This window comes from Cyclobacterium qasimii M12-11B (assembly GCF_000427295.1).
Classification (GTDB): Bacteria; Bacteroidota; Bacteroidia; order Cytophagales; family Cyclobacteriaceae; genus Cyclobacterium; species Cyclobacterium qasimii.
Genome location: NZ_ATNM01000066.1, coordinates 1 through 42634, shown reverse-complemented (window position 1 = coordinate 42634; position 42634 = coordinate 1). Strand labels below are relative to the sequence as shown.

General features: G+C 38.3%; 39 protein-coding genes, 2 tRNA genes, 1 other RNA gene and 1 pseudogene. 19 read left to right on the top strand and 24 right to left on the bottom strand.

Annotated features, from left to right (window positions below):
- Positions 1-6 precede the first annotated feature (6 nt).
- Both ADICYQ_RS06880 and ADICYQ_RS06875 read right to left on the bottom strand, forming a co-directional pair.
- Positions 7-82 (bottom strand) — tRNA-Lys (locus ADICYQ_RS06880).
- A 56-nt stretch (positions 83-138) separates the two neighbouring features.
- Positions 139-212, bottom strand: a tRNA-Arg gene (locus tag ADICYQ_RS06875).
- A gap of 159 nt (positions 213-371) precedes the next feature.
- Between ADICYQ_RS06875 and ADICYQ_RS06870 the strand changes: the two genes are divergently transcribed.
- Positions 372-1826: a DUF294 nucleotidyltransferase-like domain-containing protein gene (locus tag ADICYQ_RS06870; RefSeq protein ID WP_020893428.1), complete on the top strand. Its 1455-nt coding sequence runs from the start codon at positions 372-374 to the stop codon at positions 1824-1826.
- 211 nt (positions 1827-2037) lie between these two features.
- Positions 2038-3369 (top strand): MATE family efflux transporter, encoded by a 1332-nt coding sequence (locus ADICYQ_RS06865; protein ID WP_020893427.1) that lies wholly within the window; start codon positions 2038-2040, stop codon positions 3367-3369.
- A 2-nt stretch (positions 3370-3371) separates the two neighbouring features.
- Here the strand turns inward: ADICYQ_RS06865 and ADICYQ_RS06860 are convergent, their stop codons facing one another.
- Positions 3372-4307 carry an endonuclease/exonuclease/phosphatase family protein gene (locus ADICYQ_RS06860; protein ID WP_040414924.1) on the bottom strand — a complete coding sequence of 312 codons (936 nt, stop codon included), beginning with the start codon at positions 4305-4307 and terminating at the stop codon, positions 3372-3374.
- Positions 4308-4681: 374 nt separating this feature from the next.
- On the opposite strand from ADICYQ_RS06860, the gene ADICYQ_RS06855 reads away from it, so the two are divergent.
- From ADICYQ_RS06855 to ADICYQ_RS06845, 3 genes are all read left to right on the top strand, one after another.
- On the top strand, positions 4682-5629 hold the full coding sequence (locus tag ADICYQ_RS06855; RefSeq protein WP_020893425.1) for a sensor histidine kinase: 948 nt from the start codon (positions 4682-4684) through the stop codon (positions 5627-5629).
- Positions 5630-6093: 464 nt separating this feature from the next.
- The gene (locus ADICYQ_RS06850) at positions 6094-6525 is read left to right on the top strand and encodes a response regulator (protein ID WP_020893423.1); all 432 of its coding nucleotides are present in this window, start codon (positions 6094-6096) and stop codon (positions 6523-6525) included.
- 4 nt (positions 6526-6529) lie between these two features.
- Positions 6530-7540, top strand: coding sequence for a response regulator (locus tag ADICYQ_RS06845; protein WP_020893422.1), 1011 nt, complete (start codon positions 6530-6532; stop codon positions 7538-7540).
- Between the two features lie 8 nt (positions 7541-7548).
- Here the strand turns inward: ADICYQ_RS06845 and ADICYQ_RS06840 are convergent, their stop codons facing one another.
- Entirely contained in the window at positions 7549-8049 is a 501-nt protein-coding gene (locus ADICYQ_RS06840; protein WP_020893421.1) for a GNAT family N-acetyltransferase, read from the bottom strand.
- Between the two features lie 213 nt (positions 8050-8262).
- Positions 8263-9065 (bottom strand): annotated as a pseudogene (locus tag ADICYQ_RS06835) (exonuclease domain-containing protein).
- Between the two features lie 755 nt (positions 9066-9820).
- On the opposite strand from ADICYQ_RS06835, the gene dnaB reads away from it, so the two are divergent.
- Positions 9821-11401: a replicative DNA helicase gene (gene dnaB / locus ADICYQ_RS06830; protein ID WP_020893417.1), complete on the top strand. Its 1581-nt coding sequence runs from the start codon at positions 9821-9823 to the stop codon at positions 11399-11401.
- Positions 11402-11463: 62 nt separating this feature from the next.
- Here the strand turns inward: dnaB and ADICYQ_RS06825 are convergent, their stop codons facing one another.
- Complete coding sequence (locus ADICYQ_RS06825) at positions 11464-11790, bottom strand: hypothetical protein (protein WP_020893416.1); 327 nt, start codon at positions 11788-11790, stop codon at positions 11464-11466.
- Between the two features lie 59 nt (positions 11791-11849).
- Here ADICYQ_RS06825 and ADICYQ_RS06820 point away from each other — a divergent pair, with 59 nt between their 5' ends.
- The 4 genes from ADICYQ_RS06820 to ADICYQ_RS06805 all read left to right on the top strand — a co-directional run bounded on the left by ADICYQ_RS06820 (position 11850) and on the right by ADICYQ_RS06805 (position 15665).
- A complete protein-coding gene (locus ADICYQ_RS06820; RefSeq protein WP_020893415.1) occupies positions 11850-12581 on the top strand; it encodes an electron transfer flavoprotein subunit beta/FixA family protein in 732 nt (243 codons plus the stop codon).
- Positions 12582-12592: 11 nt separating this feature from the next.
- Positions 12593-13558, top strand: coding sequence for an electron transfer flavoprotein subunit alpha/FixB family protein (locus ADICYQ_RS06815; protein ID WP_020893414.1), 966 nt, complete (start codon positions 12593-12595; stop codon positions 13556-13558).
- A gap of 6 nt (positions 13559-13564) precedes the next feature.
- Positions 13565-14179 (top strand): bifunctional nuclease family protein, encoded by a 615-nt coding sequence (locus ADICYQ_RS06810; RefSeq protein ID WP_020893413.1) that lies wholly within the window; start codon positions 13565-13567, stop codon positions 14177-14179.
- 202 nt (positions 14180-14381) lie between these two features.
- Positions 14382-15665 (top strand): NupC/NupG family nucleoside CNT transporter, encoded by a 1284-nt coding sequence (locus ADICYQ_RS06805; protein ID WP_040414921.1) that lies wholly within the window; start codon positions 14382-14384, stop codon positions 15663-15665.
- Between the two features lie 35 nt (positions 15666-15700).
- On the opposite strand, the gene ADICYQ_RS06800 is transcribed toward ADICYQ_RS06805, so the two are convergent.
- On the bottom strand, positions 15701-16135 hold the full coding sequence (locus ADICYQ_RS06800; protein WP_020893411.1) for a peptidylprolyl isomerase: 435 nt from the start codon (positions 16133-16135) through the stop codon (positions 15701-15703).
- Between the two features lie 211 nt (positions 16136-16346).
- Here ADICYQ_RS06800 and ADICYQ_RS06795 point away from each other — a divergent pair, with 211 nt between their 5' ends.
- A complete protein-coding gene (locus tag ADICYQ_RS06795; protein WP_373866572.1) occupies positions 16347-17846 on the top strand; it encodes a peptide MFS transporter in 1500 nt (499 codons plus the stop codon).
- A gap of 165 nt (positions 17847-18011) precedes the next feature.
- Here ADICYQ_RS06795 and ADICYQ_RS27610 read toward each other — a convergent pair whose 3' ends face one another.
- From ADICYQ_RS27610 to ADICYQ_RS06785, 3 genes are all read right to left on the bottom strand, one after another.
- Positions 18012-18158, bottom strand: coding sequence for a hypothetical protein (locus tag ADICYQ_RS27610; protein ID WP_020893409.1), 147 nt, complete (start codon positions 18156-18158; stop codon positions 18012-18014).
- A 496-nt stretch (positions 18159-18654) separates the two neighbouring features.
- On the bottom strand, positions 18655-18828 hold the full coding sequence (locus ADICYQ_RS27075; protein ID WP_020893407.1) for a hypothetical protein: 174 nt from the start codon (positions 18826-18828) through the stop codon (positions 18655-18657).
- A gap of 266 nt (positions 18829-19094) precedes the next feature.
- The gene (locus ADICYQ_RS06785) at positions 19095-19484 is read right to left on the bottom strand and encodes a response regulator (protein ID WP_020893405.1); all 390 of its coding nucleotides are present in this window, start codon (positions 19482-19484) and stop codon (positions 19095-19097) included.
- Positions 19485-20066: 582 nt separating this feature from the next.
- On the opposite strand from ADICYQ_RS06785, the gene ADICYQ_RS06780 reads away from it, so the two are divergent.
- Positions 20067-20549 (top strand): deoxycytidylate deaminase, encoded by a 483-nt coding sequence (locus ADICYQ_RS06780; protein WP_020893404.1) that lies wholly within the window; start codon positions 20067-20069, stop codon positions 20547-20549.
- Here ADICYQ_RS06780 and murB read toward each other — a convergent pair.
- A complete protein-coding gene (murB, locus tag ADICYQ_RS06775) occupies positions 20546-21583 on the bottom strand; it encodes a UDP-N-acetylmuramate dehydrogenase (protein WP_020893403.1) in 1038 nt (345 codons plus the stop codon). The genes ADICYQ_RS06780 and murB overlap by 4 nt on opposite strands.
- 159 nt (positions 21584-21742) lie before the next feature.
- Between murB and ADICYQ_RS06770 the strand changes: the two genes are divergently transcribed.
- A complete protein-coding gene (locus ADICYQ_RS06770; protein ID WP_020893402.1) occupies positions 21743-22708 on the top strand; it encodes a succinylglutamate desuccinylase/aspartoacylase family protein in 966 nt (321 codons plus the stop codon).
- 92 nt (positions 22709-22800) lie between these two features.
- Here the strand turns inward: ADICYQ_RS06770 and ADICYQ_RS06765 are convergent, their stop codons facing one another.
- Positions 22801-23610, bottom strand: coding sequence for a hypothetical protein (locus ADICYQ_RS06765; protein WP_020893401.1), 810 nt, complete (start codon positions 23608-23610; stop codon positions 22801-22803).
- Between the two features lie 122 nt (positions 23611-23732).
- On the opposite strand from ADICYQ_RS06765, the gene ADICYQ_RS06760 reads away from it, so the two are divergent.
- Entirely contained in the window at positions 23733-24602 is an 870-nt protein-coding gene (locus tag ADICYQ_RS06760) for an SDR family oxidoreductase (RefSeq protein ID WP_020893400.1), read from the top strand.
- A gap of 74 nt (positions 24603-24676) precedes the next feature.
- Here the strand turns inward: ADICYQ_RS06760 and ADICYQ_RS06755 are convergent, their stop codons facing one another.
- The 6 genes from ADICYQ_RS06755 to ffs form a co-directional block, all read right to left on the bottom strand.
- Entirely contained in the window at positions 24677-25201 is a 525-nt protein-coding gene (locus ADICYQ_RS06755; protein WP_020893399.1) for a hypothetical protein, read from the bottom strand.
- 67 nt (positions 25202-25268) lie between these two features.
- Positions 25269-25454, bottom strand: coding sequence for a CPXCG motif-containing cysteine-rich protein (locus ADICYQ_RS06750; RefSeq protein WP_040414917.1), 186 nt, complete (start codon positions 25452-25454; stop codon positions 25269-25271).
- Positions 25455-25788: 334 nt separating this feature from the next.
- Positions 25789-26502 carry a cell division ATP-binding protein FtsE gene (locus ADICYQ_RS06745; protein ID WP_020893397.1) on the bottom strand — a complete coding sequence of 238 codons (714 nt, stop codon included), beginning with the start codon at positions 26500-26502 and terminating at the stop codon, positions 25789-25791.
- 1 nt (position 26503) lies between these two features.
- Positions 26504-26707: a hypothetical protein gene (locus tag ADICYQ_RS06740; RefSeq protein ID WP_020893396.1), complete on the bottom strand. Its 204-nt coding sequence runs from the start codon at positions 26705-26707 to the stop codon at positions 26504-26506.
- Positions 26708-26791: 84 nt separating this feature from the next.
- On the bottom strand, positions 26792-27448 hold the full coding sequence (gene fsa, locus ADICYQ_RS06735; RefSeq protein WP_020893395.1) for a fructose-6-phosphate aldolase: 657 nt from the start codon (positions 27446-27448) through the stop codon (positions 26792-26794).
- An 84-nt stretch (positions 27449-27532) separates the two neighbouring features.
- An RNA gene (ffs, locus tag ADICYQ_RS26670) (signal recognition particle sRNA small type) lies at positions 27533-27623 on the bottom strand.
- Between the two features lie 160 nt (positions 27624-27783).
- Between ffs and ADICYQ_RS06730 the strand changes: the two genes are divergently transcribed.
- The 3 genes from ADICYQ_RS06730 to ADICYQ_RS06720 all read left to right on the top strand — a co-directional run bounded on the left by ADICYQ_RS06730 (position 27784) and on the right by ADICYQ_RS06720 (position 30463).
- Positions 27784-28146: a hypothetical protein gene (locus tag ADICYQ_RS06730; RefSeq protein WP_020893394.1), complete on the top strand. Its 363-nt coding sequence runs from the start codon at positions 27784-27786 to the stop codon at positions 28144-28146.
- 415 nt (positions 28147-28561) lie between these two features.
- Complete coding sequence (locus ADICYQ_RS06725; protein ID WP_040414930.1) at positions 28562-29164, top strand: 3-keto-disaccharide hydrolase; 603 nt, start codon at positions 28562-28564, stop codon at positions 29162-29164.
- Between the two features lie 159 nt (positions 29165-29323).
- Entirely contained in the window at positions 29324-30463 is a 1140-nt protein-coding gene (locus ADICYQ_RS06720; RefSeq protein ID WP_020893391.1) for a 1-acyl-sn-glycerol-3-phosphate acyltransferase, read from the top strand.
- 302 nt (positions 30464-30765) lie between these two features.
- Here ADICYQ_RS06720 and ADICYQ_RS06715 read toward each other — a convergent pair whose 3' ends face one another.
- From ADICYQ_RS06715 to ADICYQ_RS06695, 5 genes are all read right to left on the bottom strand, one after another.
- Positions 30766-31509 (bottom strand): hypothetical protein, encoded by a 744-nt coding sequence (locus ADICYQ_RS06715; protein WP_040414914.1) that lies wholly within the window; start codon positions 31507-31509, stop codon positions 30766-30768.
- Between the two features lie 196 nt (positions 31510-31705).
- Positions 31706-32395: a phosphonatase-like hydrolase gene (locus tag ADICYQ_RS06710; RefSeq protein ID WP_020893389.1), complete on the bottom strand. Its 690-nt coding sequence runs from the start codon at positions 32393-32395 to the stop codon at positions 31706-31708.
- 2 nt (positions 32396-32397) lie between these two features.
- Positions 32398-33549, bottom strand: a complete 1152-nt coding sequence (locus ADICYQ_RS06705) for a TIGR03364 family FAD-dependent oxidoreductase (RefSeq protein WP_020893388.1) — start codon at positions 33547-33549, stop codon at positions 32398-32400.
- Positions 33550-33644: 95 nt separating this feature from the next.
- Positions 33645-34718 (bottom strand): zinc-binding dehydrogenase, encoded by a 1074-nt coding sequence (locus tag ADICYQ_RS06700; RefSeq protein ID WP_020893387.1) that lies wholly within the window; start codon positions 34716-34718, stop codon positions 33645-33647.
- A gap of 12 nt (positions 34719-34730) precedes the next feature.
- Positions 34731-35315 (bottom strand): helix-turn-helix domain-containing protein, encoded by a 585-nt coding sequence (locus ADICYQ_RS06695; protein ID WP_020893386.1) that lies wholly within the window; start codon positions 35313-35315, stop codon positions 34731-34733.
- Between the two features lie 225 nt (positions 35316-35540).
- Here ADICYQ_RS06695 and ADICYQ_RS06690 point away from each other — a divergent pair, with 225 nt between their 5' ends.
- On the top strand, positions 35541-36818 hold the full coding sequence (locus ADICYQ_RS06690; protein WP_020893384.1) for a DUF5690 family protein: 1278 nt from the start codon (positions 35541-35543) through the stop codon (positions 36816-36818).
- Positions 36819-37257: 439 nt separating this feature from the next.
- Here the strand turns inward: ADICYQ_RS06690 and ADICYQ_RS06685 are convergent, their stop codons facing one another.
- A complete protein-coding gene (locus ADICYQ_RS06685) occupies positions 37258-38181 on the bottom strand; it encodes an alkaline phosphatase family protein (protein ID WP_040414911.1) in 924 nt (307 codons plus the stop codon).
- 1024 nt (positions 38182-39205) lie between these two features.
- On the opposite strand from ADICYQ_RS06685, the gene ADICYQ_RS06680 reads away from it, so the two are divergent.
- Complete coding sequence (locus ADICYQ_RS06680) at positions 39206-42052, top strand: alpha-amylase family protein (RefSeq protein WP_235114431.1); 2847 nt, start codon at positions 39206-39208, stop codon at positions 42050-42052.
- Positions 42053-42634 lie beyond the last annotated feature (582 nt).

Here is a 42634-nt window from a genome sequence, read left to right as displayed (position 1 = left end):
TTTTTTTGGTGATCCCGCTGGGGTTCGAACCCAGGACCCTAACATTAAAAGTGTTATGCTCTACCAGCTGAGCTACAGAATCGGTAATTAATTCAAAAGTAACTTTTACCCTTGATTCTTTTGAAAATTTTAACATTGTGATCCTGTCAGGACTCGAACCTGAAACCTACTGCTTAGAAGGCAGTTGCTCTATCCAGTTGAGCTACAGGACCTTTTTTTGTTAAAAAGAAACAGGCTTTTCAGCCCGTTTCTCTGTGCTTTTTCAAAAGCTTGTGCAAATGTAAGGTAGTTTTTTCTAATTGCAAACAGTTATTCAAAAATACTTTTCTTTTCTTCAAAATGATTGGTGATCTTTGTAAAAAAAAACGCCCATGGTTCCGGAGCATTTGTCGCCCATCGATGATTTTTACATTAAAACATTAAGTGAGATTACGCTTAAAAAAGTGCTTTTCTGCAAACCTGATACTCCAGTCTTCAAGGCGGCTCAAATCATGAGGGATGAGAAATCCAGCTGTTTATTTGTGGGAAACAATTTAGAAGAGATTCAAGGAGTGGTCACTGACATTACATTACGGGACAATGTGATGGCAATAGAAGGATCCTTAGAAAGTCCGATAAAAGAGATCATGGATACTAAATTAGTTTCTATCTCTAAAGAGGCATTGGTGTACGAAGCGCTATTGCTTATGTTTAGAACCAAAACGCGTTATTTACTGGTAGAAGATGCAGGTCATTTTGTAGGCGTTACTAGCCGAAACAAAATATTAACTGTTCAGTCACTTTCGCCTTTTGTGTTTATTCAGTCCGTAAAGCAAGCACTTGATGAAGCGGAATTGAAATCAAAGTGGGAACAGGTTCCAGGCATGGTGGAGCAGATGATTCAAAGGGGAGTAAGGTCTGAGATTATAAACCAAGTTATCTCAGCGATAGCAGATATCATCACCTTGAGGGTAATAGAGCAAGTCATCAAGAAAAAGGGACAGCCACCTGCCAGCTTTGTTTTCTTTGTATTGGGGAGCGAAGGAAGAAAGGAACAATCGCTTAAAACAGACCAGGACAATGCAATCATTTATGAAGACAAAGCCAATGAGCATAGGGAATTAGTGCGAGATTATTTTCTTGATTTTGCCAAAACGGTTTCTGATCACTTAAATGAAATAGGCTTTGATTATTGTAAAGGTGGATTCATGGCCAGTAATTCTAAGTGGACCCATTCCTTGTCTCACTGGAAGAAAAATTATGCGGCATGGTTTCAGGAATCATCCATGGAAACCGTGTTGAGTTATGGTACTTTCTTTGATTGTAGACCCATTTATGGTGATTTTTCTTTATTGGATAGCCTGAAGTCTTTTATGGACGAGCAGTTACATTTTCCCCTTGAAAGGTTTTTCTTTAACATGGCGCAAAATGCGCTTCAATATGATACCCAGTTGACCTGGTTAAAGAATATAAAAACTTTTAAAGTAGATCAGGAGGAGGTTTTTGACATTAAGCGTGCAATGACTCCAATGGTAAATGCCATGAGACTTTATGCTTTGGCCAATAGGGTTTTTGAAACCAATACTGGGAAAAGGTTGCAAATTTTAACTGAACTTAAAGTTTTTAGCCCTAGAGAATCCAAAGAGTTGTATCAAGCTTATTATTACCTAATGGGGCTTCGCTTGGAAAAGCAGGCTGCAGCGATTATAAATGAAGGAAACCCACCCTTAAATTATATAAAAATAAGTCAACTTACCCAGGTGCAGATGGTTACTATCAAAGAAATATTCAAAGTAATCAGAGACCTTCAACTAAAACTCAAAATAAAATTCACGAAGTCTTTTTAATGGGTTTTTTGTAAATGCATTTAGTACCTTTTTAGGAAGCGCATTGTAGGTTTAAATTTTAAATTCAAGATTGATACCGTTGGGGGAAGAAGGTTTTAAATTAGCAATTGTAGCCCTGCAATTGGAATAGATTTACAATAATCAAAGTTGAGAAAGTTTATTAAGCTAAACATTTTGCCAATTGGGTCGTTCCTAGGGGTATCACATTTTTATGGAAAACAAAAACCATTCATTCGGTCAAGCCCCAATCGGTAAGTTATTACTTCAACAAGCACTCCCAGCAGCAGTAGGGATATTGGTATTGTCTATTTACGGAATCGTAGATACTATTTTTGTGGGGCGATACGTCGGTTCTCTAGGGATAGCCACTGTCACTGTGGTATTACCTATTTCTTTTTTAATCGCAAGCATAGGCATGTCTATAGGGGTAGGAGGGGCATCTATTATTTCGCGTGCCTTTGGAGATTCAGATGATGAAAGGGCCTTCAATACCTTTGGAAATCAAATTGGGATGACCCTTACTTTGGCACTTTTGTTTGTAGCCATAGGGTATGTTTTTTCGGAGGAGATTTTAAAATTATTTGGAGGGAAAGGTGATGTGCTTGAACCGGCTAAAGATTACTTTAGTATCATTTTAATAGGAATTCCATTTATGGCCTGGGCCATGATGTGTAACAATGTGATACGGGCAGAAGGTTATCCTAAAGTGGCCATGTATATATTAATCGTCCCTGCTGTTTTTAATATTGTCTTGGATCCCATTTTGATTGTGTGGTTTGACATGGGTTTAAAAGGTGCAGCCTGGGCAACTACAATATCTTATATGGCGAGTGCAGGTTATTCGCTATGGTTTTTTGTGTTTGGAAAGTCTTCGATGAAGATGAGTATTGGAAGGATCAAACCCAACTTGAAAATCACTAGTGAGATTGCGTCCCTTGGGGCTGTTACTTTTGCCAGACAGGGCACTGTTAGCATTTTAGCCATCGTTTTAAACAATGAGCTTTTCAAATATGGTGGAGAAATGGGACTTTCTATGTATGGGGTGATCAGTAGGGTGATGATGTTTGCTAATTTCCCTGTTTTGGGTATTACCCAAGGGTTTGTCCCTATAGCAGGCTATAACCACGGTGCAAAATTGCAAAATCGTGTACACGCTACCATTAGACTGGCCCTTAGGTCATCAACACTTGTGGCATTTTTTATTTTTATACTGATATTGATTTTTACAGGCCCTTTGGTGTCTGTGTTTACAGCGGATCAAAACTTAATAAGGGAAAGTATTCCAGCCATGCGGAAATCCTTTTTAGCCACCCCGTTGCTTGCTTTTAGCTTAATCGGAAGTGCTTATTTTCAAGCCGTAGGCAAGGCCAAACCTGCCTTATTATTGGCCCTAAGCAAACAAGGGATATTTCTTATCCCATTGGTTATAATAATGCCAGCCTTATTTGGGTTAGAAGGTATTTGGTACTCATTTCCTTTGGCTGATACTGGCGCCGCCATCATTTCTTATTTCTATTTGAAAAAAGAAACGAAAGCACTATAGTTTTATTTGGTTTTATTATACAAGAAAGAAGCCAGGACAGGGTAGTGGTCTGATAGTATATCAGTAGTCCCCTGGTTCAGTATTTTTGCCGCTAGTAGGGAGGGTTCGAGATTGGAACTTACTAAAATATAATCTATTCTTTTCTTATATTTTTCAAAATCTGATTCAGAGATGTCTTTCCCGACCATGGGTGTTGGAAATGATTTTTTCTCCCCGTCAGAATTTTTTTTCTGAACAGTGTCGATTAGTGGTAGGGAAAGAAACCTTGAAATTACACTGTAATCTATTGTTCCATCCCTTAACGTTTGGTAAGCTTTAGGCCCTTTCTGAACAATCCTCAAACTGTCAGAAAGCTGACTTCTTTTTAAGGAAAAAGGATTTTCATTGTCGAATTCCGCATCGAAAGGGGAGTGGGAATTGAAATCCCCGAGAATCATCAATTGTTTGTCCGGATTATTGAAAATGCCATTTACTGTATAATCGCAGATCATTTCAGCCTCTCGTCTTCTAAATTCCCAGTCGTGTGGACTTAAGTGGACCACGATAAAATCAATTCCATAAGTTTCTGCATGTAGCATTCCATGCCAAAGGCCACCTTGCATTTTTGTTTTCAAATGGATGGGTTCTTTTGAGGTAATGCCTATTGGGTAGCCGTTTTCTTTTAGCAATACCGAATAGCCATGACCAAATTCATTTGCCCACGTTTTTAAATCTTCAGAGGTGAAATCGTTGAGCTCTTGAAAACCAATAACATCTGGATCTACCTCTTTTAGCCATGCGGTCATTTTTTCTTTCCTTTCGATGTCTTTACCCCAGTCAAAGCCATTCCAAATATTGTAACTCAATACTTTAAGTGTATCTGTTTGTGCGAAAAGCGAATGAGAGGATAGGCAGAAGAAGAGCAATGAGGGGAGTAGCTTAATTAAATGTTTGTGCATCTGAAAAATATTTTTGTTATGGATTGAGAGCTTATTTTTTTAACAGAAAGCTTTAAAATTTAGTGTGGAATCCACAATTGAATAGTGTTTTAAATTTAACGTAAAAACCATGTGAATTCCAATTTCCTATTGTTGTATTATTGTCTTAAACTTTGAGTTTTAAGGTTCTTTTTTAATATGGGTTTTAATTTAAAAGAAAATTCAAGTTAAAGTAAACAGGTGAGAAATACATTGGGTTAAAGGATATCATTACATTTGGTAGAATATTTTTTCTATAAGATTTATTAAGTAGTTATTATAGTTTAGTAATTTGTGCTCTTTATATAAAGAGCAATGTATTGTTGGCAAATAATGATTTTATTTAGCGCATTCGTATGAGGGCAAGCTTTAAAATTACATTCATATATGTTTTAGCAGGATCTATCTGGATTGTATGGAGCAATGAATTTGCTGAGTACTTTTTTGCCAATTACTCTAGAGAAACCATCGATTTTGTTAAATCAATAGACGGTGTAGGATTTGTATTGCTAACTGGGGTCATATTGTATTTCCTAATCCAGAGACAGTACAAGTATTTAGGCGACAAGGTCAAAGAGCTTGAGAAAGTCAATCAAGTCCTTGAAGAAGAGCGTGTCAAGTCTGACAATGCCAAAAAACAATTGGACCAATTTATTCTAGTTGCTTCATTTGATCTGGCTGATCCTGTCAGACAAAGTCATGGATTCTTAGAGCTTTTTATTCGGAAGAATAAAGATAAGCTGCCCCAAAATTCCATTGATTTTTTGCAACTCACGCTGGACAATTTCTTGAAGATAAAGGCGGTATTAAGTGACCTTGTTACATTTTCTCAACTGTCAGAAAACCACCATAAACAGGAATTAGTGAATATGGAAGAGGTTTTTGAAAAAGTTGTTCACCTAAATTCCAAAAAGATAAAGGAAGGAAGCCTGGAATTAAAAATTGAACCCTTGCTTGAAGTGATGGGGGATTACAAGCAGCTTATACAATTATTTGACCAATTGATAGCTAACGCCATTAAATTTAAAGACGCTACAAGGCCATTGAATATCGAAATATCGTCTTCAGTATCGGGTGACTTTTGTACCATGGAGGTGAAGGATAACGGTAGGGGAATACCTGCTGAAAATCTAGAAAGTGTATTTTATATCCTCAAACGATATGATTATGGATTTGTTAAACGTGGATCAGGCATGGGCTTGGCAATTTGCAAAAGGATAGTAGAAGGCTCAGGTGGAAAAATTTGGGTTGAATCTACCTTGGGATTGGGAAGCGTGTTTTATGTGCAACTGAAAAATAAATAGGCTTCATTTTTTCTTTTGGAGCTTACATATCATTCTATTAGTTTGAGAAATGTCACTTTTATTGCTTCGAATTGTGCTCGTATGGTTTTAATGGAGTGCCGGTTTGGCCCTGCTGATTATTTACAGCTGAACCTTAGCATTAACTAAGTTTAAATTTGGTTTTATCCGTCTCTAGAAATGATTTTTGCATCATTCATCCTGCTTGTGTTTCTCCAGTATTTCAGCAGTTGTTTAAATTACAAACCCAATTTTGACCTTTGGTGTCATTGTTTTTCCTTGATATAAAAATTAATTTCAATCTTATAAATAAAATGACAAAATTTATAAATATTCGATTGTTCTGTGTCAGGAGACAAAAAAAATGTACTTTTGATTTTGGTTCTAGAAAGAGTTTTTTCTAAATCAGGGGCTTTGCTTCAGGTTTACTTTATTTGTTTTGCTAGAGTGACCAATTAATTTTAAATATGGATAGGTTAAATATACTTTTAGTTGAAGACAATGAGGGAGATATCTTCCTGATTTCAGAAGCGCTGGAAGAATTAAACTTACCTTTGCAAATTAGCTTCGCAAAAGACGGTAGAGAAGCAATAGAATTTTTAAATACCTGTCAAAGGTATGGTAGTAATCCAACCCCAGACTTGGTGTTATTGGACATAAACCTGCCTTTCAAAAATGGATTAGAGGTTCTTAAATTCATAAAAGAGTCTGATAATCTGAGGCGTTTGCCAGTAATAATGCTGACCACCTCATCTAATCAAAAAGACATAAACGATTCCTATACAAATCACGCCAACAGCTATATCGTTAAGCCTTTTGGTTCAGGTGGGTATCATGAAATCCTTCAAAAAGTTCAACTTTTTTGGTTGTCACTTGTTGAATTGCCTTCCAAAATATAGATAAATGAGTTCAGGAATTGAAGCCTTGAAATTTTTAATAATTGAAGACAACGAAGGGGATTATGTTTTGGTCTCTGAATCAATAGAAGAAAAATTTCCTTTTGCAAAAATCGATTGGGCAAAATCGTATAAGTCAGCCGTAGAAACCATTCCCAATGGTTACGATATCATTTTACTCGACCTAAGTTTAGGTGATATGAGTGGTGAAAATTTAATCAAGGATATTAAAAAGAAAGCGTCTAAGACACCTATTGTAGTCTTGACAGGATATTCAAATAAGGAATTTGCTATAAAAACCATTGGGTTGGGGATGTCTGATTACCTAATAAAAGACGAACTGCAACCTGAAATTTTATTTAAAAGCATTACTTACAGTATTGAAAGGAAAAAGGTTTTTAATGAGTTAGAAGAATCAGAACTCAGGTACAAGGAGCTTTTTCAATTTAATCCCATGCCTATGTGGGTGATGGACCAAAGTACCAGTAAGTTTTTAAATGTAAATGATGCTGCTGTGATGAGCTATGGTTTTTCTTTAGAAGAATTTCTGGAGATGACTATCGCTGATATTCAAATTGAAAATATTGGTTTAATTGATAAAACCTCAAAAATAGAGAAGGGAGACTTTTTGAGCGAAGATGTTGCAGGTACCTTTCTTCATAAAAAGAAGGGTGGAGAGATTATAACTGTCGAGACAAGTTTCAATACCATTAATTATAATGGAGAAAAAGTGAAATTAGTCTTGTCCATTGACGTAACTCACAAGCATGCTCATCTAAAGACTATAGAGAAGCAAAATGGGCGATTAAAAGAAATTTCGTGGGTGCAGTCGCATGTGGTAAGAGCACCTCTTGCCAGGCTTATGGGGTTGATCCACCTGCTAGAAATAATGATAGGTAAGCTAACTGATGATCAAAAGGAGATATTAAACCATATTAACAATTCAGCAGTAGAACTGGATGATGTGATCAGAGATATCAATAACAAAGCCAAAAAAGTCGAAAATATTGACTCTTAACGTACTATTTATAATTTTTTTGTAAACACGTAGTCATCCATTATATAGTCTTGGCCAATTGGAATGATTTCAGCTTTAATCTTTTCGAATCCCCGCTTTTCATAAAATTTTATAGCAGAAGAATTGTATTTGTTTACATTCAAAGTTACTGTTTCAAACCCATTGGATCTACCGTACTCTTCCAGATTATTTAGCAAACCTTTCCCTACTCCTTTGCCTTGAGCGGCTGGAAGAATATATAATTTATGGATTTTAATTTGGGGTTGAATGGGTAATTGGGACTCGTAAGCCATGAATCCTAACGATTGCTTTCCAATTGCAGCAAGCCAGAAAATAATTTTACCACCTTCAATTTGGGAGGTTAGTTCTTGGGTATTGTACATCATTCTCATCATGTAATCCAACTGGGATTGACTTAATATCCCATCAAAAGCAACAGGCCAAGTGGTTTTGGCAATGCTTTGAATCTCTGGAATATCTTGAACTGTGGCTTTGTGAATTTTTAGCATTTTTGATTTACTCTGATGAATGACTATAGTAAACTGAGACCCTATCTGGCATTAATATTTATACTAAAACAAAAGATAAATGTACTAGCAACAGACCTCTGATGACTTGAGCCTATCTTAGGACAGGGGACGAGCTTTTATAAGAAAATCCCTCCTAAAAAGTTATTCAGGAGGGATTGCCTTTGTTAAATACAGGTGTCGCTTTCCGTGAGGTTATAAATTAAAGCCTCTTAACTTCACCTGTGTCAGCTTTCTTTTTGTGTCTAGAGGGAAGTCTCCTTTCATCATCCAGTCGTAATACCCAGGTTCTTCCTTGAGCACCTGGGCAATTGGTTTCCCTTTCTGTTTCCCAAAGTTAAAACACTCTTCTCCTTTATCATTGAAAACAAACCGACCAGCTAAGTCGACCATTTTTTCATTGATCAGGCTATGGATTTTTTTCATGTCATTTTCCATAATCCCAATTTTATTGCCTTGAAGGTCTTCAAGTTCTTGGCCCATGTATCTTTCGATTTGAGATTTGAATACTTCGTAGGTTGCGATGGTATCTGCCTCAGCACTGTGAGCATTCTCTAGCGTCTTGCCACAATAGAATTTATAAGCAGAAGAAAGATTTCTTTTTTCCATCATGAAAAAAATCTTTTGGGCATCCAAAAGGTTTCTTTTTTCAATGTCAAAATCTATTCCTGCTCTTAAAAACTCCTCAACCAATAAGGGTATGTCATATTTTAAGACATTGAACCCGGCAAGATCGGTCCCTTCAAAAAAGCGGAACAATTCCCTTGCCACGTCTTTAAAGGTGGGCGCGTCTACCACATCCTTGTCATATATACCGTGTATAAGTGAAGTTTCTAAGGGGATGGGAACGGTAGGATTGATTTTTAAAGTTTTAATTCCTGTGTTGAATCAGGAAGTATTTTTAAAATTGAAATTTCAACAATTCTGTCCGTAGAAATGTTAATTCCTGTAGCTTCAAGATCAAAAAATGCAATGGGAGTTTTGATATTCAAATCCATTTTATTCGTTTAATTAAGTAATGTGAAAAATTATTTTAAATAAAAATGTTCGGGAAAACCGCTGCATAAGGCAGTATTTTATAGGTATAAAATAGGTTAATTCTCCCTGGGCAATTATCGGTGCAAATATAGTAATTTTTTAAGCATTTAGATTTGGAAGTTTTAAATGATAGGTATTTTGGCTTCTGTTTTTAGATTTAACTTAAGTTTACGAATAATTATTGTTAAGTTATCTAACGCTTTGAACATCAAATCATCCAAGTGGATAAGAGGTTGACCTCCTTTATTTGTTCTTTTGGTAATTAGCCAGAAATCTATTCGGTTTTTGATTCTGACCAATACTTGTAGGAGATAACGTAGGCTTGAGAAATTCAGATAGCTGTAGGCAATACTATTCTTATTAATTACTTAAAGTTTTGTCCTTAAGTGGGCATCAAATCTTTAGTGTAGCAGTATGTATTCTCAGCGCTATTTATAAAATGCTTGAGGTATTGAAATGGCATGGTGGGAGTAAGTGATTTGAGGTTTGTTGAACTTCATTTCAAAAAACTTACTTATATAACTATGGAATAAAAATTGGGATTTTCAGGGAAAAGCTGATTGGTAAATTAGCGAGAAATATTTTCTGGAAATTTTGATAAAAAAGAAATACAAATACGCCTAATTGGTTGTTTAAGTAGGTGTTAGAGAAATGTGGATAAGATAGTGCATAAAATGTTTAAAACCTTTGATTTTAATAGGGTACTTTTGTTTATATGTCAGACAATAATAGCAATAGATCAGAGCGCAAAACAAGCAATAGAAGGCGGCCAAATGAATCGTTTTCTGCTTTAGGGAAATTGCCACCTCAAGCCATTGATATGGAAGAGGCGGTATTGGGTGCCTTAATGCTTGAAAAGGATGCCCTGACTACTGTAGTTGATATATTGTCTCCAGGTAGCTTCTACAGAGACTCACATAGTTTGATCTTTGAGGCAATTCTTGACCTTTTTAATGCTGGAGAGCCTGTAGACTTACTTACTGTCGTTAACCAACTCAGGAAAAATGGGAGTTTGGAATTGGCTGGAGGAGTGATTTATATCACTGAATTAACCTCTAAGGTCTCTTCTGCTTCCAATATTGAATACCATGCGAGAGTCATCACCGAACAGGCGATGAAGCGTGATATGATTAAAATTTCCTCAGAGATTCAAAAAGAAGCCTTTGAAGATACCACAGATGTTTTTGAGTTATTGGATAAGATGGAGCAGTCTTTGTTTGAGATCTCTGAAAATAATATAAAGAAAAACTATGTCGATATGCGCTCAATTATGCGTGAGGCCATAGTTGAACTTGAAGGTAAAAAAGGGCAAAAAGATGGGCTTACAGGTGTTCCATCAGGATTTACTGCACTGGACAGAGTGACATCGGGATGGCAAAAGTCTGACCTTGTAATTATAGCTGCCAGACCTGCAATGGGTAAAACAGCCTTTGTGCTTTCAGTACTCCGAAATGCTGCTGTAGACCATGACAGACCAGTAGCCATCTTCTCTCTAGAAATGTCAGCCATTCAGCTGGTCAATCGTTTGATTAGTTCGGAAGCTGAATTGGATTCTGAAAAAATAAAGAAAGGAAATCTTGCCGATTACGAATGGCAACAATTAATACACAAAACAGGTAAGCTCACATCTGCACCATTTTTTGTGGATGATACACCCGCTTTATCCATTCTGGAATTAAGGGCCAAATGTCGAAGACTAAAGGCTCAGAATGACATTCAAATGATTGTAATTGATTATCTTCAATTGATGTCTGGCGACAGTAAAGGGGGCGGAGGTAACCGTGAACAAGAAATTTCAAGTATTTCCAGGGCTTTGAAACAGATTGCCAAAGAGTTAAGTGTTCCGGTGATTGCACTTTCCCAGTTGTCAAGGGCGGTAGAAACAAGGGGCGGCGATAAAAGGCCTCAGTTATCCGATTTGAGGGAGTCTGGAGCCATAGAGCAAGATGCGGATATTGTAATGTTCCTTTATCGTCCAGAGTATTATGGTATTACTGAAGATGAAGATGGGAATAATACTGCAGGTGTTGGAGAAGTAATCATTGCCAAACATAGAAATGGATCACTTGAAAATGTTAAACTGAGGTTTATTGGTAAATACACCAAGTTTACTGATTTGGAAATAAATGTGCCTTACCAACAGCCTCAAGAAGCGCTTTATGGCAGTCGTTTTCCAAGCAATGCCACAGGGAAAGGTTTTGATGAGGAAGGAATGGTAAGAATGGGCAGCAAAGCAAATGGTGATCAAGGAGGAGAAAATCCTTTTCCAGGTGGCAATGAACCGGCGCCATTTTAACCGAAAGGGGTTAGGGGAATTCTTATAGCGGTAAATATAAGGCTTATTGCAAAGTATAGGGTTTAATCATTTTCAAATTGAAAATTTAGATAAGCATTTTCCAATTCCTTTTTAGCATGTAAATTGTTTTGAGTTTTGGCCAATTCTATGCCTTCAGAAAAGATTTTATCCGTTTTTTGCAAATGTTCCTCATTTGCAAAAAACAAAGCAGCATGATAATAAGTAGGGAGATAGTCTTTATGTTCTATTAATAGTTTGTTAAAATAAAAAGAAGCCTTTTCTTTGTCTTGATTTTGGTATTCCAAAGCCAAAGCATAAAGGTTAAAAGGGTCATTAGGTTCTTTTTCTATGTAATTTAGGAGTTCTTTTACCCTGTCAAGATGTTTCATGCTCGTGGAATTAATTTGCTTAATCGTTTTATTTTAATGACAAATTTAAATAAAAATTCATGAAAATATTGGTTTGTATCACACATGTACCTGATACCACTTCAAAGATTCAATTTACTGATAACAATACCAAGTTGGATAAAAATGGAGTTCAATTCATTATAGGGCCATATGACGATTATGCATTGGCGCGAGCTGTAGAGTTAAAAGCTGAAAATAATGGAAGTATCACGGTTCTTAATGTAGGAGAAGCGGAAACGGAGCCAACCCTTCGCAAAGCCTTGGCTATAGGAGCTGATGAGGCCGTTAGAATAAATGCATTTCCTAAGGATGCCCATTTTGTTGCCAAACAAATTGCAGCTTTTTCAAAAGACAATGGCTATGATTTAATTCTTATGGGAAGAGAATCCATTGATTTTAATGGAGGAATGGTTCATGGCATGGTAGGCGAATTACTTGGTATGCCTTCCATATCACCTGTTATGAAATTAGAGATCGAAGGAGGTAAAGGTAAACTTTCCAGGGAAATAGAGGGTGGTAAAGAATTTATCGAGGTAGATTTACCCTTTGTTGCTGGTTGTCAAGAGCCTATTGCGGAATGGAAAATTCCTAATATGCGCGGAATCATGTCTGCTAGAACGAAGCCACTCACCGTAAAGGATCCTGTGGAAGATTCGGCTCCAACAGCTGTGAAATCCTATGAGCTGCCGCCAGCCAAAGGAGCTGTTAAGCTTGTTGACAATGTAGATCAACTGGTAGATTTATTGAAAAACGACGCCAAAATTCTTTAAACAAAATTAGCATGTCAATATTAGTATATATAGAACAAGATCAAGGCAAAATTAAGAGTTCTTCTTTGGAGGCTGTATCTTATGCTGCAGGACTTGCCCAATTACAAGGAGTGAAGGTCAATGTTATAGGCCTGGGATCTATAGCGAGTGATGGCTGGGATCAGGTTGGTCTTGCTGGAGCCAATGCTATCTTTCATTTGGAAGACAAACGTTTGGACCAAGGGGTAATACAGGCGCATGCAGATGCTATCGCACAGGTATTTGATAAGGTTGGTGCTTCCATACTCGTTTTGGCTAAATCTTCCTTAGGAGATGCCGTTGCTGCAAGGTTAGCGATTAAACTTGATGCAGGACTTGTTTCCAACGTGGTTGGGTTGCCTGACTTAAGCAATGGGTTTGTGGTTAGACGTAGCATTTTCACTGGAAAGGCTTTTGCAGAAACTGCCATAAGCGCTGACAAGAAAATCCTGGCTGTTAAAAAGAATATCTATCCTATCAAGACAGATGGTGAAGTTATAAAGGTAGAATCCTTGGATTTGACCATTTCAGATGAAAATTTTGTAGCCAAAATAACTGGAGCAGAAAAGGCCGAAGGAGAAATTTTATTGCCGGAAGCAGATGTGGTTGTATCTGGAGGAAGAGGGCTTAAAGGGCCTGAAAACTGGGGTATGATTGAGGAACTAGCAGACAGTTTACATGCTGCAAAAGGTTGTTCTAAACCAGTTTCTGATTTAGGCTGGCGCCCACATCATGAACATGTTGGACAAACCGGTGTAAAAGTGGCGCCTACCTTGTATATTGCCATAGCGATATCAGGTGCTATTCAACACCTTGCAGGAGTAAATGCTTCGAAGTATATTGTAGTCATAAATAATGATCCGGATGCACCTTTCTTTAAGGCAGCAGATTATGGGATCGTAGGTGATGCTTTTGATGTGGTTCCTAAATTGACACAAGCAATTAAAGCATTAAAATAATTAATCGTGGACAATACAGTTGAGTTAGAAATCTTGGGGCTATCTTCCAATAGCACACAGTCTGGTTCTTTTACCCTGGTTTTGGGTGAATCGGAAGGTAAACGTAAGTTGCCTATAGTTATTGGAATGTTTGAGGCCCAGGCCATAGCTATTGAAATAGAGAAGATTATACCAAACAGGCCAATGACACATGACCTGTTTAAGTCATTTTCTTCTAATTTTGAGTTTTCAATAGATCATATTCTGATATCAGATATGAGAGAAGGAGTGTTTTATGCTAAAATCATGTGCAAAAATTCCTTTAAGAAGGTAGAGATTGATGCCAGACCATCAGATGCTATTGCTATTGCAGTAAGATTTGATGCGCCGATATTTTGTGCCAACTCGGTCATGTCGGAAGCTGCCATAGAATTTTCAGAGGAGGATGAGAAAAGAGAACAGGAGGCCTCTGGTATTTCTAAATCGGGTAAGGGTAAATCTTCCGAGCGTGGTAAATCTCAGGAAGCATCACTCAAAGACTTTAGCTTGGACAAGCTCAATCAAATGCTTGACAAGGCAATTGGAAATGAAGATTATGAAAAAGCTGCCAGGTTAAGGGATGAAATTAACCGAAGAAATTGAAAGGGACGTTTGATTTTCAAATCAGCCCGTAACAATTTTGATTTAAGCTTTTCAAATTATATAAGTAGTCTTGTTGAATTGGTATTCGTTTAACCCATAAGGGTGATTTAAACGCGGAATTTGCTGTTTCTATTTTAATGCATAGTGATTAATACAAAATGATTCCTATTAAAAAATCCAGGATATAAAAACACATGCTTAAATGGACTACTTAAGGGGATTTTTTGGGATCTTAGTACTGGTGATTTTTGCCACAATTTTTTCGTCAAATAGGAAACTCATTGACTGGAGATTGGTAGGAATCGGCATTCTATTGCAGGCTATTTTTGGTATTTTGATTACTAAAGTTAGCTTTGTTGCAAGTGTTTTTTCACAGGTTAGTGCTGGATTTGTTAAGTTTCTGAGTTTTTCTGAGCAAGGAGCCCAATTTATATTTGGCGATTTGGCAACGAATTCCTTTGGTTTTATTTTCGCCTTTCAGGTGTTGCCGACAATTATCTTTTTTTCCACTGTTTCAGCGGGTTTATATTATTTAGGAGTTCTTCAAAAAGTTGTTTTCGGCATTGCTTGGATAATGTCTCGGACCATGAGGCTTTCAGGTCCTGAAAGCTTGTCTGCTGCTGGCAATATTTTCTTGGGACAGACCGAAGCACCCTTATTGGTAAAGCCATTTATCCCCACAATGTCCAGGTCAGAACTGATGTGTCTGATGACGGGTGGGATGGCCACTATAGCCGGAGGCGTATTGGCGGGATATGTAGCCTTTCTAGGAGGCGATGACCCTGTTGAAAAGACCCGATTTGCTACCTACCTATTGGGGGCAAGCATAATGAATGCACCTGCGGCAATAGTTATTTCAAAAATTATAATTCCTGAAGAAAAGGATCGGAAAATAGATGCCCATTTGGATATAAGTGGTGAAGTTCCCGATGTAAATCTAATAGATGCCATGTCGCGAGGTGCATCTGAAGGACTTAGACTTGCCTTAAATGTTGGTGCGATGCTCTTGGCTTTTATCGCAGTAATAGCAGCGTTGAATTATTTATTGTCTGGTATTATCGGGGAATTTCTAGGTTTGAACTCCCTTGTGGTAAGCAGTACCAATGGTACCTTTTCAGGCTTTTCATTAGAGTACCTGCTAGGTCAGGTCTTCAGGCTTTTTGCCTGGGTGATAGGAGTAGAGTGGAAAGATACGCTTGCAGTAGGGTCGTTATTAGGTCAAAAAACTGTCATCAATGAATTTGTAGCTTACCTGGGCTTGGCGGACATGAAAGCAGCCGGCACACTTTCCCCAAAATCAATTGTTATTGCTACTTATGCGCTTTGTGGCTTTTCCAACTTTAGCTCAATCGCCATTCAGGTAGGAGGGATAGGTAGTATAGCGCCCGGGCAACAGGGAAATTTATCAAGGCTAGGGATGCGTGCATTGTTAGCAGCTACCATAGCCTGTTTAATGACAGCCACCATTGCCGGGGCACTTTTTTAATGTTCTGATTGAATCAGAAAAGGGATTTGTGAAAATTAATCGTTGATCACAATTTTGACGATTTTATCCCCTTGTTTGATCTGATCGACAAGTTCTAATCCTTCAGTCACTTTTCCGAAACAAGTATGATTCCTATCCAGGTGTTGCGTGTTTTCTCTGTTGTGACAGATAAAAAACTGAGAACCGCCAGTATTTCTACCTGCATGTGCCATAGAAAGAACACCTTTGTCATGATACTGAAGTTCGCCGTCTAACTCACAATCAATTGTGTATCCAGGGCCACCAGTTCCATTGCCTTTAGGACAACCACCTTGAATCATAAAGTTTGGGATTACACGGTGAAAGCTAAGTCCATCGTAAAACCCTTTGTTAGCTAAATCAATAAAATTTGCCACTGCCTTAGGTGCATCCTGATCGTAAAATTCAACTTTCAAAATGCCCTTATCTGTATGAATTTCTCCTGTTTTCATAAAGCTATAGTTTGTTTTTTTGCAATAATACAGAAATTATGGTAGTATCATGCAATATTTCGGCCCATAAGCCATAAAGGGATATAATTTTATTAGGTATTTAAATGATTCGCTTTTGAAAAAAGAAGACCAATTTTTAGGCAAGCACAATGCTCCTAAGGGAAATTTGGAAATTACGGGTCCACAATTGTTTGGACATCCTAAAGGGTTAATGACTCTTTTTTTTACTGAGATGTGGGAAAGGTTCAGTTATTATGGAATGCGGGCATTGCTTATTCTATTTATGACAGCCCCCATTGCCACCGGAGGACTTGGTTTTGACGACCAGACTTCAGGTGCCATTTATGGATTATACTCCATGTTTGTTTATCTTTTGGCACTTCCTGGAGGATGGATTGCAGATCGAATTATAGGGCTTAAAAAGTCCGTTTGGTACGGCGGGATCATCATTACTCTAGGGCACTTTACCATGGCCTTGCCAGGATTATTGGCTTTGATTTCAGGCAATCATGAACCTAAGGGCGATCTCTCAGGCGTAGATCTTTATTCTTTTTTTCTGGGACTAATTTTAATTGTATTAGGTACAGGACTATTAAAGCCCAACATAAGTTCTATTGTGGGGCAATTGTATCCTGAAAATAGCTCGAAAAGAGATGCGGGTTTCTCTATTTTCTATATGGGTATCAATGTAGGTGCCTTCTTAGCACCTATTGCATGCAGTACGCTAGCTATCTATGATTGGCATTTGGGGTTCGGGTTGGCCGGCTTTGGGATGCTGATGGGCTTGATTCAATATAAGTTGACAGGGAAATACCTAGAAGGGGTAGGCGATCCCGTTTTGCCAGCAAATGAAAAGGAAAGCAAGCAACGAAGTAAATTAATTAAAGGAGTTTGGATAGCATTGGCATTAATCGGAGTGATTATTTCCCTCTTTTTTCTGGGCGTTTTTTCCATTGACCCAGTTGGAGTGGCTGCCATTTCCAATACACTTATTGGAATTGTAGCCTTGTCGTTCTTTTTGTATGTTTTGTTTTTAGGCGGATTATCACCTGACGAAAAGAAAAAAGTACTTGTGGTGATGATTCTGTTTGTCTTTTCATCCATTTTTTGGTCTGGATTTGAACAAGCTGGGTCGTCCTTAAACTTATTCGCTGATAGATTCACCGATAGGAAAGTTCTTGGATGGGAGATACCTGCAGGATACTTTCAATCCATCAATAGTATTTTTATAATTCTATTGGCACCCTTTTTCGGAGCCATGTGGGTTGCCTTAGCAAAAAGAAATTTGGAACCAAGTTCACCGCTAAAATTCGCTTTTGGGTTAGTGTTGTTGGGCATGGGTTTTTTGGTCATGTATTTTGCCGCCAAGATCGCAGCATCGGGTGATTTGGCTGCGCCATCCTGGCTTGTAATCACGTATCTCTTCCATACTTTCGGAGAGCTTAGTCTTAGTCCTGTTGGTTTAAGTTTAACGACCAAGTTGGCACCTAAGAAATTTGTTGGCCAAATGATGGGTATGTGGTTTCTGTCCATTGCCATGGGAAGCCTTATTGCAGGAAGGGTTGCAGGAGGTGTTAGTGGAGGCACTGCTGAAGCTTTGTCCCAAATGCCTAATCAGTACTTGCTGATTGTTTATATTGTGGTAGGAGCAGGCGCTGTGTTAATGGTCTTGGCCAAGCCTATACGTAAATTAATGGGGAATGTGCATTGACCTTTTTAATTCCATTTCAGAGATTAGCTCACCTAATTCTTATTGAAAAATAAAAAGTGACAATTGGAAAGGGGCTGCCGCCCAATTTAAAAGCAGAGAATTCGAAAAAAATATAGACCTATTGTGTAAAATGAAAAAAGCTGGCAATTAATTGCCAGCTTTTTTTTAGTCTTTTTTGCTATCTTTCTTAAAAACAGAGCTCCTGAAGTCAACAGCAGTAATTCCTGCTCCTAAACCTACCAAAATTGCAACGATCAACCAGAAAGTCTGAGCTCCAGATGCTATAGGGGCACTAAATATATCTAATAACATGATGTGATGGTTTTAAATGTCAAATTTGCTTGCAATTTAACACTCAAATTGGGGATTACAAAGCATATTTTTAAAAAGCCCTATTATCTAAAGTTGATTTTAAAAGACTTACTAATGACTTTCTCACTAAATGAATGTTTTGATGGATAGGTTTAGACCCAATTAGTAGGGGGGGGGTAACAAAGTTTGTCCCAGAGAATAGATAAGTTGGTTCCAATTTTATTCATGCCTTTAAACGCTAAAGCCTGATCTATTCCCAAGCCTTAGCCTTTCTGGTAGCGATTGGTTAGTGAAAATTAACCTGAGGGCTTTCTCAGAATTTCATTTCAAAGATGGCCCCTTCTTTGAATGTTTTACCATGGCCAATTTTTACCATGGTAAACGTTTAAATCTTATCAGGTACACGGAAGTTGAGAAGTGAATTTATCACGCAAAAGAAGTACTGTGGCTTTTTTTGGATATAAATTCACGGCTCATAAAGTGCTTTAGGGATGCATTAATCAAAATCATCATCTTCATCAAAGAGATCATCGATAAATTCATCTTCCTCCAGGTCTTTTAAATTTAATTCGAAATCATCCTCGTCATCATCCAAAAATACATCATCTTCCATGTCGTATTTTTCATCATTGAATTCGTCTTCGAATTCATCTTCAAAATCCTCATTCATAAATATAAAATTGAAATAAAACAGTAGTATTCGGTGCTAAATAATGAAAAAATCAGCAATTCTCAACACACATAAAAAAATAAATTTTCACATTACTTTACCGTTAAATTTCAATGGTGAAATCCTTATGGTCAGGGTCGAAAATGAAATGTTTGGTGCTGTTATGGTGATGTTCAAACCTTGGATGTGAATGTCTTTGCTTAACTGTCGAGGAAGTCCGAGGTTTGTGATATAATTGCGGTTAAAATAAGACAGGAGTGGATTGATTAGCTTGGTAGATTTTTATTCTTGGAGGATTGGCTACTAAAAATCAGCTTGATATATTGTTTTATCAAAGGTTTCGTTAAATAATTTTTAACTTTTTTATATTGTCCCGCTTTAGTAATGTCCAATTCATCAATGGAACTGCTTAAAATGTATATTTCAGGATCCTTTTTAATAGGCTTAAATGTCTCTAAAAAATCCCATCCATTCATTTCTGGCATGTTAATGTCTAGAAACAAATAATCTGGCCGGATTTTATAGATGTCCTTTAAAGCAGCAGCAGCGCTGCTGAACGAAAATACCTTAAACGGCTCCAAAACATTCCTTGAAATCAGTTTTTCTGTTACGAATATACTGATAGGGTCATCATCAATTAAGACTATCTTTATCATTTAATTACAAAAAACAGATGGTAAAACGCATTTATTATATTATAAAAATAGTAAAAATAATCTCATTAATAGAATAAATGTAGTTTTTTAACGTAGTTCTTTTTAATTAATTAATTTTTTAGGCTAATATTGTAATACTTTCTTATAGGGATTGTCGAAAGATTGTATTGAAGCATTAAAGAACTGCCTTTATTTATTCTTCCAGAAATTAGAAGTATTGATTTTATTTTAGTTTAACAATGAAATAATAATCAGATAATACAATTAAAAATACACCTGTAAATTTTTAATAACCAGTTGTTTATGTTAGGGTTATGACCGATCACCGTTTCTTTACGGTCTATCCGTTCTAACTTGATATCGCACAATGGACTAGAACTTGAAATAGTAAGCCCAAGAAATCTTTAAATTTACTGTAACCCTAAGGGGAATTATTGGCTTAAAGAAATGACTACTTCATTTCTTTAAAAGGCTTAAAATTTAGAAACCCTCTGAGGTATAGAAATCAGAAAAAATATTGAATTGAAGTGGTCTATTTGAAGTTTAAATGCAGTATTTGACGAAGTATTAATTGATTATAAAATGAACAAGCCGGATTTTGATGATATTTTTATGGAGTTGGCGGTAAACTTGGCCCAACGTTCCCATTGTATAAAAAAACACGTGGGGGCTGTACTTACCAAAGACACCCGGATTATTTCCATAGGTTATAATGGCCCGCCGCCCGGCACGCACAACTGTGATGAAGAATTCCCTGTGGAGGGTTGTAGACGAGATAGCAAAGGAAGTTGTTCTTTGGCATTGCATGCAGAACAAAATGCCATTTTATACGCTGTTAAAAATAAAGCTTCTGTAGAAGGATCTACTTTGTTTGTTACTTTAGCACCATGCCTGCCATGTGCCAGAATTATTTATTCAATGGGAATAACTAAAGTGATTTTCCTTAATTCTTATGCAGAATACAAAGGAATAGGTGTTGATGAAGGCCTTGAGTTTTTGGGAAAATTTGGCGTAAAAATATCAAAATACGCCAAGTTGATAAAGAGTGGAGACGATTTAATCTAAACCTGAATTAGATTTTTTGAATTAACCACATTTACTTCTCTTTCCAGGGAAATACCAAATTTTGCGTGTACTTCGGTTTGAATTTGACGGCTTAATGCCAGAATTTCTTCTCCTTTTCCATTCCCATAATTCACCAAAACCAGGGGCTGTCTTTTATGCACCCCTACTTCTCCCACTTGTTTGCCTTTCCACCCAGCATTTTCGATCAACCATGCAGCAGGAACTTTAACATGGGTTGCATTTGGATAGCCTGGAAGGGTTGGAAATTTTAGCTTTAAATTATCAAATACATCAACAGGAATAACTGGATTTTTGAAAAAACTTCCTGCATTACCAATTACTTTAGGGTCGGGAAGCTTAGATTGACGAATGCTGATAATCGCCTTACTTATGTTTTTAGCTGTAGCAGTGGCCTGATCCATTTGATCCAAGACAGTCTGTATGTCACCATAGCTTATATTGGGTGCATGTACTTTTGAAAGATTGAAAGAAACCTTATAAATGATGTATTTTCCTTTCAGGGAAGTTTTGAATACACTCTCTCTATAGCCAAATTTCACCTCAGAGGCAAGGAAGGTTTTAGTGAGTCCTGTACTGATTTCAATGGCTTCAAGACTCTGAAAAACAGCTTTTATTTCAACACCGTAAGCACCAATATTTTGCATGGGTGCTGCGCCCACAGTTCCAGGAATCAAGGAGAGATTTTCAATTCCACTCAGGCCTTTTTCAAGACTGTAAAGGACAAACTCATGCCAAATTACCCCAGAACCTACTTCTATCAATACGGTTTTGTCATCGGACTTTATCTCTTTAATGCCAGTGATATTGATTTTTAACACCAACGCATACAGCTCTTCAGTGAAAAGTACATTGCTTCCGCCTCCCAAAATAAGGATGGGGACCTTCTTTGTTTTGGCAAATTTAAGGGCTTCCAGAATGTCATCCTTACTTCTTACCTCTGCAAAGAAACTTGCGTTTACATCAATTCCAAACGTGTTGTAGGCCTTTAAAGAAATATTTTCCTGTATCTTCATTGTCTAATTCAAATCACGAATTAAAAGATTATTTAATCAAATTGGAAAGGTTTTAAGAAATAAGCGCTTTATAATTAATAAGCATAAGGGACAATAGAGGGAAACCAAAAGACCATAGCTGCTGAAAATCAGGCGATATTTCACATAAAAGAGTTTATTATGAAAGAAATGGTTATCAACGGGATCAGGGTTAGGCCTGGACAATCCCTGAATATAGAAATTGCTATTGCCCGACTTCCTACGCATACACTTATTGATTTACCTGTATTTATTAGAAGCTCAAACATACCTGGCCCCACTGTACTTATTAGCGGAGGGGTTCATGGAGACGAGATTAATGGTATCGTTACTGTTAAAAGGATGTTGGAAGAAAATATTTTTGAACCTATAAAGGGGACGCTTATTTTTATTCCTTTGGTAAATGTTTATGGCTTCTTGAGTAATTCTCGCACATTTCCAGATGGTAGAGACCTAAATAGAAGTTTCCCAGGGAATAACAAAGGTTCATTAGCCTCCCAAATCGCCCAAATCCTTACCAGAGAAATTATTCCTCAAATAGATTATGGCATAGATTTTCATACAGGGGGTAGAATGTTGTCCAATCATCCTCAGATCCGTGTTGACTTTAAAGATAAAAAAGGGTTGAAACTCGCTGAAGTTTTCGGTGCAAACTTCACTGTAAACTCTGCTCATATCGATAAATCCTTTCGTAAGGAGGCTTTTAAAAACGACAAGCATATATTGGTTTTTGAGGGAGGAGAGTCCATGAGGTTGGATGACCATGTGATTCAGGAGGGTATTGCTGGTACCGGCAGGTTGTTGAAACACCTTGAGATGATCGAAGGTGATTACCCTGTGACCAAAACGCGCAAAATTGAGGAAAGTAGTTGGGTTCGTGCAAAGGTTTCCGGCATTTTTAATTCGTCCGTCTCATTGGGTGAGGAAGTGAAAAAAGGGCAGATGCTTGCTAAAATCTCTGACCCTTATGGTCAGGTGAAAGTGCCTGTAAAAGCATCAGCTTCAGGATACATAATAGGTATTAATAACTTGCCTGTAGTGAACGCTGGGGACGCACTTGTTCACATAGGGAAATCACAAATGGAAGAAAATTTACAGACTCAATAGGGGGAAGGTGAACCTTTTCAATACTGTAACACCCATAGGGCTACCCTTTATTTAGGAGAATAGCAGGGCTAGCCTGTAGGGAAGTGCTAGCCCTAAGGTTGTTTGATCATGATTACTCCTTCGCTCAATTTTATGGTTGTTTTAGTGTCGCAGCCTTCAGCATTAGAATAAGTTAGCAAATGAGTTACAGGGGATTCTCCAGTTCTTTGGATTGTCCAGCTTTCTTCACCAGAAACAGGCCTGAATTTCAATAAGGAAAGACATTGAGTATTTATGATTTTTGGCGTTGTAATCACCGCTTCCAATTGGTTTCCACCCCAATTTCTTCCTTTCATCGTTCCAGTGCTACTTATTTCCGTAAGTACCTGTGATAGGATTTTGCCTTGATGTTCCATATCCAACATAAGTCTCGTGCTTGATTCATTCTCATCTTTTAATAGTAACGTATCTGAAGACTCTTCTAGGATCATGCTCGAACTTCTTTTTTGCACTACATGGAACAACCGATGTCCTTCAAATTTACTGTTATCGTACTGGTAATTGTCATAAGAGATTTTTATGGAATCATCGACATTGCTAGAACGGCTACTGTATTTTAGCATCAGTTTCCCTTTACGGTCCGTTGAGCCTGCCTCGCATTTTGGGCTATCATAATCCAGGGTTACCGTCAGATTGTCTTCGCCGATAGAAACCGTAGGGCATCCAGGAAGGCTATCTGTAAAAGTAGTATTGGAAAAGATAGATGCATTGTAAAATGCCAGGTAAAAATGTTCGTCTAAAGTCTTTGAAACCCAGTAAGCTTCCTCGCCTTCAAAAGATTGGTCAATCTGCAAATCCTTGTTGGTATCAAGGTTGCAGGAGAAAAGATAAATTAAAAAAACCAGTGGGATATATTGCTTCATTTTATGCGTTATTTACATTGTTCCCGTTAAATTAATCAAAGATAAATAAACTTTCTCCCAAACATTTCAATCCTTTGAAATTTATGTACTTTGAAATATATTAGTTAACAATAATAAAAAAAATGAAATATCAAGAAGGTATGCTCGTTAATGATGCTTTAAAAGGCAACGTCATTATGATATCTGGAGGTGGTACTGGTTTAGGGGCCGCCATGGGGAGGTATTTTTTAACCCTTGGCGCCAAATTGGTAATATGCAGCAGAAATTATGAGGTCTTGCAAAAGGCCGCCAGTGAAATGGAAAAAGAAACTGGTGGAGAGGTTTTTCCAATAGCTTGTGATTTGAGGGACTATGATCAGGTAGAGAAAATGTATGAACAAGCTTTGGCTCATTATGGTAGAATCGATGCTGTGGTAAACAATGCTGCAGCGAATTTCATCAGCCCTACAGACAGGTTATCGCCCAATGCTTTTCATACCATCGTAGACATTGTATTGAAAGGTACAGCCAACTTAACACTGATTGCAGGTAAAAACTGGATCAAAGAAAAGGCTGCTGGAACGTTTTTGAACATAGTTACCACATATGCTTTTACCGGTTCTGCTTATGTGGTGCCAAGTGCTGCGGCCAAAGCAGGTGTTTTGGCTATGACCCGTTCCTTGGCGGTAGAGTGGGCTCCTCATAATATCCGTTCCAATGCCATTGCACCGGGACCATTTCCTACTGCTGGAGCCTGGGAGCGTTTGCTGCCTGGTGAATTGGCGGAAAAATTTGAACCATCCCGAAGAGTCCCACTTGGGAGGGTAGGAGTGCACCAAGAATTGGCCAATCTAGCAGCATACCTGGTATCTCCCTTTTCCTCCTATATCAATGGGGAAATAATCACTATTGATGGTGGAGAGTGGTTGCAGGGGGCTGGACAGTTTAATGGGCTTAGGGCCATTAAGCCAGAATGGTGGGATGCGATGGAGGAAAAAAGAAAGAAAAAGTAATGTGGCAGATACAAATGAATGCAACACAATACCCTTTCTCAAGCTTATGGATATGTTGATTCTGAAGTGATTTATTAAAGTGGGTCTTCTTTATATACAGGTGGCTTTTTGTAGGGCAATTCCAAACTATGGTCCCAAGAAGGAAGTACTTTACTTATGTTTTCCTCATTAATAGAAGTGGTTTCGATAAAGTACCAATTGTCCCTGCTTTCTGTGCCTACGGCTATCAGGGTGCTCTCGGAGGTGATCGTTCCCCCAGGAACCTTGGTTACTGTAATGAAAGGCACCACAGCGTGAACTTCAGTAGCATTGGTGGTGAATTGAATGTCATCTCCAAATTCCAAGGCCGTAAGCTTTTGCCCTTTATTGATTTTGGTATCCTGAATTTGCTTGAGAATGTTTTTCATGGCAGTACGGCCGCCAGCCCTTTCTATTAACTTAGGGTAGGTGAAATCCAGAAGAATTTCATAATCACCCTGAATCTGAGCATAAGCGTAAATTTGCCCTGCAGTTTTTATTTCTTCTATAACCTGTGCTTCTGCCGTTAAGGTAAATTGACAAATACATACAAAAAGATAGCATAAAAAATTCTTAACCATAACCTTTTTAATTTATCAGCTAAAATAGGTTTTAGTACAGAAAATTCAAGTTAAATGACCGGAAATTTTATTGTTCGATGTCGGTAGCCTCAAAGCTTTCCAACTCACCCTCTCGAATTTGATAGCTAACTTGTATGGGGTTGCAGCAAACTTCGCAGTCTTCGATATAATTTTGCTCTGGAATACTAGGGTCCAATAGCATTGAGATCTCTGCCAGGCAGTAGGGGCATTGGAAAAAATGTTCTAATTCCATAATGAATCAGTTTTGGTGCTATCAGTTATAGCGAAATTGATTTCAGAAAGTTGTGTTTTGAAAAATCATTTTAAACTTTTCGAACATTTTGGTGAGTTTAAGGCTAAGAGCGAAAGCTTATGAGTAGCAATAAATAAATAAAATTACTTTTTTTGATTGAAATGATCTCCTTTGCTTTAGCAAGGCAGTTTATTAGCAACTCTTTTCAACAACGGTAGTTTGTTCTGATTTGAAAGAGAAAATTAATCTCCCGGCATATAGAATGGCATTTATTGATAGACAATGCCTATGAAGAACTAATTAGATCAGGAAAGGTTTAAGGTTGGGTTTTTACTTACAATCCGCTTCCTGAAAGGGATATAGGTGCGTTTTTGCTGTCCAGCACTTCTGTGTTTTCACACTTTAGTATCCGGTAAGGGTATTTTTTCAGCAATTCATAATTATGAGTTGCCATCAGAATGGCTGTACCTCTTTTATTGATTTCCTGAAAAAGTTTGAAAATACCGTCTGAAACATCCGGATCAAGATTTCCAGTAGGTTCATCTGCTAAAAGAATAGAGGGTTCGTTTAATAGTGCTCTGGCGATGACTACACGTTGTTGCTCACCACCAGAAAGTTGGTGAGGCATTTTAGTAGCAGCACCTCCGAGACCTACTCCCATTAAAACCTCTATCATTCGGTTTTTCATCTTGAGTTTGTCTTTCCAACCAGTGGCACGCAATACAAAATAAAGATTTTCAGCTACTGTTCTATCAGGGAAAAGTTGAAAATCCTGAAAAACAATACCCAATTTCCTTCTAAGGAATGGAATGTCTTTTTTATTGATGTCTTGAATAGGGTAGCCAGCAACTGAGGCTTTACCCATAATCAAGGGTAGATCTGCATAAAGGGTCTTCAACAGAGAGCTTTTACCACTTCCTGTTCGCCCGATTAAAAATACAAACTCCCCTTTTTCAATACCGAAGTTTACATTTTTTAAAATGGTATTGATGCCTTGAAAAATACAAGCATCTTCTACCTTGACCACAGGCTCATTGGAAAAAACCATATCAGAGATCTAATTTTTTAAGTTTACCGAAGGGGAGTTCTTTGATGAGCTTTTCAAGCGCTTCTTCTTTTCCTCCAAGCCCGAATTTTTCAATTTTTTTAAGTGGCCTGTCTGCCCTGAAGTAAGCCACAAGTACAAAATTCTCATCCCTGATCTGTATATAATCAGGGATTTTTGCTTTTCCCTTCACTTTGATAATGTACATATCCGGTTGTTTTTAAATTGTAACCTTATCGCTGGGCAATAGTTTTCAAAATGGGGCAAGTATTAAAACCTGCCCCATTGAAATTTATTTGTTTGCTTTGGCATGGTCTGCCAAAAATTGAGCCAATCCTTTGTCAGTAAGTGGGTGATTCAATAAGCTTGTGATCACCTTAAGTGGACAAGTTACTACGTCAGCACCAAGTTCAGCGCATTTTATCAAGTGCATTGTGTGGCGAACAGAGGCCGCAAGGACTTCAGTTTCGTAGCCATAATTTTGATAAATATGAACGATTTGACCGATCAGGTCCAGTCCGTCAAAACCGATGTCATCCAATCTTCCAATAAAAGGAGAAAGGTAAGACGCGCCAGCTTTTGCAGCTAAAATGGCTTGACCTGCTGAAAAGACCAAAGTGCAATTGGTACGGATACCTTCACTTGAGAAATATTTGATGGCTTTGATACCGTCTTTGATCATAGGAACTTTCACAACGATTTTGTCGTCAAGCTTGGCCAGTTCCATGCCTTCTTTAATGATTCCTTCAAAATCTGTAGCAATCACTTCTGCACTTACATTGGCATCTACTATATTGCAGATGGCCTTGTAATGGTTGATGACGTTTTCGTCACCACTGATTCCTTCTTTAGCCATCAAAGAAGGATTTGTAGTAACCCCATCTAATACGCCTAAATCATAGGCCTCTTTTATTTCGTTGAGATTCGCAGTATCAATAAAGAATTTCATGCTTGTTTTTAGGTTTGTTGATTTGTACCGGTAAATTTAAGCCAAAATTAACAAAAAGTAGGGGCTTGTGTACGAAAAGGACAAAAAAATAAGCGGCATCGCACCGCTACGACCGCCTACCCTTGCTTCCTTCCGGACCTGGGGGATTGAGCGGGAGCTGGTCGTGCCGCTTGCAACAAAGGTAACTAATTTCGGTTCACGTACAAAATATTTTTTCTACTCTTCTCTAACCCCTTTATAATCAAAGAAAAAAATATCTGGCAATATTATTGATACCATTTCTTTAGAAATTACCTTATATTTTCGGTGCTTTGTAAGCATAACAGTTATTAGATATGAAAAAGACATTAAGTATTTTAAGTTTGGTATTTATAATGAGTTCATGTGCACTTATCCAACCAAGGATTCCTTATCAACTGGGTATGTCTGAAAGTAAGTTTCTTAGACAGAATAAGGATGCAGTCATTAGTCAAATGAGTGAGGACAAAAAAGTGTATAGAGTCAACAATGGTGACAGGTTCTACCTTTTGGTGACTTTTGAAAACGATGCCCTTACAAATCTTGAGGAAATGGAATTGACTCCACAATGGCCAGCTCAGAGATATATGGATGAAAATAATCCGAATTATAACAATCCCAATTACAACAACCCTAACGGTAGCCCTAATAGGTATCCACAGCAAAATAACCCAAACTGATAGCGTAAAGCTTCGATGTATATAATAACCAGAATCAGGTGCCTTTAGGCATTCATATATTCTGGAATGAGTCATAGGGCCTCCTTAAATTTAAAGGAAGGCCCTTATTTTTGATTATAAGGGTATGTGTCTTTTGGAATTAAACAAAAAAATGTATTAAGTTTATTGGATTGCTTAAAATTATGATTTAATATTTTCCTATATTTAATCCTTATTTAGCATAACAATTCACGATAACATGAACAATAACAGGAGGGAATTTTAAAGAAAATGGGGATGGCGGGAGCTGCCTCAGCAATTTTTCCTGTAGGATTTGCAGGTGCGGAGCCAAAGTCATTTGCCCAGATTAAAAGAAATACTGAAGTCCCTGTAAATATAAAACTAGTATAATTAAATCTAATATTTAAAACCAATGATGAAAACACTTATTAAAACAAGCGCCTTAATGTTGGCCGCAGTCCTTGTAATGTCATGTGCTTCTGATGGCACCGACTTGTTCAATGGTAAAGACCTTACTGGCTGGACGGTATATGGTACTGAAAAATGGTATGTTGAAGATGGTATTTTAGTGTCTGAAAGCGGTCCTGACGGTGAATATGGCTATTTAGGTACAGAGAAAAACTACAAAAACTTTGAATTGACTGCGAAATTCAAACAAGACGAAGATGGAAACAGTGGAATTTTCTTTCGTTCGAACTTTGAAGGTACCAAAGTTTCTGGATGGCAGGTAGAAGTAGCCCCTCCAGGCAATGATACAGGTGGAGTATACGAATCTTATGGCCGTGGATGGTTGATCAAACCAGATCCTGAAAAAGACAAAAACTTGAAATTTGGTGAGTGGAATGACATTAAAATCGTTGTGGTTGATGATCATGTTACCACTTGGTTAAATGGTGTAGAAATGATTGATTATACCGATCCTAAAATTGGTGAAGGTGAAGGTCAGTTGGCACTTCAGATCCATAGTGGTGGAGGCCTTAAGATTTCATGGAAAGATATTAAAGTTAAAGAATTATAAGTCGGGTGTTTTAAAACATCTTGCAAAAAAATTCGTAGAATAAAATAGGATAAAAAGCCCCTTCAATGGGGCTTTTTTGTGTTCGGTTACTATTGTTTGACAAAAGGAACTAACCTTTGAGGCATTTTTAGTAATTTGCGCCCTAGAAAATAATAATATATGTCCAAATTTGATCCGATAAGACCTTTTTATGATAATGAAGTCAATCAGGCACTGAATGAATATGCCCAGCATCCTATGATGAAGGCCATAATGAATTTCACCTTTCCTGATAGATCAGAGGCCGAATGGGAGGAAATGTTTTCAGATATTCATTCAATCAGGGACTTTCAAACAAAAATTATATATGATGCCGTACTCAGAGTATTAGAATTAAGCTCTGATGGTCTGTCTACTTCTGGGTTTGAAAACTTGAAGCCAAATACTTCCTATTTATTTATTTCAAACCACAGGGATATTATTCTAGATACCTCTTTGCTAAATGCCACTTTATTCGAAAATGACTTGGTGATGACCACTTCAGCAATAGGTGATAACCTGGTGAAAAAGCCATTTTTAAAGGCCCTTTCCAGACTCACACGTAATTTTGTTGTTTTCAGAGGGTTAAGTCCAAAAGCCATGTTTGAAAATTCCAAGCTGAATTCAGAGTATATAAAGGAAGCTTTACTGACAGAAAATAGATCGGTATGGATTGCCCAAAGAGAGGGCCGGACCAAGGATGGCATGGACCTTACCCAAAAGGGTATGCTCAAAATGCTGGCATTGGCCAGTGAAAACACACCTTTGAAAGAATATTTTCAGCAATTAAAAATTGTTCCTGTTTCTATTTCTTACGAAAATGATCCCACGGATGTGCTTAAAATGCCGGAGTTATTGGCAAAAGCCAGGGAGGAAATTTACGTGAAGCAGAAAAATGAAGACTTTAAAACTTTAGTGAGTGGAATCATAGGGCAAAAAAAACGTATTCATATTTCTGTTGGAAAAGTATTGGACGAAGAAATTGGAGAAATTCTTGGTGCTGAAGGTTCCATAAATAAACAATTGCAATTACTTGCTGAGGAATTGGATCGAGTGATTGTTCAAAATTACCAGTTATGGCCCACCAATTATATTGCCCTGGACCTTATGCACAATACCAATAAATATGTTGCTCACTATTCCGTAGAAGAAAAAGAAGCCTTTAAGGAAAGAATGGTGAAAGGTATAGACATGGACAATGAAGTGGCGGTACATAATTTTTTGGCAATGTATGCCAATCCAGTGACGCACAAACAAAACATTACAGAGACTGCTTCATAAACGCTGCTTCATGATATTTCGAAAATAACCTATGTAAGCTTTTTTTGAATTAGCTGCCATAGGTTATTCTCGTTTTTGGTAACCCCATAATATGGGGTGGACTTCTTATTGCCCTTCCAATTACATAACAAAATCGTCTTATTAAAGCTTTGTGAAAGAAGCCCTAAAATTCCCTAGCAATGCAACACTGCTACACCCTATACCCGTTTGACTGCGGAAACGGTTCGTAGTGATGATTTAGCTAATTTTTAGAGGTGATAAAACTTATAAATCAGCTTGCATAATCAGGGTGAAAAAGTGATTTAGAAAGTTTGGAAGTGATCGACAATTATATTTTCAAGAACACCTTCCTTGAAATTGAGCTTTACAACATCCATTTTATTGGTCTCTATCGTATGCCCAAAGTACCATTGAGGTGACTTGCTCATTTGAGTGTCATATATTTTGGAAAGGTCTTTGGTAAGCAAATTAATGGCTTCAAACTTATTTTTATACTTTTCATTTTCACTGATGGTTTTTAGCTTGTCATACAATACCGCAACGTCATCTCCTTTACTAATAGCAGATTGTGACAAATCTTTAGGCCATTTTTCTAATTCCTCCCCGCTACCTAAAAAAATGGTTGCAATGCGGTCCTCAATTATCCCTATTTGTACACCTGAAGAGGTTCCTATTTTTTCATCCATGAAAATATAGTGATACAGTGGTAATTTGTTTTCTAGCTCCTCAACACCTTCATAAATGTTTGAGACGATATTTATATATTCAAGCCCTATGTCACCCTTTAATAGATTAACGGCCTCATAGGTGGATTCCGAAGTGCTGCCAATGGTAAAGGTTTTGTAATCCCCAGAACTGATAGTATCTGTACTGATTAAAGAACTATAGGGTGGCTCAGTAATGATTTCTGGCTCTAATTCCTGGTCATTCAAACAACCAAATAAGAGGAGAGGAGAAAGGAGTAGGGTCCAAACGCTAGTAGCATATTTTGCTTTTTTGAATGGGGATACACTGCTTAAAAAGGAGTTTAGTTTGTTTCTTGTCATGGTAAAGGGGTAGTATGAGTAAATAATAGTTTCAAGAACAGTACGATATAAAAAGTATATTTGTCCTGATAAAAATAATTTTCCCTCTAAAAGATATTTTAATTAACTCCAGTCACATTCTTTTAACAAACAATAGCCCTCAGTTTCCACATCGGGCAACTGAGGTTTTTTTCTACGTTTTTTGATCAGTATTTTATCAGATTTTAGTCCCTAATACTTCTGGCAGCAAAGCCAAACTTGGCAATATATAATCAGGTTGGGCAGTCTTTAGTTGCGCCTCATTTTGTGCACCTGTCAATACACCTATTGTCAAACCACATTTGGCATTTTTTCCTTCTTCAATGTCAATGGTAGAGTCTCCGGCTTTCAGTACCTCCTGAGGCGCTGTAATGCCACATATTTCCATGGCTTTGTAAATCATGTCCGGTTGTGGTCTGCCATTTGTCACGTCATCAGCAGTTACCAATCCATCGATGTCTTTCCCTGTTTCCCAGCCTAGTTTTAAAAGTAGCGATAAGGCTGTTTTTCGGTCATAACCAGTATTCAGCACCACAAACACACCTTTATTTCTTAGCCCCTCCATCATTTCTTTTACGCCGGGAAAAGTTTTTACCTCTAACTGCTCATAAGTGAGCTTTAGGGTAGGCTTAAAATTGGCGAAAGCTTCAGCTGCGATGGTGGCAATATCTGTGGCATTGGTGCTGGCTTTCAAAACATCTGTTATTGCCTGGTGTTTTTCCTTACCTGCTCCATGGGCTAAAACTTCTTCCAACGTAACGTTAAAGCCTTTGTCGTTGATTACTTTTTGAACGGTCTTATAAACTACATTGTCCTCGTCTACGGTAGTTCCCGCCATATCAAGTACTACAAGTTTAATTTTATTCATTTTTATAAGTTAATTAGTTTCAGAATATTTTCTTTAGCCAAAGCGGGACTTCCTGTCATTCCTTTTCCTCCGATTCCGGTAAAAATATGAATATTTTCTTCAATTGTCTTTTCAAACAAATCACCACTTTTGCATTGAGCGTATGTGCCATACCAACGATGAGCAATTTCATAGGTTGGAAGGTTTATGATCTCTTTGGCCTTTTTTAGCATGTATTGGTCTATTTCCATGTCCAAATCAAATCCTAGCACATCGCTATTCCCTGCGTCGGCATACTCATGAGAGTCTCCCAGGATCACTGACCCATCCATGGCTTGTTTGAACAGAATATGGATGCCCCATTTTTTTTCATGCGTATCATTGGCCTCCTTCTTTTTTATAGAAGCATATGATGAACATTCCTGAAAGGCCTCATACCTTCGAATAGATTCTCCAGTCAATATGGAGCCTGGCAGTTGATAGGACTTTACCTGTGGCTTGGTTTGCATCATTTGCAATTTAGAAATTTCCATATTGCTTCCTGCAAAAATAGCTGGATACAGTGTTTTAAATTCACTCCCACTACAGACAATGACTTTTGAGGACTTTAAATGCTGTCCACAAGAAGTTTCCGTTTTTACGCATTCTCCCGTATTCTCACATGCCACCACCGTGGTAGACGGGTACAATGTCAAGCCCATCTTTTCAATTAAATACGCCAAAAGGCGGTGGACCATTATCCTGGGTTCAATAGTAATCTCCTCCGGAAAAAATAAACCACCCATTACATAATCAGACCTTAATCCCTGGTATTTGTCCAAACAAGCTTGTTTTCCCAGTAATTGTGAAGAATAATTTCTGGAATTATTAAGTCCATGTAACTCCTCAATGAGCTGCATTTCCTCTATGTCGGAAGCAAGGTAAACAGTCCCCTGATTCCTTACGGTCAAATCAAATAGCTTGTGTAGCGCTTTATAAATGTCTAAACTTTCTCTCCCATAGCTTTGCCATTTGGCATTCATTCCTGAAGGTACGACTTGTCCGAAATTTCTAACAGTTGCCCCTTGAGGAAGCCGGTCTTTTTCTACCAATGCTACCTTCAGTCCCATTTTGAGTGCCTGGTAGGCATGGAAAGTGCCCAATACACCCCCTCCAACTACAATAAGATCAAACATGATTTGTTGTTAAAATTTAGTCTTCTAATATAATAATTACTTATCCTATTCAATGCATACGGTGTAGTAGCTTAACATTGTATTGAATGCTTTGCTTAGGGTTTTATACCTATTCGATAATACTTTCCAGTATTGGCTGTTGCAAAAGCCTCGTCCAAATTCTCAAGATCAAATGACGATCCCACCAGCTCCTTAAAAGGATATTTGAGATGTACTTTTTCTAAAAAGTTTATGGCATTGGCCAAATCCTCAGGCCTGTAATTGTGTAGTCCTTTAAGGCTGAGCAGGTTTCTAACCATGTATTCAGCATTGATAGAGAGGTCCCGTTGGGGGAAGACTGAGCCAACCAGAATGAGGGTCCCCCCAACGGACAAAAGTTTTAAACAATTTTCTATGGCTTCAGGAATACCGGAGGTTTCGATAACAATGTCTATTCCTCCTTCACGATCAATGGTGGTGTTTAATTCAGGTTCTCCAAAAACAAAGGCTTTCTCTGCTCCGAATTTTTGGGAATAGGAAGCTTTATTTGGATCGATGTCCTGACTCCAGATTTTTCTAGCTCCTCCCTCTTTTGCCATCGCACAGGCAGAAAGCCCAAGCATTCCTACACCGTTTATCAGGATGGTTTTATTTTTCAAATCTCCGGCCAACCTTAAAGCACCTGAAATGGTGGCATGGGTACAGTTCAATGGTGCGGCCTCTGCATTGCTTAAGGTCTCGGGTAATTTAAATAGGGTGGTGTTTTTACGAAGATGGCAATGGCTGGCAAAACCTCCATTAAGTTGGTACGCATCATTCATTTGTTCATGACCATATTTGTATAGTCCTTTTGATTTTTGAGGGTATCCCTTTTTGGCGTTATTTGAATTGGGGTCATGTGCATAGATGGTCCAGGTAATTCTGTCTCCTATAGCAAGGTTTTTGCCATAATAATCCTTTATGCCTCCAGCAGCCATTTCTGCTATTGTGCCAATGATTTCATGACCCAAAATGCTATGACTGCAAGAATGCCTTCTGCCATAAAAGGTGTGCAAGTCGCTGGTACAGATGGTTGAGAAATCAATTTTCACCAATAATTCACCTTCTGCTAAAGTTGGGAAAGCAATTGGACTTGTCATAAATGGGGATTCGGGCCGCAAAAAGACCTTAGCAATGGCTTCTTTTTCCATTCTGTGGTTGGGTTATCTAATTTCAATAAAATATATTACCAGAAGTTGGGCATCTGTTTTTTTGCTGTTTATTGGCAAATGAGAGATATTCCCATTGAAGAATAAGGAATCACCTTCTTCCAAGTCAAATGTGTTTTCTCCTAATTCATATTTAATACTGCCATTTATTACATAGAGGTACTCAAAGCCATCCGTAGTTACCCGCTCTCTTTGGGACTTGCCACTGATTGTCAGTAAAGAGATTTCCATTGATGATCTTTCCATTTTATGGTTTAGAATCAATTGATCGTCAAACCCTATGGCTTCCTCTTCCTTTTTTACGGAACGGTATTCATCTTTTCTTTTCAATAAGTAGCCGGGAAATTCTTTTTCGCTCTGAAGGTCTGAAAAAAAGACATTTAGATCTACATTCAGGGTATTAAGCACTTGAATCAATGTTGGTAAAGTTGGGAAAACCCTGCCGTTTTCAATCTTTGAAAGCATAGCGATGCTTATCCCTGATTTATCGGCCAGATCGCCCAATTTTAAGTGGTTTGATTTTCTTATGTCCTTTATTTTGGTGCCAATCCAAGTGGTGAGGTAGGCTGAATTCTCCATTAAATGAGGGTTTTATACAGGGCATTTTAACTCCCATGAACGAAAATGAATTCAAAGATGAAAGTTGATAAAATTTTCTTTATAAGAAAAATTAATTTCTCTTAACGAAAAATTCTTTTTTTGATAATACTTAAATTGAATTTTGATTTTGGGTTTAGGCCTACCTTTATAAACCGATACAAGGTTTCTAATGTCAATCAAAACAGATAAAGGACTTCAATTTTTATGAGCCAACGCATTAAGGTTTCCATTACCAAAACTGATGTTTTGCTGGTTTGCACAGCATTTATGGCTTATACCGGAATGTATGCGGTCAGAAAATCCTTTTTAGCCGGTCAATTTGAAGGCATGGAACTGCAGGGCGGTTTTCATTTCAAAACTTTGTTGATCATTAGTCAGGTGCTTGGTTACATGCTTTCAAAATTCATTGGGATTCGGCTTGTACCTGAAATTCCGGCCTATAAACGTTTTGGCGCTATTGTAGGGCTGGTAGGATTTGGACTTTTGATGCTTCTGGCCTTTGCTTATGTGCCTGTACCGCTTAAACCGGTGGCCATGTTCTTAAATGGTTTGCCCTTGGGGATGATTTTTGGCTTGGTGCTGGTGTATTTGGAAGGGAGAAAAAATTCTGAACTGTTGGTAGCAGGCCTAAGTGCTACATTTATATTCTCTACAGGATTGGTAAAATCAACGGGGATTTGGTTGATGCAAACTTTTCAAGTGAGTGAATTGATGATGCCTTTTGTCACTGGGGCTATTTTTTTCCCAATGCTTGTATTGGCTGCTTATGGTTTGAATAGAGGTAAGCCACCAACCACTGCTGATAAAGAACTTCGTACAGAACGCCTTCCAATGGATAAGAACGCGCGCATGGATTTTATGAAGAAACATGGCCTTGTTTTTTTAGGCCTTGTTTTGGTATATGTGGTATTGACGGTTGTCAGAGATTTTAGGGACAATTTTATAGTGGAATTTTGGGCGGAGTTCAACATGTCGGGACAGCCTGAACTGATTACCCTCACAGAGATTCCAATTGCTGTATTGGTATTGATTATAAGTGCTTTGGGTATACTGGTGTTGGATAATAAAAAAGCTTTTCTTCTAGGGATATATGCAACAATCATCAGTGCCATATTGATGATTGTTTCTACTTTTCTTTTTACACAAGGGACAATGGGTCCGGTATTTTGGATGATTAGTTCAGGCTTTAGTGTATACCTGCCCTATATACTTTTTCATTGCCTCCTGTTCGAAAGGTTGATTGCTTTTTTGAAATACAAGGGGACTGTGGGGTTTTTGTTCTATGTGGCAGATGCACTTGGCTATTTGGCCAGTGTAGGGATTTTGATCTATAAAGAATTTTTGTATACTTCATCTTCTTGGGTTGAATTTTTTACATGGTTAAACCTTGGGAGTGGCGCTTTAATTGTGCTATTGGTATTTGTTTTATTATGGAAATTGAAGGCGATATCTCCAAAGGTCCAATTTGAAAAATTAGCCTAGGTAAAAACGACTTGGTAACAATTCTTGGCTTTTCAAATGCCTTATTATAAGATTAAGAATCTTATTTAGCCAAAATCAGCTGTTAGTATTCCTACTGTCCACGGCTTTCACCCATGGTTATTATTGTTAAAGCCCGTTAGGTGTCTGGTCTAAGTTTAGCAAAGCGTAACTTAGACCTACAAATGAGGAAAGTTTTCAACTTTCGTTCCAAGAGTTATAAAATGCCGTTATCAGTTAAATTTGGATTTTGAAATGATTATACCCTGAAATAGAAGATTTATTCCCTGTTTGGGGTTATATAGGTTTTAATAAAAAGGGAGTGTGTAACTGTTAATTCCCTTGAAACTAGGATTCTCCATTACCTGTAATTTCGATAACACCCCAATACCACAGAAACTGGTCAGCTGCAAAACACAGTAATGAATCTGTTAAAATTCCATCAATCTTTCTCGCTAAATATTCCTGAAGGAACCTTGCCAATCCAAGATTCCGGGGTGTCCCTAATTCCAAACAACCTGGCCACTACTGCGGAGGTGTTGGCATTTGAATTGGGAGATTTTAATTCAACAGCTTTATTAATTCCGGGGCCTTTTATCATCCATGGTACAATCATTTCCTGAACCGATGTCCCACCATGACTCTTACCAATACCACCATGGTCAGTAAAGAGTAGAAAGTTGGTGTCCTCATACAATCCTTCAGCCTTTAGCTGCTTTACAAATTCCCCAATCTTTACATCAATTTCCTCAATGGCCCTGATAAATTCCGGAGACATCCACTCGTGACCATGCCCAGCATGATCTACATGCACAGAATAAAGGAAAGTCAATGTCGGTACATCCTGATTGCTGACAAGAAAATCCAGTGCTGCTTGGTAATTTTGATCATATCGATCATCCTCCTCGTAATTCACCTCATCAAGGTATTTTTTATTGAAAGGTTTGATAAGGCTTTTCCAGTTAAAATAGAAAGCTGTTTTTATTTCGGGAACGTTATCCTCTACGATTTTAAATATAGAAGGATAATAGCCGTCTTCATCCATTTCTTGAGGAGCAATTGTATGGTCTTCCTTTTCCCAATTATTGCCGAAAACACCATGTTGCTCTGGTCCGCCACCGGTCAAGTGACTGGTCCAATTGGGCATGGTAACAGAGGGCATAACCGTTCTGGTGCTGGTGGAAATCACCCCATCAGCAAACAGGGCATCAATATTTGGAGTTGTTGCTTGTTGGTATCCTTCCAGGCCAAAGCCATCAATGCCCAACATAATTACCCGATTTGCCACCGGCGTTTTTTCTTTACAGCCGAAAGAAAACAGAAGTGGGAATAAAAGAAGGAGCAGAGTTGATTTGACTTTTATCATGGGTTGATGGTTTTATACTGTAAAGCTTTGTTTTATTGAATGGGAAATATCCGACTGATAAATATATAAAAATCCAATGGGCAGTAGGTTGCCTGCCCTTTAATAAAAGGCTGTCTTTTTGTTAAATGGTTAAATATTATTGTATAAATAGGGTTGTAGACATTCAAAAGAGGTGCTTATTAGCTGATTTCGATACGATTTCGCCAGCATTTTTGCAGGAAAAAAGCAACAACACCGCCAAAATCAAGTAAAAGTATTCCTACAGTCCACGGGCTTCACCCGTGGTTATTGTTGTTGAAGCCCTTCAGGCTTCTTCGGTTCCGTTTACTAATACAGTAAATCTCTAATTTGCTCGAATGCCATTCTTCTGCTAGCTCGGCTTGGTGGAATGACTAAAAATGGCCTTTAATTTATGCCTTAATGTTTAAATTTGTAATACAACCCTCAAAATCTTAATAGATTGGGATGATTTCAAAACATTGAAAATGTGTCAAACGTTAGCTGATTGCTCTTTGATTTTGTCAGCATTGTTGCAGAAAAAAAGCAACAATACCGCCAAAATCAAGTAAAAGTATTCCTACAGTCCACGGGCTTCACCCGTGGTTATTGTTGTTGAAGCTCTCCAGGCTTCTTTAGACAGTTAGGGTTGAATTATGGCATTGCCCGAATGCATTGATTTAAAAATGGAGAAATACACATTTATATATAGAAGGTTACATTAGAATCCTGACCTTTTCAGTTCACTTTAGTGCCAGGCGCAGCATGAACACCAAAGTGAATAAACAAGGGTTTTCTCGCTCAAAAATCCCAGTGACTTCGACAAGCTCAAGAACCAGTGGTTCGACAACCTCTCCTGCACCGATAATAGATTCTTGAAGTATATACCTTAATTAACAATTAACAATTAACAATTAACAATTAACAATTACCCATCAACCATTATATTAGCCCCTAGTCAATTGAAACAATACGATTTCAAAAATGGAAAAGCTATTTTCTATTTCGAAAACAAAGAAACACCGCTATGAGAATACAGAAAATGTGGACTAGACTTTATTTATTAACGCTGCTATTACTCCCTTCTTTTCTTGGGTGGGCCCAACATACAGAAGAGCTTCCATTGTACAAAAAAGCAAAAATAACACAGGATTGGCTGCTTGGACCTATTGATGCCAAAACGGGGGTGTATAACAGTGTAAAAGGAGAATTGATCCTCAGTAATGGATTGATTGGTCGTGTTTTTAATGTGAAAAAAGGTGGCGCTACAGTAGGCCTTGAAAATGAGATGACAGGGGAGCAAATGCTAAGGTCTATACGGCCGGAGGCAATGGTCACTATTGATGGAATGGAACTGCCTGTGGGAGGATTAATCGGTCAACCCATTCACAATTACCTGCTAGACGAATGGGTAGATCAGATGGAAGTAAATCCTACAGCCTTAAAGCTAGAGAATTATGAGGTTGGAGAAACCAAGCCACGTTTTGCCTGGCAGAAAAGGTTGGAATGGATGCCAAAGGACATTCCATGGCCTGCACCTGGTAAGCGATTGACTTTTACTTATGCTGCTGATGATGCTTTGCTCAATTACCTGGCAGCAAAAGCCTCAACAGATCTTGGTAGAGCGGTATTGTTTAATGATAATTTTGCCCAGCTTAAAGCTTCCTGGAGGCTTACTGCTTCCAAAGGAGACGAAAGAAATTCTTTTATCAATGAAGGAAAGGTGGGGGAAATCATGGCCATGGCCAATCATGCCGTGGTGGCTGAGAGGGATAGTCCGGAGGGGAACAAGGTATGGATAGTACAATTAGACCCGGGAACAGATCAGTCTGCAAGCTGGGGGCCGGGAATGGCCCTGGTCAATGGCAATGGTGATATATATAAATTAAACCTTAGAACCCAGGACAAGACCTTTGGTGTTTTTGATGGGCAAAAGGAAAGCAGTCAGGGGAAATATGAGGAGGGCAAACCCGTTTTTTTGCGGGCGGAAAGAAAAGCTTCCGAATTGTCTTTTTCCTATAGTTATTCCGGAGAAAATTACGAACACCTTGCCGACATCAAAATAGATTCCAGCCCAATAATTAAGCTAAGGCTTGGTAAAATGGATCCCAAGGGAGGTTTTGAGGATTTTGCCACACAAGGAAATCAGGGCAGAAGCCATGTCATGCAGGTCAAGCTTCTAGGTGAACAAAAAGAAACGGACAAAGCTGCCCTTAAAGCCCGGTACAATTACCTGAAAGCGGTCAAAGTACTGGTGCATTATGAGCTCTTTGACGGCATTCCGCTCCTCTCAAAATGGATAACTGTGGAGAATGGAAGCGACCGGGAAATTAAAATAAATGCCTTTAAAAGTGAGATATTGGCTTTGGTAGAGCCGGAAAGCGCTGTAGATGCCAAGACAGAGTGGAAGAAACCGAACATGTCCATAGAGACCGACTTCCGCTTTGGAGGCATGTCCAATGACAACTTGTATTCCAGCAGTATTGCCTGGAATGTTGACCCTATGTACAAAACCCAAGTGAATTATGGTTTACAAACCCCCGTGCTTTTGGAAGCTTATCCTAAGCTTGGCCCTATGAAAAGCCTTGCTCCTGAGGAAACTTTCGAAAGTTTCAGAACCTGGGAATTGTTTCATGACAGTTGGGACAGGGAGAGAATAGGACTGGCGGAAAGAAGAATGTACCGGTCCCAGGCCCCTTGGGCGACAGAGAATCCTATGATGATGCATGTTCGCAATGCCGATAATGCCGCTGTCAAAAAAGCCATCGATCAAAGCGCTGAGGTGGGCTTTGAGATGGTAATCATGACTTTTGGAAGTGGTTTTCAAATAGAAAATGACAGCCCGGAAAATATCAATAGAATGAAAGCATTGGCGGATTATGCACATGCCAAAGGAATCGCCTTGGGCGGGTATTCCTTGCTGGCCAGTAGAAGCATTAGCAAGGAGGATGACGTCGTCATGCCAGAAGGCTTACAACCTCGTTTTGGAAATTCCCCTTGTTTGGAAAGTGAATGGGGCATCAACTATTTTGAAAAGCTGTATAATTTTTATAAAAAGACCGGACAGGATATACTGGAACATGATGGAAGTTACCCCGGAGATGTTTGTGCCAGTCATGAGCACCCCGGACACGAAGGACTTGAGGATTCGCAGTGGAACCAATACCAAAGGATCAAAACCTTTTATGAATGGGCCAGGGGTAAAGGCATTTTTCTCAATGTGCCCGACCACTATTTTATGGCAGGAAGCAATAAAACAGGTATGGGTTACAGGGAGACCAACTGGTCCTTGCCCAGGGCCCAGCAGGAAATCATCGAAAGACAAAATATTTATGACGGTACCTGGCAGAAAACCCCTTCAATGGGCTGGATGTTTGTGCCGCTTGTAGAATACCATGGGGGAGGGAAAGTGGCCACCATAGAGCCCTTGAAGGAACATTTGCCCCATTATGAACAACGTTTGGCCAATCTTTTTGGAGCCGGTGTACAGGCCTGTTTTAGAGGGCCACAGCTTTATGACAGCCCACAAACCAAGGAGATAATTCTTAAATGGGTGAATTTTTATAAGCAACACAGGGAAGTTTTGGATGGAGATATTGTGCACCTGCGAAGACCTGATGGCAGGGATTACGACGGCCTTCTTCATGTCAATCCCAATGGAGAGGAAAAAGGATTGCTAATGCTTTACAATCCCCTGGATGTGCCCATACAAAAAAGTATTTCAGTGAACCTGTATTATACAGGCCTTGACAAAGTAGCCATGCTAGAGGACAATATGGGAAATAAAACAAGCCTAGAATTGAATAGAGATTACACAATTGACTTGCCTGTCAATATTCCGCCCAGGTCTCAGCAGTGGTTTGTGATCAAGTAATTTTGATGCTCAGGAAGAATGCTTTCCTATAATCTTTTGTAGCGTATTCAAGGTCGCTTACATCCTGAAAAAAGGTAGCTGTGAAAATTAGAGAATTATAATTTAAACTATAGATTTATGTAGGTTTCAGCCTTTGTCTTTTTATTCGTTTATGGTTTTAATTTCAACAGTCCATGGATTTTCTACCGGCAGTTATTATTGTTGAAGCCTAAGGCTTCTTTAGTTCTGTTTGAAGTTAAAACAGTAACTGGACCCTAATAATGGAGAAATACACATTCAAATATAGAAGGTTACGTTAGAACCCTGAATTTTTAGTGTCAGGCGCAGCCTGAACACCAAAGAGAAAAACAAAGGGGGGCTCGCTCAAATGTCCCTTTGCCTTCGACAGGCTCAGGCACCGTTATTTCGACAAGCTCAGCCACCGGGTAATCGATAGTCCATACACCGGTAAGGAAGTTGAACATACCCATCACCAGTCCTTCAACAAACCCAAACACCGGTAATAGATTCTTGAAGTAAAACAATTAACAATTAACAATTAACAAATACATACATACATACATACATACATACATACATACA

Coding starts and splice junctions, on each gene's coding strand:
- ADICYQ_RS06865 (WP_020893427.1), top strand. CDS start 2,038: ATGGAAAACAAAAACCATTCATTCGGTCAAGCCCCAATCGGTAAGTTA.
- ADICYQ_RS27610 (WP_020893409.1), bottom strand. CDS start 18,158: ATGTTATTAGATATATTTAGTGCCCCTATAGCATCTGGAGCTCAGACT.
- ADICYQ_RS27075 (WP_020893407.1), bottom strand. CDS start 18,828: ATGAATGAGGATTTTGAAGATGAATTCGAAGACGAATTCAATGATGAA.
- ADICYQ_RS06745 (WP_020893397.1), bottom strand. CDS start 26,502: ATGGTTTTTTCCAATGAGCCTGTGGTCAAGGTAGAAGATGCTTGTATT.
- ADICYQ_RS06795 (WP_373866572.1), top strand. CDS start 16,347: ATGACTCTTTTTTTTACTGAGATGTGGGAAAGGTTCAGTTATTATGGA.
- ADICYQ_RS06860 (WP_040414924.1), bottom strand. CDS start 4,307: ATGCACAAACATTTAATTAAGCTACTCCCCTCATTGCTCTTCTTCTGC.
- ADICYQ_RS06720 (WP_020893391.1), top strand. CDS start 29,324: ATGTCCAAATTTGATCCGATAAGACCTTTTTATGATAATGAAGTCAAT.
- ADICYQ_RS06710 (WP_020893389.1), bottom strand. CDS start 32,395: ATGAATAAAATTAAACTTGTAGTACTTGATATGGCGGGAACTACCGTA.
- ADICYQ_RS06715 (WP_040414914.1), bottom strand. CDS start 31,509: ATGACAAGAAACAAACTAAACTCCTTTTTAAGCAGTGTATCCCCATTC.
- dnaB (WP_020893417.1), top strand. CDS start 9,821: ATGTCAGACAATAATAGCAATAGATCAGAGCGCAAAACAAGCAATAGA.
- ADICYQ_RS06825 (WP_020893416.1), bottom strand. CDS start 11,790: ATGAAACATCTTGACAGGGTAAAAGAACTCCTAAATTACATAGAAAAA.
- ADICYQ_RS06780 (WP_020893404.1), top strand. CDS start 20,067: ATGAACAAGCCGGATTTTGATGATATTTTTATGGAGTTGGCGGTAAAC.
- ADICYQ_RS06705 (WP_020893388.1), bottom strand. CDS start 33,549: ATGTTTGATCTTATTGTAGTTGGAGGGGGTGTATTGGGCACTTTCCAT.
- ADICYQ_RS06685 (WP_040414911.1), bottom strand. CDS start 38,181: ATGATAAAAGTCAAATCAACTCTGCTCCTTCTTTTATTCCCACTTCTG.
- ADICYQ_RS06870 (WP_020893428.1), top strand. CDS start 372: ATGGTTCCGGAGCATTTGTCGCCCATCGATGATTTTTACATTAAAACA.
- ADICYQ_RS06850 (WP_020893423.1), top strand. CDS start 6,094: ATGGATAGGTTAAATATACTTTTAGTTGAAGACAATGAGGGAGATATC.
- ADICYQ_RS06740 (WP_020893396.1), bottom strand. CDS start 26,707: ATGTACATTATCAAAGTGAAGGGAAAAGCAAAAATCCCTGATTATATA.
- murB (WP_020893403.1), bottom strand. CDS start 21,583: ATGAAGATACAGGAAAATATTTCTTTAAAGGCCTACAACACGTTTGGA.
- ADICYQ_RS06690 (WP_020893384.1), top strand. CDS start 35,541: ATGAGCCAACGCATTAAGGTTTCCATTACCAAAACTGATGTTTTGCTG.
- ADICYQ_RS06730 (WP_020893394.1), top strand. CDS start 27,784: ATGAAAAAGACATTAAGTATTTTAAGTTTGGTATTTATAATGAGTTCA.
- ADICYQ_RS06845 (WP_020893422.1), top strand. CDS start 6,530: ATGAGTTCAGGAATTGAAGCCTTGAAATTTTTAATAATTGAAGACAAC.
- ADICYQ_RS06760 (WP_020893400.1), top strand. CDS start 23,733: ATGAAATATCAAGAAGGTATGCTCGTTAATGATGCTTTAAAAGGCAAC.
- ADICYQ_RS06800 (WP_020893411.1), bottom strand. CDS start 16,135: ATGAAAACAGGAGAAATTCATACAGATAAGGGCATTTTGAAAGTTGAA.
- ADICYQ_RS06765 (WP_020893401.1), bottom strand. CDS start 23,610: ATGAAGCAATATATCCCACTGGTTTTTTTAATTTATCTTTTCTCCTGC.
- ADICYQ_RS06680 (WP_235114431.1), top strand. CDS start 39,206: ATGAGAATACAGAAAATGTGGACTAGACTTTATTTATTAACGCTGCTA.
- ADICYQ_RS06815 (WP_020893414.1), top strand. CDS start 12,593: ATGTCAATATTAGTATATATAGAACAAGATCAAGGCAAAATTAAGAGT.
- ADICYQ_RS06725 (WP_040414930.1), top strand. CDS start 28,562: ATGAAAACACTTATTAAAACAAGCGCCTTAATGTTGGCCGCAGTCCTT.
- ADICYQ_RS06805 (WP_040414921.1), top strand. CDS start 14,382: ATGGACTACTTAAGGGGATTTTTTGGGATCTTAGTACTGGTGATTTTT.
- ADICYQ_RS06755 (WP_020893399.1), bottom strand. CDS start 25,201: ATGGTTAAGAATTTTTTATGCTATCTTTTTGTATGTATTTGTCAATTT.
- fsa (WP_020893395.1), bottom strand. CDS start 27,448: ATGAAATTCTTTATTGATACTGCGAATCTCAACGAAATAAAAGAGGCC.
- ADICYQ_RS06820 (WP_020893415.1), top strand. CDS start 11,850: ATGAAAATATTGGTTTGTATCACACATGTACCTGATACCACTTCAAAG.
- ADICYQ_RS06700 (WP_020893387.1), bottom strand. CDS start 34,718: ATGGAAAAAGAAGCCATTGCTAAGGTCTTTTTGCGGCCCGAATCCCCA.
- ADICYQ_RS06855 (WP_020893425.1), top strand. CDS start 4,682: ATGAGGGCAAGCTTTAAAATTACATTCATATATGTTTTAGCAGGATCT.
- ADICYQ_RS06840 (WP_020893421.1), bottom strand. CDS start 8,049: ATGCTAAAAATTCACAAAGCCACAGTTCAAGATATTCCAGAGATTCAA.
- ADICYQ_RS06770 (WP_020893402.1), top strand. CDS start 21,743: ATGAAAGAAATGGTTATCAACGGGATCAGGGTTAGGCCTGGACAATCC.
- ADICYQ_RS06750 (WP_040414917.1), bottom strand. CDS start 25,454: ATGGAATTAGAACATTTTTTCCAATGCCCCTACTGCCTGGCAGAGATC.
- ADICYQ_RS06695 (WP_020893386.1), bottom strand. CDS start 35,315: ATGGAGAATTCAGCCTACCTCACCACTTGGATTGGCACCAAAATAAAG.
- ADICYQ_RS06785 (WP_020893405.1), bottom strand. CDS start 19,484: ATGATAAAGATAGTCTTAATTGATGATGACCCTATCAGTATATTCGTA.